Below are 49,830 nucleotides of genomic sequence, written 5' to 3' on the forward strand. Positions count from 1 at the left end.
CCAGCAGCGGGAGACGCACATTGTCGATCACATTGCGCCACGGCAGCAGCGTCGCTTCCTGGAAGACGAAGGCGAAATCGCGCCCCTCGCGCGCCTTGCGCGGTGTCTGGCCATGGACGGACACCGAACCGTCGGTGATGTGCACGAGATCCGCGACGGTACGCAGCAAAGTCGACTTGCCGCAGCCGGATGGGCCGAGCATGGTCACGAGCGAGCCGGCCGGTATCTCGACCGAGACATCGGAGAGTGCGGTGAAGCCTGAATCATCCGCGCCAAAGCGAATGTGAAGGTTCTTCACCGACACCGCGGCGTTGCCGAGCGAAGCCTGGCCGGGTCTGATAAGCGTTTCCAACATCGCCTTATCCTACGCTCTTGCGGACATCGGCCGTCGCATCCAGGATTGCCATTGTGTAGACGTCGTCGACGTTGGGAACCGGACCTGTGAACTGGCCGAGGTCCGCATAGGTCTTGATTTGCTCCGCCCAGTTTGCCTGGTCCATGCCTCCCCAACCCTCGCTCGCGGTGGTTTCGTTGAACACGAACTTCATCAGCGGTCCGATGGCCTCCAGCTCGCTCGCCTTGTCGAGGTTGGGGTAGGATTCAAGCAGGATGTCGACGGCCTCTTCCTGATGGTCGCGGGCATAACCCCACCCGCGCGCCGAACCGGATACGAAGGCTGCGAGCTGGTCCGCGTGATTTTGCAACTGGTCGTCGGTGGTATAGTAGACGTTGGCATAAAGCCGGATACCGCCATCCCAGAGCGTCAGATCGACCCGGTCATCCCCAAGCACCTTCAGGGCGTTGACGTTCGTCAGCCAGCCACAGACCGCATCGGCCTGGCCGGTCACGAGCTGGTTCATGTCCGAGCCCATGTTGACGATCTTGACCTGGTCTTCCGATATGCCGTTCTTGGCGAGAAGCGCGCGCAGAAGAATGACCGAGGTCGGGATCGCGGCGATCGTCTTGCCAATCATGTCCTGAGGCTTGGCGATCGGATTTGCCTTGCGAGAGAAATAGGCGAAGGGATGTTTTTGGTAGCCGGCGGCGAATGCCTTGATCGGTGCGCCGGCCGAACGAGCCAGCATGACTGACGGGCTGGAGGAAATCTGACCGATGGTCGACTGGCCAACGGCAACACCCGCAACACCATCGACATTCGGTCCGCCGGGCACGATTTCGAGCTCTATGCTCTTCTCGGCGTAGTAACCCTTCTTGCGGGCCACGAGCTCTCCGAGAAGCCCGTTCGATGGCAGCCAACCGAGCTGCATGCGTATCGTCGCGGAATCGGCCGCAAGGCCTGGTGAAACATTGATGAGGCTATGGGTTGCGGCAATCGCGCCCATTGCGGCCGCATTCGAAAGGAAACCTCGGCGGTTCATCATAAAACGAGACATATCGTTCCCCTTGCTTGTTATGGGAGCGATGATGATGGAATTTGGCATCTCATAAAGCACAATTTTTAGCGGTTGGTATTGCCGATACGGCAACGCTCGGGTCGCGATTTGGGTTTGCCGTTTTGGCAATGGCGGGGTCGAAAGATTGTTCTTTCTGCCGGATCCATCGCATCCGATAAGCAGAGACATGATCAAAGTGTGAGCGCCGCGGAGGATAGATATGGTGCAGAAAAACCTGATCGATGGGGAATGGATCGCCGGTAGCGAAGCGTTCCGCAACATCAACCCGTCCGATACCAACGACGTGGTCGGCGAATACGCCCGCGCGTCAGCCGAGGATGCGCGCGCAGCGATCGCTGCCGCCAAGGCGGCGTTTCCGGCCTGGTCGCGCTCGGGTATTCTCGAGCGCCACGCGATCATCAGGAAGACCGCCGACGAGATCCTTGCGCGCAAGGACGAACTCGGGAAGCTCTTGTCGCGTGAGGAAGGCAAGACCTTGGCCGAAGGCATCGGCGAGACGGTGCGCGCCGGCCAGATCTTCGACTTCTTCGCCGGCGAGTGCCTGCGGTTGGCGGGCGAGGTGCTGCCGTCGGCAAGACCCAATATCGGCGTCGAGATCACCCGCGAGCCGGTCGGTGTCGTCGGCATCATCACGCCCTGGAACTTCCCGATCGCCATTCCCGCCTGGAAGATCGCGCCGGCACTCTGCTACGGCAACACCGTCGTCTTCAAGCCGGCCGAACTGGTGCCCGGCAGTTCCTGGGCCATCGTCGACATTCTTAACCGCGCCGGCCTGCCGAAGGGCGTCTTGAACCTCGTGATGGGCAAGGGCTCGGTCGTCGGCCAGGCGATGCTCGACAGTCCCGACATTCACGCCATCACCTTCACCGGCTCGACCGGCACGGGCAAACGCGTGGCGCTGGCCTCGGTCGAACACAATCGCAAATACCAGCTGGAGATGGGCGGCAAGAACCCGTTCGTCGTGCTTGACGACGCCGATCTTGCGGTCGCGGTCGAGGCGGCGGTCAACTCCGCCTTCTTCTCCACCGGCCAGCGCTGCACCGCATCTTCGCGCCTCATCGTCACCGAGGGCATTCATGATCGCTTCGTGGCGGCCATGGGCGAACGGATGAAGGGGCTTGTGATCGACGACGCCTTGAAGGCCGGCACCCAGATCGGTCCGGTGGTCGATGAGAGCCAGCTCAACCAGGACACCGACTATATCGCCATCGGCCGACAGGAAGGCGCAAAGCTTGCCTTCGGCGGCGAGCTTCTGAAGCGCGACACGCCCGGCTTCTACCTGCAGCCGGCGCTGTTTACCGAAGCGACGAACGCCATGCGCATTTCTCGGGAAGAGATCTTCGGGCCGGTCGCATCCGTCATCCGCGTCAAGGACTACGATGAGGCGCTCACTGTCGCCAACGACACGCCCTTCGGTCTGTCCTCGGGGATTGCCACCACCAGCCTCAAGCACGCGACCCATTTCAAGCGCAATGCCGAAGCCGGCATGGTGATGGTCAACCTGCCGACGGCGGGCGTCGATTTCCACGTGCCCTTCGGCGGCCGCAAGGGCTCGTCCCATGGCTCGCGCGAGCAGGGGCGCTACGCCGCCGAGTTCTACACGACCGTCAAGACGGCCTACACGCTCGCTTGAATGTGAGGCAAGCCCCGGCGTCCAGCATCCATGTCGACGTGGGCGGCGGGGCTTTTCGATAGATAGCTCAAGTCCGCAAGGATAATTGCCGAGGCCGCCAGCTCAGGAGGTCGCGATTTTCTCTCAGAGAACGGGATAGAGGCCTCGCGAAGACACCACGTACTGGATCGCCGCAAGCAGGATCGCGACCACAACGATCACACCGATACGCAACGTTCTTTCAAGGAAAGTTTCCTGGCCCTGCATCGTCAAACCTCGTTCTGAAACAGGTGTATCGACAATCGGCAAGGTCAGAGTATCAGGCGCGCGAGCGCGAGCACAGACCGCAATGACAAGTCGCAGAACGGGAACGACCTTTAAAAACCCGTCCGCCGCTTCAGATCAGAGACGGACGGGGGCCCCGGGGAGAAGAAGCGGCCTAGAAAGCAGCTCGCCTGTCGTATCTCGCGAGACGGGCAAGCAGATAGTCCACTTCCGCCCGCGCTGTCGGGGTCAGCATCTGGGCTGGCTTGCGTTGCGCGTCGGTGGCGATAACGCCGCGACGCTTCAGAACGTGCTTGCGAATGGCAAGGCCTATCCCGAGCTGCTGCTCGTAACGGATCAACGGCAGGTGCGCGTCGAATAGATCGTGCGCTTCATCCCTCTTCCCGGCCGCAGAAAGCTCCATCAGTTCGGTAAGCATGTCCGGAAAGCCATAGCCGGTCATGGCACCATCGGCACCGCGCTCCGGCTCGAAGTCGAGGAAGAGGCCGCCATTGCCGCACAGGATGGAAAATTCGCGAAGTTCGCCCGCCTTCTGCATGGCGCGCAACTTTGATATTTTCTCAAGACCGGGCCAGTCCTCGTGCTTCAGCATCAGGCAGGACGAATGGTTGGTGATGATCTTCGCGATGACGCCAGGCGCCATGACAACCGTGAGGGTCAGCGGATAGTCCTGCAAAACCCACGGCACATCTTCGCCGACCGCTTCCACCGCACCTGCGAAATAGTTGACGATCTGATCATCCGTGCGCAGCGCAGGTGGCGGAGCGATCATGACGCCGGCAGCACCCATCTCCATCGAGTCACGCGCCAGCGAGCGCATGCTGGCAAAACCTGGAGCGGATACCCCGACGATGACAGGAATCTTCGACCGGGAGACCACCCGCTTGACGATGGCTCTGCTTTCCTCCGGTTCGAGCTTCGGGGCCTCGCCCATGATTCCAAGGATCGTGACGCCGGTACAACCGCTCTCCTCATAAAAGTCTGTCAACTTGTCGATCGAATTGAAATCGATCGAGCCGTCCTCGAAGAACGGTGTCGTCGCGATGGCGTAGACGCCCTTGGATTGCGTGCTGAACGTCATTTCTGGCTTTCCTTCCAGGCCTCGTACCGGGCCTTCGTTTCAGCGTTCATCGGGTAAAGACCGGGAAGCGGCACGCCCCGATCCACTTCAGTCATGATCCAGGCTTCCATACGCTCCTGCTCGGGTGCCTCAGCGAGCACCTCTTCGAGAAGCGCGGCCGGGATCAGGACTGCGCCGTCGTCGTCGACGACGACAATATCATCAGGCAGAACAGCAACGCCGCCGCAATTGATCGGCTCCTGCCATCCAACGAAGGTCAAGCCTGCGACTGAAGGCGGTGCCGCAACACCATTGCACCACACCTTCATGCCGCTCGCCAGCACCCCCTCGGCGTCCCGCATCACGCCGTCGGTAACGAGGCCGGCAACCTTGCGTTTCGCCATGCGGGCACACAGGATGTCGCCGAAGATGCCGGCATCACTGACGCCCACTGCATCGGCGACGGCGACGCAGCCCTCTGGCATCGCTTCGATCGCCGCCCGCGTGGAGATTGGCGACGCCCAGCTCGCAGGCGTGGCGAGGTCTTCCCGGGCAGGAATGAAGCGCAGCGTAAAGGCCTTGCCGACAACCCGTCCCTGGCCGGGCTTCAGTGGTTTCGTGCCGCGCAGCCAGGTGTTGCGAAGCCCTTTTTTCAGGAGAACCGTGGTGAGCGTCGCGGTGGAGACGCTCTTCAGGGTTTCAACGACGTGAGGCTCAAGTGTCATTAGAAACCTCGCACATCAGATGCTGTTGATCAGCCCGCCATCGACACGGATGACTGAGCCGGTGATATAGGATGCGCGGGGGCTCGCAAGGAAGCTGACGGTGTCGCCATATTCCTTCGGATCGCCGTAGCGGCCGACCGGGATCGACCCGGTGCTTTCAGCCGTGACATCGGCGACGGGGCGGTTCTCGCGCTTGGCCTTCTGTTCGTCCAGAAAGACGATCCGACCGGTGGCAATACGCCCCGGCAGTACGATGTTTGCGGTGATACCGTCGCGACCAACCTCACGCGCCAGGGTCTTCGACCAGCCGACCAAGGCCAGGCGCAGGCTGTTCGATATCCCGAGATTTGCAATCGGCGCGACGACGCCGGAGGACGTCGAGGTAATGATGCGTCCCCATTGGCGCTCGCGCATACCCGGAAGCACGGCATCGGTGACCGCGATCACCGAGCGAACCATGAGGTCGAAATATTTCGACCAATCGTCGGGCGACTGTCCGGCGGCGGGCGTTGGGGGCGGCCCCCCGGTGTTGTTGACAAGGATGTCGACCGGTCCGAACGCAGCTTTTATGGCATCGAGCTTCTGACCGATCAGGGAAAGGTCGCCGATATCCCAAATGAGCGGAATGGCCTTGCCGCCTGCGCCGCTGATTGCCTCTGCAGTCGCCGTGGCGCTTTCCTCGTGGATGTCGGCGACAACGACGGAAACGCCTTCGGCCGCGAGCGACCTGGCGATCGCGCCGCCAAGCCCACCACCGGCGCCGAATACGAGCGCCGTCTTGTTGTTCAACTGAAGATCCAACTCTTCCTCCTGTTGTTTGACGGCACTATGCCAAGGCGGAAACGGAAGAAACACCTTCCTTTTTATCCCTTCAGACGATAGTAAAAATAAACGATGGAAACGCGCTTTCTCGAAACCTTTCTGGCGGTGGTTCAGCATGGCTCGCTCGCCGAGGCATCACGCCGCATGGGCGTCACGCCAGCGGCGGTCGCGCAACGGATCCAGGCGTTGGAAGACGAGATCGGACTGCCTCTTCTTGCGCGATCAGGCCGGCGGGTGAAGCCAACCGAAGCGGGCGTCGCCATCCTGGAAAAGAGCCGGCGCGTTCTCGCCGAAGTCAGGCAGCTGAAAGGCGTGGCGCGCGACGACCAGGCATTCGGAGAGCTCCGTCTGGGCGCCATCTCGACGGTTCTGACCGGCCTGCTTCCGAACGCCTTGCGGCGGGTTTTCGACAGGACGCCGGGCATCGACATCTTCCTGCTGCCGGGCACGTCGGCCGAACTCTATAACAGTGTCGCTGAAGAGAAGATCGACGCGGCAATCCTTGTCAAACCGCCCTTCCCCATTCCAAAGACGCTCAACTGGGACCTCATCCGGTCGGAACGGTTCGTACTCCTGGCCCCCCCGGACCTTTCAGAGACCCCCGTCGACCGCCTGCTTCGCGAGCAACCGTTCATTCGATACGACAGAAGCAACTGGGGTGGCCGACTGGCCGATACCTACCTTCAAACCCAGCGAATTCTCCCTCGAGAGTGGCTGGAGCTCGATTCACTGGAAGCCATATCGATGATGGTTGAGGCTGGGCTCGGCGTGTCGCTGATGCCCGACTGGCGCTCGCCGCTCTTCGACAAGCTGCGCGTCGCCCGGCTACCGCTACCGAATGCGCCGAGCCGTGAGATCGGTTTGCTCAGGCCACGCAACGTGTCGTCTGGCCGACTGATACAGACCGTCCTCGACGCCATCCGATCATAGAAAACGCGGGTGACGTCGGCGGTCGAACGCTAGGGGATTTGCTCTCAGCAGCGGCCTGCCGCCGGAACAGGGGCCGAGTACCCGGCAACGCGAGCACAGATTATTCGGCAACTCCGAAATAACATTTCTGTCCGTGACGGATTATCGGACCGGGCTGCTCGGCACTATCGTCACTCTTGGTCAATCAGGGCTCCCTGGATGTACCTCGATGGCCCACGGCATTTCAAACCCGTTCACACCGCGCCAACCCGCAGAACCACCCCGAGATCGTTCGCACCAGCGCCCGACGAAAGGAACCGTCATGACCAAAGAAAAGGTAGTCTCCATCGCGATTTTGAAGGCTAAACCGCACCAACGCGAGGCCCTCCGGCAGGGCCTGCTTGGTCTCATCGCTCCAACGCGCGCAGAACCCGGCAACCTCGACTATGTCTTGTTCGAGCTGCGCGATGAGCCCGGTACCTTTTACATGCGCGAAGCTTTCGCCGACCAGCTTGCGCTCGACGCACATTTCGCGACACCCCATTTTCAAGCCTTCGCGGCCGAAATCGATGCTCTCCTTGAAGAACCGCTACGCCTGATTTTCCTGGATCAGGTCTCCGCCTGAGGCGCGGTGACGATCTCGAAGTTGCGGGCGGTATCTCCGGAACAACTGGCTAGGAGGTGAAATTGCGCTTGTAGGTCGACGCGATCAACGCTGCAGCGCGTTCGAATGCCTTGTCCTCGTCGCGTTCTTCGATCGCGACGAGGATCGCCTCATGCTGGGCCAGGGATTGGCCGAAACCGCCTGTAGCCGCCATCGTCTTCGGGATGCTGATGGAGAGCGCTGCCCGAATGACGGAAGCAACCGGCAAGAGGAAGCGGTTGTGGGCGGATTGAAAGATGTTGAGGTGAAAGGCGATATCAGCCTCGATCGCGTCTTCGACACGAGCGCCGCCTTCCGCCATTCGTGCGAAAGCGGCCCGAATCTCTGCATGCTCGGCCGCAGATCCGCGTCTGGCGGCAAGGCGTGCAGCAAGCGGTTCGATCGACAGGCGGAGCTCGAACAGTTCTTCGGCAAGCGTTGCCTGATCCTCCGCATCACTTTGCCACGAAAGCACGACGGGATCGAGGGTGTTCCAGTGTTCGGCCGCCCGCACGCGTGTCCCGAGCCGGGGCTTTGCCTCAATGAAGCCCTTGGTCGACAGGATCTTCAGCGCTTCGCGCAGCGTCGTGCGGCTGACACCGAGTGTCGTCAGCATGTCGGCTTCCTTCGGCAGGGTATCGCCCACCTTCAGCTCGCCGAGCGTGATGCGGCGGCCAATATCGCCTGCGATGCGAGCAGGCAGGCCGCGATCCTCCCGAGCGATTGCCTTCATGCCCACTCTCTCCATTGCATCTCCGCCCCGTTCATAGCCGGTCGCCCCGATCAGGAAAAGCCACCCATCGCGGCCGCGTAGCGGCGGGTCATCTCGATGCCAATCGCGGTCGGTCGCATGGCCGGCGCACGGTCGTGGATGGTTATGCCCGCCCGTTCGCCGAAAAGGCGCTTCCCGTAACAAAGCAGCGTCTCGATGCCCTGCATGGTGAAGACCACGCCGGGCAGCATCCGCCGATAAGCCTCTTGCGCGTGCTCGTCCCAACCGTCTGAAAAGAACTCGTAGGCGCGCACGGCATAGTCGATCGAATCTGGCGCAAGGATCAGGCCGTGGCAACCGATGCGCAGGTTCTCGAGCAGCTCGAGGCCCGCACGACCATTAAATACCGGCAGCCGGCCCTCGGTAACCTCGATGAGATGGGCGATGTCGACGACAGGCCCCTCGCCCTTGACCAGCCGGATGTTCGGGTGCTGGCGCACCAGCTCGCGAATATCGACGGCCGTCAGCCCTCGTCCCATCAGGGCCGGGGCGTTCTGAATGGCAAGCGGCAACTCGGTCTGATCGGCGACGCGGCCGAAGAAGCGGATGTACTCGGCGGCCGAGAACTGGCCGACCATCGGCGGCTGGAGGATCAGCCAGTCGGCGCCGGCCCGTGCCGCATGGCGCGCCTGGCGCACCTGTTCCTCGACCGACGCGCCAAAGATCGTCAGGGCGACCGGCACCTGCCCGGCCGTATCCTCGACCAGCCACTCCATGATTGCCATGCGCTCGGCCTCGTCGAGCTTGGAGGCCTCGGTCGCAAGGCCAAGCCCTGCCATGCCGTGCACGCCGCTTGCCAGGCAGATCTCCGTCTGGCGGCGCATGGCGGCACGATCGAGCTTTTCGTCCTTGTCGAAAAGCGCGTAGAGGATGGCGTGGATGCCATGAAGGCTTTCGATACGAAAGTCGTCCACCGTCGCCTCCTCAATGGCTTTCGCGCGGAACTGCGTGGCCGCGGCCGCCGACAAGAAAATCGAGATCCGCGCCGGTGTCGGCCTGCATCACGCGCTCGACATAGAGGCCCTGATAACCACCCACCATTTCCGGGGGTGGCGCGGTCCAGGCGGTTTTTCGGCGCGCCAGTTCCTCGTCGCTCACGTCGAGGTGGAGGCGGCGGCCGGCAACGTCGAGCTCAATCCAGTCGCCATCCCTTACCAGGGCCAGCGGGCCGCCAACCGCAGCTTCGGGTGCCGTGTGCAGGACGACGGTGCCAAAGGCCGTCCCCGACATGCGGGCATCCGAGATCCTCACCATGTCGCGCACGCCCTTTTTCAGGAGCTTCTGCGGGAGAGCCATGTTGCCGACCTCGGCCATGCCCGGATAGCCCTTCGGGCCGCAGTTCTTCAGCACCATGATCGAGGTCTCGTCGATGTTAAGATCCGGGTCATCGATCCGCGCCTTGTAGTGGTCGATGGTTTCGAACACGACAGCGCGGCCGCGGTGCTGCATCAGCGCCGGGGTCGCCGCGGAAGGCTTGATGATCGCGCCGTCAGGCGCAAGGTTGCCGCGCAGCACGGCGATGCCGCCACTCGAGGTCAGGGCCCGATCGAGCGGCAAGATGACGTCGTCGTTGTAGTTCTCGACAGACTCGATGTTGGCGCCGACGCTTTGGCCGGTCACCGTCAGGGCACTGAGTTCCAGAAGCGCAGCAATCTCCTTCATGACGGCGGGCAGCCCGCCGGCATAGTGGAAATCCTCCATCAGATAGCGCCCCGAAGGCATGAGGTTGAGGATGGTCGGAATATCGCGGCCGAGCCGGTCCCAGTCGTCGAGAGAGAGCTTCGTGCCAATCCGCCCGGCGATTGCCAGGAGATGCACAACGGCGTTGGTGGAGCCGCCGATCGCACCGTTGACGCGGATGGCATTGGCGAAGGCGTCACGGGTCAGGATCTTCGACAGGCGCAGGTCCTCGGCAACCATTTCGACGATCCGCCGCCCGGTTAGCCGCGCCAGCCGGGCGCGGCCCGCATCAACCGCCGGACAGGCGGCATTGCCGGGCAGCGCAAGCCCGAGCGCTTCAACCATGGACGCCATGGTCGAGGCGGTGCCCATCGTCATGCAATGGCCTGGCGAGCGCGACATGGCGCTTTCGGCCGCCATGAAATCCTGTTGCGACATGACACCGGCACGCACGTCTTCGGAAAACTTCCAGACATCAGTGCCTGAGCCGATCGTGCGACCCTTGAAGCGGCCGTTCAACATCGGCCCGCCGGAGATGACAATCGAAGGAAGATCGCAGGAGGCGGCCCCCATCACCAGCGACGGCGTGGTCTTGTCGCAGCCCGCCATGAGCACGACGCCGTCGATAGGGTTGCCACGGATCGCCTCCTCTACGTCCATCGAGGCAAGGTTGCGGAAGAGCATGGCAGTCGGCCGCAGATTGGACTCGCCGCAGGAAAACACCGGGAACTCCAGCGGCAGGCCACCGGCCTCGAGCACGCCTGCCTTGATGTGTTCGACCAGCCCGCGGAAATGCGCATTGCAGGGCGTCAGCTCCGAGAAAGTGTTGCAGATGCCGATCACCGGCCGCCCGTCGAAGACGTCGTCGGGCAACCCGTTGTTCTTCATCCAGCTGCGATGAATGAAGGCGTCCTTGTCCAGTCCGCCAAACCAATGCTGCGATCTTAATTTCCTGGACATGTGTCCTCCCCGATTACCTCAAGCGCTCGCGCCCATTTCATTTCTCATATAATCGGAGTTATAACAAATCAAGCGATGACCGGCCTGACGTGAAGGCAAAGAAAAACCTCCGGCTGGTGAGGCCGGAGGTCGAAAAAAGTGGAGGGGAGCTGTCGAAGTGGCCCTTCAGGGATGGTGCAGCACGCTCATACCGCCATCGACCGTCAGGCAGGTGGCGTTCATGAACGGGCATTCGTCCGAGATCATGAAGAGTGCAGCCTTGGCGATTTCCTCCGGTGTTGCGATGCGGCCACCGGGATGGAGCTTCATAGTATCGGCCTCGGCGGCGACCGGATCGGGGAAACTGTTCCAGTATTCCACGGCCTTCTGCGTGCGGACATAACCCGGCGCCAGCGCATTCACGCGCACGCCCTGCCCGGCATATTCGAGCCCCAGCGCCTTGGTCATGCCGAGAAGCGCATGTTTGGCGACCGGATAGGGGAAGGTGTGCGGGATGATGGTGAAGGCGTGGGTCGAGGCAATATTGAGGATGACGCCGCCGCCCGCCTCGATCATGCCCGGCAGCACAGCCTTGCTGCAATTCCACGCACCCTTGAGATTGATGTCGAAGCAGCGCTGCCAATCGGCATCCGAGAGTTTCAACGGCTCGAAGAAGACGTTGACGCCGGCATTGTTGACGAGCGCATTCGGCTGACCGATCTGACGGGCGGCGGTAACGACGACCTGCTCGATGGCATCGGCATCGGTGATATCGGCCGTGGCGTAGCCGACCTTCCCGCCCGACATACGCAGGCGCTCGGCTTCGCTCGCCAAGAGGTCGCCATCACGGTCGATGAGGAAGAGGCCCGCCCCCTCGCCAAGGAAGGCTTCAGCGATGGCAAGGCCTATGCCTTGCGCTGCGCCGGTGACAACGACGCGTTTTCCCTCAAGACGACCCGCCATATCCGCGCTCCCTACCACTCGGCTACGCTGCCATCGGCGTGGCGCCAGATCGGGTTGCGCCAGCGATGGCCTTCCTTTGCGCGCTCGATGACATATTGCTCATCCACCTCGATGCCGAGGCCAGGGCCTTGCGGGATAGACACGAAGCCGTCCGCGTAGTGGAACACCTCCTTGTTGGAGATGTAGTCGAGAATGTCGTTGGCCTCGTTGTAGTGGATGCCGAGGCTCTGTTCCTGGATGAAGGCGTTGTAGCTGACGGCATCGACCTGAAGGCAGGCGGCAAGCGCAATCGGTCCCAGCGGGCAATGCGGTGCCAGCGCCACGTCGTAGGCCTCCGCCATCGCAGCAATCTTGCGGCATTCGGTGATGCCGCCGGCATGCGACAGGTCCGGCTGCAGGATATCGACATAGCCGTCGGCCAGCACCGACTTGAAGTCCCAACGCGAATAGAGCCGCTCACCGAGCGCGATCGGCGTCGAGCAATGGTTGGCAATTTCCTTCAGCGCCTCGCGGTTTTCCGAAAGCACCGGTTCTTCGATAAACATCAGGTTGAAGGGCTGAAGTTCCTTCGCCAGGACCTTCGCCATCGGCCGGTGCACGCGACCGTGGAAATCGACGCCGATGCCGATATGCGGGCCGATCGCCTCGCGGATCGTCGCAATGGTTTCGACCGCCTTTTCCACCTTCTCCCAGGTGTCGACGATCTGCATCTCCTCGCAGCCATTGAGCTTGATGGCCTTGAAGCCGCGAGCGACGACGTCGCGGGCATTTTTGGCGACATCGGACGGACGGTCACCGCCGATCCAGGAATAGACCTTGATGCGGTCGCGCACCTGGCCGCCAAGCAGCGCATGCACCGGTTGGCCATAGGCCTTGCCCTTGATGTCCCAGAGCGCCTGGTCGATGCCAGCGATCGCCGACATGTGGACCGCACCGCCGCGGTAGAAGCCGCCGCGATACATCACCTGCCAATGGTCCTCAATCAGCAGCGGATCCTTGCCGATCAGATAGTCCGCAAGCTCGTTGACGGCGGCTTCCACGGTCAGGGCGCGGCCTTCGACAACCGGCTCACCCCAGCCGACGATGCCCTCGTCGGTCTCGATCTTCAGAAACAGCCAGCGCGGCGGAACGATGTAGGTGGTGAGCTTGGTGATCTTCATGGTGCGATATCCGCTGGGTCAAACAAGGCGACGACGTCGGCCGCCGGGAAGGGGTTTCAGCGCGCCGACGGGGCGGGCCGGTGACGTTCTACGGCAAGCTTGAGGTCGCGGGCGGCAAGATCCAGCATGCGCGTGGAACAGTCGCGCGCCCTCGCCTTGTCGCGCAGACGCAGTGCCTCGACCAGTTCGCCATGGATATCGATTGCTTCGTCACGACGTTCGGCAACTTCATTGGAGGCATACAGCGAGAACTTCAGCGCCGCCTGGATGATGCCGACGAGTTGCAGGAATACCTGGTTATGGCTGGCCTTGAGCAGGCAGGAATGAAAGGCGACGTCGGCATCGGTGAAGCCGACGACATCGCGCTCGCCGTCACGCATCGCCTGCCAGGCGCGCTCGAGGTCGGCAATTTCCTGGACGGTCGCGCGTTCGGCCGCAAACTCTGCGGCCGCCGGCTCGATTGCGCGGCGCGCCTCCAGAACGCAGTTCAAAAGATCGAATTCAAAGATGCGCTCGCCGATCCATTCGAGCACCTGGGAATCGAGGATGTTCCACTCGTCCTTGTTGCAGACGATCGTGCCCACCCGGGAACGGCCGCGGACCATGCCCTTCGATTCCAGCACCTTCAAGGTTTCGCGGATGACGGTCCGGCTGACGCCATAACGTTCGCAAAGGTCGTTTTCGCGCGGCAGGAAGGAGCCGACCGGAAAGACGTCGGCGCAGATGTCCGAGGCGATGGCGCGCGTCACATTCTTTTGAACGCGAGGGCGACGCTGGCCGCGCTCCTGCGCGCCGTTGCTGTAGTCCTGCTCTTCCACCGCCATTTTCCTCCCGCTCCCGTCTCCCTGTCGCTCCATAGCGCAGACGCTTGGAGGCGACAACGCAGCGAAGCACATTATCGTTATACATCACTATCTCATTCATCATACAAAGGCAATTGACGAATATGATGATTCATCATACACAAATGCTCACTGCAGGAGGCAGTTCACCAGGGAGAGACATCATGCGCTTTATCAAGGCAGCCATTCTGGCTGGTACCGTCGCCGTGTTTGCGGCAACCTCGGCGTTCGCTGCCGACGTCAAAATCGGCTTCATCGTCAAGCAGCCGGAAGAGCCGTGGTTCCAGGACGAATGGAAGTTCGCCGACGTCGCCGCTAAGGAAAAGGGCTTCACGCTGGTCAAGATCGGTGCGGAAGACGGCGAGAAGGTTCAGTCGGCAATCGACAATCTCGGCGCCCAGGGCGCGCAGGGCTTCATCGTCTGCACCCCTGACGTCAAGCTCGGCCCCGGCATCGTCGCGAAAGCGGCCGCCAACGACCTCAAGTTGATGACGGTCGACGACCGTTTGGTCAACGCCGACGGCAGCCCGATCGAAGACGTGCCCCACATGGGCATTTCGGCGACGAAAATCGGCGAAGCTGTTGGTCAAGCCCTGGTCGACGAAATCAAGAAGCGTGGCTGGGACATGAAGGACGTCGGCGCGATCCGCGTTTCCTACGACCAGCTCCCGACGGCGGTCGACCGCGTTGAGGGCGCACTTTCAGTTCTCAAGGCCAACGGCTTCCCGGAAGCTAACATCTTCGACGCGCCGCAGGCCAAGACCGATACGGAGGCAGCACTTAACGCCTCGACGATCGTGCTCAATAAGAACGCCGGCATCAAGAAGTGGGTTGCGATCGGTCTCAATGACGAAGCGGTACTCGGCGCCGTGCGCGCAACCGAGACGGTCGGCATTGCTCCCGACAGCATGATCGGCGTCGGCATTGGCGGCGCGGACTCGGCGATCAACGAGTTCAAGAAGCCTTCAGCAACCGGCTTCTTCGGCACCGTCATCATCTCGCCGAAGCGCCACGGCTACGAGACCGCACTCAACATGTATGAGTGGATCGCCAACGGCAAGGAACCGGAAAAGCTGACCCTGACCGCCGGCCAGCTTGCGCTGCGCGACAACTACGAGGCCGTACGCAAGGATCTCGGCATCGAGTAATCGCTGCTTGCGACACGAGATCACGATTGTTTGGGTCGGACCGACCCAAACAATCAACGTGATCGATTCTGGTAGTTTAGAGCGGGATGCGGGCGGAAAACCGCGCACACTTTCCTCATCCCGCTCTATCGGCCCGGCGGCTCGGCTGCCTGGCGTTCCGTATCGGAGCCGCATATGCAAGACTTCCTCGAATTCCAATCGATCTCCAAGGGCTATCCCGGCGTCCAGGCGCTGTCGGATGTCTCGTTTTCTGTGCGCAAGGGCGCCGTCCATGGCCTCATGGGTGAGAACGGCGCGGGCAAGTCGACGCTTATCCGCCTGCTCTCGGGCGACCAGTCCGCCGATAACGGCGAGATCCGTATTGAAGGCGAAGCACAAGGCTATCGCTCCGTGCGCGATGCGTTTCGCGCCGGTGTTATCGTCATTCACCAGGAACTGCAGCTCGTTCCGGAACTGACGGTCGCCGAAAACCTCTGGCTCGGCCACTTCCCCGGCAAGGGCGGGGTCATCGATCGGCGCCAGTTGCTTCGCGTCGTCGGCGAGAAGCTTGCGGAAATCGGCATTGACGTCGATCCGTCCGCCAAGATCGCCTCGCTCTCGATCGGCGAGCGCCAGATGGTCGAGATCGCCAAGGCCGTCATGCTTGATGCGCGCGTCATCGCGCTCGACGAGCCGACCTCGTCGCTGTCGTCCCGCGAAAGCGAAATCCTCTTTGCCCTGATCGAACGCTTGCGCTCGAATGGCACCGTGATCCTCTATGTCTCCCACCGGCTCGACGAGATCTTCCGGCTTTGCGACAGCCTGACGGTGCTGCGCGACGGCAAGCTTGCCGCCCATCATCCTGACATTTCCAAGGTCACGCGCGACCAGATCATCGCCGAGATGGTCGGACGCGAGATCTCCAACATCTGGGGCTGGCGGGGCCGCGATCTCGGCGCGGAACGTCTGCGCGTCGACGCGATCTGCGGTCCGAAGCTGAAGACACCCTTGAGCTTCTCGGTCCGGCGCGGCGAGATCCTTGGCTTTTTCGGCCTGATCGGCGCTGGCCGCAGCGAGATGACCCGGCTGGTCTATGGCGCAGACAGACGCCACCAGGGAACCGTGACGATCGACGGCGCGATCGTGCCGGCCGACAACCCGCCACAATCGATCCGCGCCGGCATGGTCCTGTGCCCAGAGGACCGTAAGTTCGACGGCATCGTTCAGGGGCGCAGCATCGAAGAAAACATGGCGATTTCGTCGCGCCGGCACTTTTCGCCCTTCGGCATCCTCAACCGCAAGAAGGAAGCGGAACTGGCGGACCGCTTCATCGCCAAACTTCGGGTGCGCACGCCGTCCCGCAAGCAGGACATCATCAATCTCTCCGGCGGCAACCAGCAGAAGGTCATCCTTGGCCGCTGGCTCTCCGAACAGGGCGTGAAGGTGCTGATCATCGATGAGCCGACGCGCGGCATCGATGTCGGCGCCAAGTCGGAGATCTACGAAATCCTCTACGAACTCGCCGGTCAGGGCATGGCGATCGTCGTCATCTCCAGCGAATTGCCCGAGGTGATGGGCATTACCGACCGTATCCTCGTCATGTGCCAGGGCCGGATCGCCGCCGATTTCGCGCGCACCGATTTCGACGAAAGACGCATCCTCGCCGCCGCCCTTCCCGATGTTCCAACCGAGCAGGTTCAGCCGTCATGACTTCCTTGAAAAAACTTCTTCTCGGCGAACAGGGTCTGGTCGTCATCTTCGCCGTCGCCTTCGCCATCGTGGCGCTGACGGTTCCGAACTTTCTGACTGAGCGCAACATGCTCGGCCTGCTGCAGTCGGTCGTCACTATCGGCATCGTCGCCTGCACGATGATGTTCTGCCTGGCCTCGCGTGACTTCGACCTCTCGGTCGGCTCCACCGTCGCCTTCTCGGGCATGGCCGCCGTCATGGCATCGAACGCCTCCGGCTCGATCCTCGTCGGCCTGATTGCGGCACTCCTGTGCGGCGGCTTCGTCGGCCTCGTCAACGGCGTGGTGATTGCGCATTTCCGCATCAACGCGCTGATCACGACGCTTGCCACCATGCAGATCGTGCGCGGTTTCGCGCTGATTGCGTCTGACGGTCGCGCCGTCGGTATCAACGACCCGAGCTTCTATCAGTTGGCACTGTCGAAGTTCCTGGGCATCCCTACGCCAATCTGGGTGATGGGTTGCTTCTTCCTCGTCTTCGGTTTCGTGCTGAACCGCACTGTCTTCGGCAAGAACACGCTCGCGATCGGCGGCAACCCGGAAGCCTCACGCCTCGCCGGCGTCAATGTCTCCAACATGCGCATATGGATCTTCGCACTGCAGGGCCTCGTCTGCGCTGTTGCCGGCGTGCTGCTCGCCTCGCGCATCACGTCAGGCCAGCCGAATGCGGCAACAGGTCTCGAACTCTCGGTCATTTCGGCCTGCGTGCTCGGCGGCGTCTCGCTTGCCGGCGGCAGGGCGGCGATGACCGGCGTGATCGTCGGTGTTCTCATCATGGGCATTGCCGAAAACGTCATGAACCTGCTCAACATCCAGGCCTTCTACCAGTATGTCGTGCGCGGCCTGATCCTTCTGCTCGCAGTGCTGCTCGACAATCTGCGGTCGGCAGCCGCCGGTCGTCGCAGTTAAGTTAGGGCATGACGGAAGACATCGTCCTCCTCGAAAACGAAGAAGGGCTCACTGTCGAGGTGAGCCCGCCTGGCGGCGCGATCCTGTCGGCCCGCTGGCGCGGTATTCCTTTACTGGCGCCGACGTCGGCACCGGGGCTTGCCTCGCAAGTGTTCGGCGCCGAGGCCTGCTTTCCGCTGGTGCCCTTTGGCAACCGCATTGAGGCCAATGGCTTCCAATTTGACGGTCGCGACTACAGGCTGGAAAGAAACACCACCGATCCGCTCGTTTTGCATGGAGACGGCTGGCTTGGACGCTGGTCAATCCTGCAGCGCGACCGGCAATCGCTCGCCATGCGCTTGGACCAGGAGGCAAGCGTTGCCACACCCTTTGCCTATGAAGCGATAGAGACGATCGCCATCGACGGACCGCGCCTGATCCTCTCGCTCTCCATCACCAACCGCGCCGACCAGGCCCTGCCCTACGGACTGGGCTTCCATCCATACTTTCCGCGCACGACTGAAACGCGCCTCATCGCCCGTGCCGACCGATACTGGAGCGAACGGGAAGGTCATCTGCCAGACCGCCCCGGCCCCATCCCTCAGAGCATGAACTTTGCATCCGGTTCCCCCTTGCCCCCGAACTGGCTGAACAATGCCTTCGACGGCTGGGATGGACGAGCCCGCATCGAATGGCCGGAAACGGGGCTTGCCGCTTCGCTCGAGGCCGATGGGCATTTTCGGTTCTTCGTTCTCTACTCGCCGTCGGCGACAAGCAGCTTCTTTTGCTTCGAGCCGATGAGCCATCGGCCGAACGCGCACCGCGATCAACGCGACGGCGGCCTCGTCCGCCTGCAGCCTCTCCAGACTGTGACCGGAACGATCGCGCTCAGCGTCGAGGAACTGGCGAGCGGGTAACAGTTCGCAAAGAGCGGTTTCGCATCCAGCAATCGTTTACAAGTAACCCTGGGTGAAATTGCTTTAAGTGAAAATTTTTGGTTGCTACCGCGGGGTCCTCGCGCCTGTGCGAACAGCCGGTGCCAGCGCCTCAGGCGGGATAGCTGCGATCGACCGCCCGGTCGCGGGTCTCCGGTAGAGATTGTGCAGGCATTGGGGACGAAGGCGAAAAGATCAAAGACTTCGCAAGATTGCTTATACCAATGATTCCGTGGAACTTTTTTGAGCAGGCTCCGTTTAGAAGCCGCCACGACCGCCCCGGTCGGTGGCGAGACTGAACAGGAGATATGCATGAATTATGTGACCGCCGCCGCGCTTTCCCTTGCCCTCGTTTCCAGCGCTGCCTTCGCGCAAGAACCCGCAGCAAACGGCGCAGATGCGATGCTGGTCGGCCCTGGCATCACGATGGGCACCACCGCAACGATGCCGCTGAAATATGTGGAAATCAAAGACACCGATATCGTCAATTCACAGCTCATCGGCGTCGATATCTACAACAAGCAGAACGAGACGATCGGCGAGATTTCCGACGTCGTCATCGGCGACGGCAAGTCCGTCATCGGCATCGTCGCAAGCGTCGGCGGTTTCCTCGGCGTGGGCGAGAGCTATGTCGTCATCGACCCGGCGTCAATTGCACTTGCCAACGACAACGGCACTTGGAAGGCCTATGTCGACACCAACAAGGATGACCTCTCCAAGGCACCAAAATTCGATTACGGCAAGCTGAAGAAATAGTGACCGGCCCTGCCGCGCGCGTTCGCTTCTCCGGCGAACGCGTTTTCGTCTTCGGGCGCCTGCACATCCGCCACCGAATAACCGCATTCAGAATGCGCGAAAGCATTCCATTTTCTGCGACAAATACCGCCACGACTTAGTTTTCTATTCTCACAATGTGGACATTTCTGCACGAGTGTGCCAAAAGACAATCGGATTGCGACATGATGTCGTATTTGCGCAGGCCTTTCTGGTCGTGCGCTTCTCCGTTTCGCTGATCGTTTCATCAGCCTTTCAAACACAAAGGAGAGTGCCCCGCTTCCGGAGCCGGGCCCAGAACATATGGCATTTCAAACTGAGAGCGACCGCTCGGCCGACGAGCAACCGGTCAAGATCAGTATCAAGAACGTTTTCAAGGTTTTTGGCGAGCGGCCGGACGAGGCGCTGAGCCTTCTTAAAGCCGGCAGCACGAAGGCGCAGATCCACGCCGAGACGGGTTGCACCATCGGCGTCAACAACGCGACCTTCGACATTCGGGCCGGCGAGATCTTCGTGATCATGGGGCTTTCGGGTTCCGGCAAGTCGACGATGCTGCGCCTCCTCAACCGCCTGATCGAACCGACCTTCGGTTCCATCGAGATCGATGGCAAAGACGTAGCACGCTTGCCGCGCAGCGAACTGATCGCCTTGCGCCGCCGCGACATAAGCATGGTCTTTCAGTCCTTCGCGCTGCTGCCGAACCGCAGCGTTATCGACAACGCGGCCTTCGGCCTCGAGGTCGCTGGCGTCGGCGAGGCCGAGCGCAAGGCCCGCGCCCGAACGGCTCTGCACGCTGTCGGGCTGGAAGGATACGACGACAGCCGCCCCGACCAGCTCTCCGGTGGCATGAAGCAGCGCGTCGGCCTTGCGCGAGCGCTCGCCGCCGAGCCCTCCGTGCTCCTCATGGACGAAGCCTTCTCTGCTCTTGACCCGCTGATCCGCACCGAGATGCAGGACGAACTTGTCCGCCTTCAGGCCGAACACAGTCGGACCATCGTGTTTGTCAGCCATGATCTCGACGAAGCCATGCGGATCGGCGACCGCATCTGCATCATGCAAAATGGTGAGGTCGTGCAGGTGGGCACCCCGGACGAAATCGTATTGAAGCCCGCCAACGACTATGTGCGGTCGTTCTTCCGCAATGTCGATGTCTCTCAGGTCTTCCGCGCCGGCGACGTCGCCCGCAAGACGCAGGTAACGATCATCGAGCGACAGGGTGTTTCGGCCGCAGCTGCACTTGAGCGCATGGAACACTACGATCGCGAGGTCGCCATCATTCTCGGCCGCGACAAGACCTATCACGGCATGATCAGCCGGTCTTCGTTGATCGCAACCGCCCGCGACGGCGCCGCCGACCCCTATCGGCGCGCCTTCCTGCCGGATATCGAGCCGATCCCGGCGTCGGAAAGCTTGTCCAACGTGCTTGGGAAGGTGGCTGCAAGCGCGTTCCCAATGCCTGTCATCGACGAAGCCAACCGCTACCTCGGCTCGATCAGCAAATCCGCGCTACTCGAAACGCTCGATCGCACCGCCTGATCCAGTCCTTCGGAGACAATTCATGACTTTCGATATCGGTGACGGCGTCGACAGCGCCGTCAACTACATCCTCGACAATTTCGCACCGCTGCTCGATCTGATCGCTGCCGCCATCGGCACCGTGACCAACAGCATCCAGGCGGCACTTCTCGCCGCCCCCTTGGCCCTCGGGCTCGCGATCTTCGTGCTTTTGTCGCTATGGCGCGTCGGCTTCGGCTTTGCGGTCTTTACCGCCCTTTCACTGATGCTGGTCGAACACATGGGCCTTTGGTCCGCGATGATGGAAACCCTGTCGCTCGTCATCGCATCGACGCTCGTTGCCATGCTCATCGGCCTGCCGCTTGGCATCGCCATGGCGCGCAGCGATCGCGTCGCGGCATCCGTGCGGCCCATGCTGGACCTCATGCAAACCATGCCGGCCTTCGTCTACCTCATCCCGGCGGCGATGTTCTTCGGCCTTGGCGCCGTGCCCGGGACGATCGCAACGGTGATCTTCTCGATGCCGCCGGTCGTGCGGCTCACCAATCTCGGCATCCGTCAGGTGCATGTCGAGTTCATCGAGGCCGGCAACGCCTTCGGCTGCACCGCCTGGCAGCTGCTCGTGAAGGTGCAACTGCCGAACGCCATGCCTTCGATCATGGCCGGCATCAACCAGACGATCATGCTTTCTCTCTCCATGGTGGTGATCGCCTCGATGATCGGTGCGGGCGGCATCGGCAACACGGTCCTGACCGGCATCCAGCGTCTCGACGTCGGAACCGGTTTCGAAGGCGGTCTCGCCGTCGTCATTCTCGCCGTCATTCTCGACCGGATCACCCAGAGCTTCGGCAAGGAGCGCGCCAGCCCGTGGCGCGTCCTGTTCCGCCGGCGACAGGAACAACCCCGGACCTCTCCCGTCACTGCCTGACGCTGCGGACTTTCCCATCCATCTGGCAGCGTTCGCGCTGCCGCTTGCAAACGTTCAAGAAAGGAACATCCATGTTCAAGACCCTTGCGACCATCAGCCTTGCGGCCAGCATTGCCGCCGGTACGTTTGGCGCGGCTGCCGCAGAGGAAAAGCCACCCGTCAGGATCGGCTGGGCCGCCTGGTCGGACGCCGAGTTCGTCACCAAGCTCGCCGCAAAACTGATCAAGGACGAGCTCGGCCAGGAGGTCGAACTGGTCCAAACGGATATCGCTCCGCTTTACCAGGGTGTCAGCCGCGGCGACCTCGATGCCATGATGATGGCTTGGCTGCCGGAAACCCACGCCGACTACTTCGCCAAGGTGAAGGACAAGGTAACGACCCTCGGGACCGTTTACGACGGCGCCAGACTCGGCTGGGTGGTGCCGAAATACATTCCCGAAGACGCCATCGCCTCGATCGACGACCTCAAGAAGGACGATGTGAAGGAGAAGCTCAAGGGCAGGATCGAGGGCATCGATCCCGGCGCGGGCCTTACGCGTCTGTCCGAGCAGGCAGTCAAGAACTACGCGCTCGACGGATACAAGCTGCAGATCTCCAGTGAGGCCGGCATGCTGACGACCATTGACCGGGCGATGCGCAAGAAGGATTGGTTTGTCGCCACGGCCTGGAGCCCGCATTGGATGTTCGGCAAGTACGAGCTTCGCTATGTAGCGGATCCGAAGAACGCGCTCGGCAAGGCCGAACGTGTGGACGTGCTGGCACGCAAGGACATCGAAAAGGACAACCCCGAAGTCTCAGGCCTGCTATCTCGCATGAAGCTGCCGATCGCCGATCTCGAAGCCGCGATGTTTAACGCCCAGCAGACCTCCTACGAAAAGGCTGTCGACCAGTACATCGCGGATCATCCCGACCAGATCAAAGCCTGGCTCGCCAAGGACGGTGGCTAAGCTCTGCCGCTCGCGTCCACAACCGACGCCCGCGATCTCGTTGCGGGCGTACCTCCCGACAGAAGGATCATCGACATCATGAACGACATGCTTGCACCCCGCGCCACGGCCGACGCCACTGACGACACGATCGGTGGCCGCATTTCGCTTGCCCGCGATGCCATCAAGCTTTCGATCGAAGAGATATCGGCAATCGCGGGTGTTACCGAAGAGACCTGGATCAGCTGGGAAAATGACCGCGCAGAACCGAGGGCCAACCGCCTCGACATGATGGCCGGCATCCTGCAGGTCAACATCGCCTGGCTTCTCGATGGGCGCGGAACAGGACCAGTGGAGGCGAGGTAGTCCGCAAGGACTGCCCGTTCGGCGCGCTCAGGAAGATCACCAACACCATCACAGGCGATCGTCGCTGCGGTCGCAGCCGCCTACCTTTCGCCGATCGGGGCCGAGACGGATCCGACCCTTCTCAAGCCCCGATGACGTTCCTTGGTCGCCCACCTTAAACGGAGACAGCTTCCAGGCGGACGCCGTCAAAACGCGCGTTCATCGCAACGATCGATCCGGCATCCGGCATCAGGCATGCGGCCGTCGCCAGCGCGTCGGCGATGGCAGCGGATGGTGCCGACACCGAGACAGAGCGCCAGTTTGCTGGCGCGGGCATTCCGGTCAGGGGGTCGAGAATATGTCCGTCTCTGGCTGCTTGATCGAAAGTCGTGCCGAGAGGGGCGGAGGTGGCGACCGCCCGCTGGCGCAGCGGCAGGCGCTGGCCTGATTCCAGTCGGACGGGCCATCCGCCGCCGCCCGGTCGTCCCCCGAGCGCACGGAACTCGCCGGTATCGATCAGAATGTCCGTCAGTCCCTCAGCTTCAAGCATTGCTGCTACGCGGTCGGCGACATACCCCTGGCCGATGCCGTTCAACGTCAGCGCCATGCCCGGATGCAACGTGATCGCTGCTGCATCGAGCTTGACCTTGCCCCAGCCGACGTTGCCACGCACGCGATCAACGTCCGCCGGGCCGGGTCGCGTGCCGTTTGCAGCCGATTGAGCCCAGAGCGTCCAGAGCGGCTGTACCGTCGGATCGAAGCGCCCGCCGCTTGCCAGGTGGACTGCGTTGGCCAGTGACAGACATTCCAAAAGCTCGAATGGCGGGTCTTGAAGATGACCGTCGCGGTTCAGCCGGCAAAGCGCGCTGTTGGCACGGTAGAGGCTAAGGATGTTTTCCAGACGGTCGATCTCCGCCATGACCCTGGAGACGATCGTCTCGGCCTCGGGGTGCGCAATCCGGATCGAGGCACGCGCGCCAAGAGCCTGACCTGTCCAGAAGCGGGTTGCCGCGTTGGCGTGGGCGATGGCGGGCGCCGTTGCGAGAACTGCAGAAATTGCAATCAAGCGGCGTCGGGTCAGCAGCATGGGGTCAACCTCCGGCTGGATGGGGCAATGCGCGCAGACGGCCGAGATAGTCTTCGTCGTCCGCTCGCGGTTCCGAGCCGGTCTCCACCGGCGTCAAAACCATGGCATCGGTAATATCGGCGAGCGCAAGCACCTGGCCGCCCTCGGCAAGAACGAAGGCCGCAGCCTCGTCGCGGCTTGAAAACGGCACGGCTTCGGGCGCACCCATGCCGCCTCGCCGGGCAGAGCCGACCACGTAGAACGCCTTGTCGGCGGCGATCCAGTTGCCGTCACCGGGCTGGTCCCACGTTGCTCCCGCAGCCCCCATGTCGTTGACATAGATGACGAGGATCGGCGCAATTTGCTCCGGCCCACGCGCATAGGCGATCGCATCGCGCACCTGACTGAAGAAGAGCGGCGCGGGGCTTCCTTCCAGAAAGATCTGGGCCTTCGGGCCGGGGTGCTCCAGAAGGTTCATCTGGCAGTAATGACCGAGGGTCTCGGGCGTCATGTCCTGCGCCACGATGCTTTGGGCGACGTCCTCCTTGCAGGCGGAAAGCAGCGCCAGAGCGGCCGCAACGAGCACGAAGCGAAGTCGGGTCCTCATGGGGTCACCTTTCGGAAGGCTGCGGCGGCAAGGGCTATGGCGGCGAGTGGCCAGGCGAGAAGGGAGGTTGCCGATTGCCAGAGCGGGATCGTGCCGGCGGCGCCACCCAGTCCGCCTGCGGCAGAAGCGGCCTGTGCGGCCGAGAGGTTAAAGACGCGAAAGGCGTCGGCAGGGTTGGCAAGCAGCGCAACGGGCAATGCGTGTGTGGTGAAGGCACCGCCTCCATCCGTCACGATTAACGCCAACAGGGCGAGGTCGTAGAGCACCACCGCCACCAGCCAGAGCGCGATGGCCAAGCCCGCCGCCCCCGACGGCCGTCGCGCCAAAGCCGAAAGCGCATAGCCGGTGCCAAGAAAGGTCGCACCCAGCAGCACCGAAGACCAGATCAGTCGCCATAGGGCGCCAAGCCCCGCGGTTGCTCCAGGATCGAACCAGACGGCTGCAAGCGCCGCCGCGCCGTAGCCAAGCGTCACGGCAAGACCGAGGATTGCGAGATGCGCCAGCAGTTTGCCGAGCAGAATCTGCAGGCGTGAGACGGGATAGGTGAGAAGCAGTGGCAGCGTGCCGCGTTCCACTTCGCCAGCCACCGCATCGAAACTCATCAGCAATGCCAAAAGCGGAACCAGATAGACCGCAAGCGAAGTGAGCGAGGCGACCGTTACGGAGAGCCGGTCGACGCCGACATCGCCCGTCGGGGCAGAGCCGGCGGCGGCCAGCACCAGGGCGAACAGCACCATCATGCCGGTGGCGATAGAGACCCAACGATTGCGCAAAGCGATACGGAATTCGCTGACGGCGGTGGCAAGGATGCGGTTCATTGCCCGTCCCTCCGGCTGAAGTGGCTGTAGATGTCCTCGAGGCTGGGAGGGATGACATCAAGATCGGCAATGGCGCTCCCAAGCGCCGCAATGCGGGCAAGGAGCGGCAGTTTTTCCGACTGCGACCCGCGAAGGCGCAAGAGACCGTCCTCCCCTTCCACCCCCTCGGGAAAGGTCGCTGCCAGCGCCGGCGCATGGCCCGGTGCGGGGCGAACGGAAAAGGCGACCGGAAGTGCCGCACGGGTGCGAAGATCGGCAAGCGTACCTTCTGCCACCAGTTCCCCACCGGAAAGGATGAGGATGCTGTCGGTGCGGGCCTCCACCTCGGTCAACACGTGGGAGGAGAGCAGGATGGCGGTTCCTTCTGCGGCCAACCCGTCGAGCAGGTCATAGAAGTCCCGTCGCGACACCGGGTCGAGGCCCGAGGTCGGTTCGTCCAGCACCAGGAGACGGGGGCGGCCGATCAGCGTCTGGGCCAGACCCACCCGCTGGCGCATGCCCTTGGAATAGGTACCGATCCGACGCCGCGCCGCGTGGCCAAGTCCGACCCTCGCAAGAAGCTCCGTGGCCTGCTTCGGGTTTTCGCCACGCAGTGCGAGATAGTGGCGAAGCTGTTCTTCTCCCGTCAAAGCCGGGTGAAAGGCGACATTTTCCGGCAGATACGCCACCTGGGTCCGCGCGGCGGGCGAACCGGGCGCCGAGCCGCAAACAGAAACCTCGCCGCTGTCGAAGGGGATGAGGCCAAGCACGATCTTCATCATCGTCGACTTGCCCGCACCGTTATGGCCGAGCAGTGCCGCGCGCCGTCCCGGCTCCAGCGCAAGGGAAACGGACTTGAGCGCTTCCACCGATTGGAAGCGCTTAGTGAGCCTGGAGATTGTCAACGTCGGTGTCATCGTAATTTCCTTCAGTCCAGCGCCCTGCGGCCTCCGCCTCATAGGCAAGGATTTCGAGCGGGACAGGGATGGTCAGGGGGCGCATCAGCGGCGCGCTGTCGCGCACGCCTCCAGGCAGCGTGGCGGGAAAATCCCGTTGGCTCCAGCGAACGATCTGCACGGCCGGCGAGCCGGTGAGCAGGCTTGCCGCGGGCTGCGACCAGAGGATCTGGTCCATCAGGTCGTTGGGGCGGTAGAAACTGTCGGCAACGCCGTCGCCGTTGAGGTCGAAGGCCGGATGATCGGACCAGAAATTGCCCCGGCCTTCATGGCTCCATTCCATATTGCGGGTGCCGACGTATTTGACCTGCTCGCGGTTGGCGATGAAGGCGTTGCCTGTCAGCACATTCTTTTCCGAACCGGCGGTGAAATGTATGCCAATGCCACAGCTCTCGAAGCGATTTCCCCAGACCAGGTTCTTGTGGGCGTTGTAGATGAACAGGCATTTCTTCGTGCCCCCGCGCACCAGATTGCCTGACACGTCGGCATTGTTGGCATAGTTCAGCATCAGCCCATGCTCGCGGTCGCCGAGGCTGAGATTGTTCAGGATCTTCGCGCGGTTGGAGAACATGATCGCAAAGCCCAGATGGTTTCCGATCGAGATGTTGTCGGAAACCTCGGTGTTGCGGGTGTACATGAAGTGCACGGCAAAGCGCAGGTCGCGCATGATGTTGCGGCGATAGATGCTGTCGGCGCTGGCGTTCGAAAAGATGCCGTCGCGACCGTAGCGGATAATGTTGTCTTGAAGCAGCGTACCGGGGCTGTTCCAGACATAGATGCCGTTACCGCGCTCGTTCATGCGGGCGCTGCGCGTGCCGGTGATCTCGTTTCCGGAGACAATCGTGTCGCGGCCGCCATGGACGTCGATGCCGTGCATGTTGTCGGTGACGAGCAGCTTTTCGACACGGGCGCGATCGGCGCCTTGAACGATTTTGACCCCGGCGTCGAGATCCTGGTTGATGCGACCCGAACCGGTGACGGTGAACCCCGTCAAGGTGACGTCCGACGCGGCAATCGTCACCACGCTACCCTGCTTAAGCCCATTCACCACCGCTCCACGCGGACCGGTGATGGTCAGTGGTCGGTCGATGGTGACGGGGCCGTCATAGGCCCCGTCGGTCAACACCAGCACATCGCCGGGTTGAGCCCCGGCGATGGCAGCGGCAAGACTGCCCGCACCCGGCACGACTGCGCGCTCCGCCGCTAAGAGCGGAGAGGCGAGAAGAAAGCCGATCAGGAGAACGGACAGCCGCATCGATCAGGCGCCCTTCGGTTCCACGAACATGCGGCCGCGCATTTCCATGTGCAGGGCATGGCAGAACCATTGGCAATAGTACCAGTAGACGCCAGGATTGGCCGCAACGAAGGTAACGGAGCTCGTCTGTTGTGGGCCGACCTCCATCGCCACGCCGTGATTGCCCATGGTGAAGCCATGGGTAAGGTCATCGATCTCATCGAGATTGGTGACGATGACCGTGACTTCGTCGCCCTCCTTCACCGTAAAGCTCGGCTGGCTGAAGCTGGGTGCGACCGAGGTCATGTAGACGCGAACCTTGTTGCCGTCGCGGATCACGGCCTCGGTCCATTCGTCGATGTCGACCTCATCGGCCTCGGCCTGCTTGCGGGTTTCGGCCCACAGCGGATCCTTGCGATCCCAGACCGAGCGGATGTTCGGCAGGATCGAGGGGGAGACGGCGATGGCGTCATGCGGCTCGGCGAAGGTCGGGCCGTCATGGACCAGCACCATCTTGTCACCGGAAATGTCGATCAACTGATCGTTTTCCGGCTTCAGCGGGCCGACATTCAGGAACCGGTCCTTGGAGAATTTGCACAAGCAAACGAGCCAGTCGTTGGCGGCATCGAGCGTTTCGCCCATCACCGTCTTCAAGTGGCCGGGTTGATACTGAACGTCGAGCTTGTCCTTGATCGGATTGATCTTCTCACCGGCGTAGGCGCGGATGGCCTCATCGATGTTCCACTTTACCACCTGGCTGTCGAGGAACAGCGAGGTATAGGCGTTGCCGCGCCCGTCGAAGGCGGTGTGCAATGGGCCAAGGCCCAGTTCCGGTTCCGCAACCACCGCGCTGCGCGGCTCGGCATTGTCGTAGAACAGGGCATCGAACTTCGTCACGTCCAGCACGGTGACGGTTGGCGAAAGCTTGCCGGCAACGCACAGATGCTTCCTGTCCGGCGCCATGTTGCAGCCGTGCGGGTTGTTGGCGATCGGGATGTAGCGCGTGAAGAGCGACTTGGCCTCCTTGCGCCCGTCCACCACCTTGACGCCGTTGATCTCCTCATATTGGCCGGCCTTAATGGCCTTCTCGATTTCGGCGATGTTGAAGACGACGATATGGTCCATCTCGGACTTGGTCATCTCCTCCAGCGTCATGCCCATTTCCGAGTTGTAGCTGGTGGAGAACGCCCACTTGCCCTCGTAGTCGGCATCGCAATTGTCGAGGTTGCCCGAGACCTTCACCTGCCATGCCACTTCCCACTTGTCGGCATCGACGGCGGTGAAGATGTTCACGTAGGTCGCCACGTCCGTCATCGTCGAGCCGTCGTTGACGAGCGGTGCCTCGTCCTCGCCGTTGCAGAACACATAGTTTGAACGCGGCCATTTCTGCGGACGCATGCCGTGGATGCCCTTGGCGTTGGGGATCTCCAGGATGGCGTCGGTCTTCATCACGTCGCAGCGCACGCGCGCCACGCGCGTATTAGCCTTGTCGTTCATGAACAGGTAGCGGCCGTCATATTTACCGTCGGTGAAGGACATATGGACGTGATGCAGGTCGCCGTTGTCGTGGATTTTCTTGCCGTTGGCGGCAAGCTGCTTCTTCGTCTTTTCCGTCATCGTGCGCTGATGGATCTGGATCGATTCATTGGTCTGCCCCCAACCGGTGGCCGAGCAACGGTTGAACACCGGCACGCGCATCAGTTCGCGCATCGAGGGAATGCCGAGAATGCGCATCTCGCCGGTCTGACCAGAGGACCAGAAGCCGTAGTAATCGTCGAGCTTGCCCGGTGCGACCGAGCCGTCGGCGCCCGTGGCCGCACGCGCCGGTGTCGCCAATCCTGCAGCGCCGAGGCTGAGTGCGGCCGGCCCTACAGTGCCCGCCAGAATGGCGCTGCCTGCAGTCGCGCTGAAAAGTGCTCGCCGGCTTAGTCCCTTGTGTTCCTTTGATTCCATGATCTGGTTCCTTTTTGCTTGAACCTTGGCTTCGATTAAACTTTGGCTGCGGGTTGATGGGTCGGCACGCCGCCCGGGCTTGCCGCAAGCTTCGCCCGCGACTTCATCTTCTTGATCACGACGGGGCAGACGGTTTCGGACTGGTAGAGCACCTGGCAGTGCAGGCAGTTGATGCACTCGTTCGGATTGATCTCGCCGGTCCGGTGGATCGCCTGCACCGGACATTGGTGGGCGCAGGTCTGGCAGGGGTTGCCGCATTCATGGTAGCGCTTGAGCCAGTCGAACATGCGTATGCGCGCAGGGATCGCAAGCGCCGCACCGAGCGGGCAGAGGTAGCGGCAATAGAACCTCTCGACGAAGAGCCCGGCGACGAGAAGTGCGACTGCATAGGCCACGAATGGCCAGGCGCGGATGAACTTCAGGATGATCGCTGTCTTGAATGGCTCGATCTCGGCCAGATGCTCTGCCTGCTCGACGCTCATCAGGGAGACCCCGAAAAGGCCGAGGAAGATCATGTATTTGATCGGCCAGAGCCGCTCGTGCAGGCCCCATGGCAATGTCCATTGCGGGATACGCAGCTTGCGTGCTATCTGGTTGGTCAGCTCCTGCAGTGCGCCGAAGGGGCAGAGCCAGCCGCAATAGGCTCCTCGTCCCCAGAACAGGAGTGCCGCGGCAACGGCAAACCACAGGATGAAGGTGAGCGGATCGAGCAGGAAAGCCTGCCAGCTGAACCCGTTGACGAGACTGCCGAAGAGCGCCATCAGATTGACGACAGAAAGCTGCGCGTTGGCATACCAGCCAAGAAAGACCAGCGTTACCGTCAGGAAGATGATGCGAAAGATGTAGAACGCTCGCGCGTTCCTGACCGCATAGGTCTGGAAGAAGAACACGCCCGTCAGCACGACCAACATGGCGCCGAGCACGACAATCTTCAGCTTCGAGTCGTCCCAGATGCGTTTCCACAGGTCGGACTGTGCAGTCCCCTCGTCACGATCAGCAACGGCTGCAACGTCCTTCACCGGTGGTGGCGCGACAGCACGCAGATACTTCTGCGGAAGCTGGTAACCCAGATCGAACGTATGAAAGACTTTTTCGACCGGTCCAACCTCACGTTGGGCCAGGAGCTGTATGCGGAAAGGTTTTGTCGGGTCGAAGCCGAGGCCTGCTTTAATGCGGAACAGGTCCATCTCGTTGTATTCCGGCGCACCGGCAAGCGAGATTGCGCCCAGGCGACGGTGGTCGCGATCACGAAAGCGAACGGAAACATCGTCCTGGATCAGCACGATGCGATCAAAGATGCCGCCGCGCACATAGCCTGATCCCTTGAAGGAATAGAGCCCGCGTCCGACCACGGCGATCGCGTGTTCGCCTTCGCCAAGCCAAGCCTGAAGGTTTTTCTCTTCGGCTGCCCCGAGAAAGGCCTTGCCGATGGAAGGGACCGAGACCAGTGCCGCCTGCATTTCGATGAATGTCGTTTCCGGCGCTTGCGCAATCGCGCGCTCGCGGGCGCGCTCATCGGGATGGGCGGCGAAAGCAGCATTGACCTGCGCAACGTCGAGCGACAGGCGGCGCAGCGTGCCGTCACCTTCTGCCTCGACCCAGTCGGCCGGCGCGGTAGCCGCGGGATCGATTTCGAAGCGCGGGCCGGCATTGTCCGCTTCCGGTGTCAATCCGCCAAGCCCGAGCGCGCGCGCAACCTTTAGCCCGGACCGGACGATCGAATCGTCGATGACCATGACGGTCACCGTCGCGCCCGAGATGATATCGACTTCGTGGGTCGTGCCGCCGGATTTCGCCTCGGCGACGAGATCAAGGCCTGCGTAGCCGGCAACAAGCGCCTTCACCTTGGCGTCGGGAATGCCGATGAGGACGATGGGTTCCGAATGTTTCACCAGCCGGACGCCGACGATCTTCGCATCCTTGTCCACCGCCACGAGCGTATGGATGGGTTTGCCGGAATAGCCGGTCGTTCCGACGAAATCCGAGGTCACGAAAACCCACGCCACCGTCTGGCCGCCCTTCAGCACCGGGGCCGCCGCCACATCATCACGCACAGCGCCAAAACCGTCCGCTCCTGGCACAAGATCGGAGGCTTTGGTGGTCGGCAAAAACTCCTGAAGCACCGATGCTGCGCTGGCGGATACAGCGCCCCACAGGCTGAGGCAGAGAAGAAGGACAAGACGGAAGAGTTTCATTCCAGGGTGTTTTCCCGCAAATCGTTGCCGGAGCATTGAAACTTTGGCGCGGGACATTCTTTGATCTAGCTCAAACAAAGACAGCTTCGTTGATTGCAATCCTTGATTGTCGCATGTCGTGCACGGATTGATGCTCAGGTGGAGCTGGGGAAAGGACTTCGCGCCAAGCCGGCGGCCGACCAGCGCAAGAACAATACCTTTGAAGTCGGATCGCCCGGCCCGTGGCCTGCCCTCCCCGCGATATCTGCCAGGGGACGGCAGGCAGCCCGCCACCCACAACTACTGCGCGTCGTGCGAATAAATTCCGCCCTGTGAGCTCGGCTCGCGAAGAGCAAATTGATGGCCGCGGTGCCTCGTGGGGGCACGTCGGCGCCAGCTCAAAACAGTGAAAGTGTGCCCGGCGCTAAGCGCCGGGTAGGGTTGCGTGCAAAGAGATGTGTGAAGCTCCGCCTCCTCCCGTTGGGCAAAGCGATGCCGGAAAGACCTGTCAGGGCTTCACCCCGCGGAACGCGCTGCTGGCGAGAGAGCGGAACCCTCAAATGCATCAATGCCAGCGAACCGCGGAAACAGAACGCTGTTTTCCAGATGCATATGTGTAACGAGATCGTCGCAGAATTTTTGAACTCCGACATAGAGCGCCGTCCAGGACCTGCAGGCCCCGTCCGGAAGCGTAAAACCATGCGTCAAATGCTCGATCACGGCGAGGCTCCGGCTCTCGCATGCATGATCGTCCCGCATGCCGGCAATCAGATGTCGGATGTCTGGATCGGGCTCATGGCGCATCATCGGAAAGAGCGCAAGCTCTTCCCGCGCCATATGGGGAAGAAGGTGGTCCTTGAGCTCGGCCAGCGCGTCGGCAAGACCAAGTGGCGCGGAGCGATGAGCACCGTGGACGTGCTCCACCTTTTGGGCAAGCGGGATCAACCATTCCAGATCGGTGCGGTGGGTCTGGTGATAACGCTCCAGAATATGAGCGATAAGCTCGCCTGTAGCATCCGGAGCCTCGCGTCTTGCGGCAAGCTCCAACGCCTGAAGCCGATCGAGCAGATCAGCGGCCTCTATGCCGGCATCCGCGGCCGCTTGCGCAAGCGGTACATCGCCACCACAGCAAAATCCGATCCCGTGCTGTCTGAAGAGTTCCGCGGCACCGGGAAGCTCGCACGCAATCACTCCGACGGCTGTGTCCAATGTGTATTCGGTCAATGTGCTCTCCTTGGCGCCTAAAAGGTCATGATCCGCAATCGATTTCAAAGCGGGGCGATCCATGATCGTTGTTCAAGGGAGAAGCTGGGGCAGTTCTTCCGATCGTTCTTTGTCGAAACGCAACTTTATTCCGGAAGGATCGCAATCGTTGAAGATCTGAATGACCGTTAAGGGCCCTTGCCGCTGGTGCCGTGGCGACGGCGCCAGTTCGCCAGGCGCTCGCGCTCGAACGTGAAGACTTCATCGATCACCGTACCATCGGAAGATACGGTTGCATTCCAGAGACGCCCGCCGCATCGAAGCGTCAACCGGAATGTGCCCAGGTGCTCCCCTTGACCGATCTCAACCTGGCTCTTGACTTCTCCCCGGTCGAGGCGATTTCTAAGCTCAGTCGGGGGCAGACGCAGCGCCGACGACATGGTCGCCGCCGGCACGGAGAAATCGCCACTGGCGTCGCGCTCGACGCGCAAAACTCGTCGGTTTGTCAGTGTCAGCATAGAGCTTTTCTTTTGGATGACGTGTCGTCCCTCGCGCGCGGATGAGGCCGCGCCAGACGGTCCCGTGATGCCTCAAGGCGAACGCTAAGAAGATCGAGCAAAAAGCAGTCGTCAATGCCAGCAGCCGGGATGCTGGCAAACAGTTCAGCAACCTCAATCGTGCAATCGCATAACGTTGGATCCCTCTGTTCCATCTCGACCATGATTTGAACCCTCCAATGTGCTCGATCCGCGAAACCCGGCTGCTCCTTGCTAGATGTTTGGCGTCAGGCCTCGTTGCGCTAACGCAAGCTTTCGGCGCGGTCGTCAAATTCCTCGCCATCATCGACATCCCGGTATCGCATCGGATCAAGCACGTCGGCTACTGACTATTCGACTTAAGTATTCTGCCGCAAAGCCGATACCGATGCCGGCTGAGACCGGCTCCCTTGCTGACCGCGCGGCAATCCGCGCGGAGCTTGCTTGGCCTCTTGGGATGGCGATCCATCGTCTAAGAGCGCATAGACTTGAAGCCTGCTCTGATCTCCTCGACGAAGATTTCGGGTTCCTCCCAGGCGGCGAAGTGCCCACCCTTTAAGGCGCGGTTGTAGTAGACGAGCTTTGGATAAGCCTTTGACAGCCATTGCTTCGGTGGCCGATAGACCTCGCCCGGAAAGACGGTGACGGCCACAGGAACCCTGGCTGGCGTGAGCTTCGCGCCTGCCTTGACGTTCTCCCAATAGATACGTCCGCTCGAGGGCCCTGAGTTGGTCAGCCAATACAAGGTGATATTGTCGAGGATGGCGTCCTTGCCGAGCGCCTGTTCCGCATCGCCACGCGTGAACACCCAGTCGGCGATCTTGTCCAAGAGCCAGGCTGCAAGCCCCACCGGTGAATCGGCAAGGCCGTAGCCGATCGTTTCCGGGCGCGTACTGAGGATCGAGGCGTAACCAAAACCGTTGTTCAGGAAGTCACGAGCCTCGTCGAAAACCTTCTTTTCATCGGCAGACATGGTCTCGGGAGCCGGCCCGCCGTTCTTCAACGCCTTGGCAGCGTCCGCTGGAAGCGTCGTCGAACGCTCCACCCTGTTGACGTGGATGCCAAGCAGTCCGGCTGGCGCCTGACGCGCCAGGGCATCGCTGATGATTGCGCCCCAATCACCGCCTTGCGAGACATAGCTGTTATAGCCGAGTCGCTTCATGAGGGCGTCCCAGGCACGTGCGATCCGTTGCGCCTCCCAACCGGTCGTGTCTGGTTTTTGCGAAAAGCCGAAGCCTGGTATTGAAGGGATGACGAGATGGAAGGCGTCTTCGGCCTTGCCGCCATGTGCAGTCGGATCCGTCAGCGGATCAATGACGTCAAGCAGTTCAAAGATCGAACCCGGCCACCCGTGGGTCATAATCAGCGGAAGAGCATTCTCATGGCGGGAGCGTACGTGGATGAAATGGATGTCGAGCCCGTCGATCTTCGTCAGGAATTGGGGAAACGCGTTCAGCTTGCGCTCTGCCCGGCGCCAATCATAGGAGGACTGCCAATACTGCGCGAGTTCACGAAGCTTGCGCTGCTGGACGCCCTGGGACCGATCCGAGACGGTCGCGCTGTCTGGCCAACGGGTTGCGACCAGGCGCCTTCTGAGGTCAATGAGGGCATTTTCGGGAATGTCGGACTTGAATGGTTGGATGGCATCGCCCGTCGCCGTCGCTTTCACGATGTCGGCTGCGATGCCGGTTCCGGGCAGCACGGCGGCGGCTACACCGATCGCGGCGCCCCGAAACAGAAACGAGCGCCGCGTGAGCGGCCCGTCGCCAGCCTTGTTTTCCAGGTTCATTTCAAAAAACTCCTGTCCGCTAATCCAGAAGGCACATTGGAGAGATCCGCGCAGAGCTCTTGTTCAAAAGATACGCAGAAACAGGTCGAGCGGGGGGCTCGCTCCGCGCGACGGCCCCCGCACTCCATTGATCATCAAACCTCGTCGGGGCCTTTGCGGTAGACGAGAAACTTGTTGCCTTCGGGATCTCGGAAATAGGCACAATAGGGGTCACCGCCGTCCGGGCCTCTCGGGCCGGGAGCACCCTCGTCGGAACCTCCTGCTTCCAGTGCCGTGGCATGAGCCTGATCGACCTGGGCTCGAGAGCGCGCTTCAAAGGCGACCATGGTGCCATTGCCGGCAACCGCTGTCTCTCCGTTGAAGGGCTTCGTCACACCGAATTCGAGGGTACGGTGGCCGTAATAGACAGCGCGTCCGGGCTGGACGAGCACGCGGCCGATGCCGAAGACGGCAAGGAGCTTGTCATAATAAGCCGCTGCGGCATCGAGGTCGTTCGTGCCGACGGTAGAGTGGCCGGCGAGCGCTCTTGTCTTTTCCGCGATCTCCTTGTGCGGGGAGGCCGTGATGTCGTTCATTTTCCTCAGTCCTTTCGTCGCGAGTGACGGTCTCGTCTCGCTGCTTCGTTCGGGATCGTCGCTAAACCCGGCGATCCATGAATGACGGGAATCTACGGATCGCACCTGCTGCCCGGTACTGAGCAAATCTGAGAGCCATCCTCTCGCTTGAATGCACTGGCGTCCACTCGAGAGCGAATTTGCCCGAGTTCAAGAGGGTGCCTCTCAAAAACTGCATCTGCCGACGGACTGCTCGATGCCCGATGCTCTGGTCACACTCACCATTCAGAGACCGGAAGGACTTAAAGACATGGCATCGCTCAAGACCGTCGTCGCAACAGCTTCTGCGATCATGGCATCGACCGCACCAGGACACGCGGGCCCAATCGGCTCCGCAACGCCCCTGAAAATCGACTTCATCACGATCGACGAGAACATAACGCTCCGACGAATGGTTTCCCGTCAGGGCAATCCGAACGGCACGGTTCTCTTCCTGCACGGCTTTCCCGAGACGCTGGGCGTCTGGACGAAGATCACGGAAACTATGGGCGCACAGTACGAAGTGCATGCGTTCGATTGGCCTGGCTATGGCCAGTCGTCGCGTCCTTCCCCGGAGCGGTTCTCCTATTCACCAAGAGACTACGCCAAGGTTCTCAAAGCCTATATCGACAGATCGGGCATCGACCGATCGAATCTGGTGATCTACGCCTCGGACATCGGCAGCCTTCCCGCTCTGCTTCTTGCGCTGGAAGAACCGACGGTCGCGAAGAAGATCATCGTCGGCGACTTTGCGCCGTTCAACAGGCCGCATTGGATGTACGAGAGCCTTCAAAATCTGAAGGCCGAACCGACGGCAACACCGACACGCGCCTATATGAACAAGACAAGCGACGAGATCTTGGAGAACGTACATCGGCGTGGCCTTGCACCGGAAAACCAGTTCGACTTGCCGTCCGAGGTGCAATCGGACATGAAGGAATCCTGGATGCGCGACGGTGTGACGACAGCCGACGCCTTCGCATTCTATTACGCCCACTTCACGCGGGATGAAGATTATCTTGAGGCCAATCTGTCTAGGCTCAAGACCCCGATCAAGGTGATCTGGGGCGAAAAGGACATCTACATCAAACCGGAGATGGGCAAGGAGTTCGCCGATCGAACCGGTTCGAAATTCGCCGTTCTAAAGGGTGTTGGCCACTTCCCCCACCTTCAGGATCCGTCACGAACAGTCGACGAAGTTCGCCGCGCCTTCGCCGACTAGGCCTTCAAGGCCTCACTCCGCCCGAAGACAGTGCGAAGGCGAGGCAGGGCCCAGTCAATGAAGGAGCGCACCTTCAACGTGAGCATGCCCTGACCGGAATAGACGATGTGGATCGGTCTCGACGCGCCGTCGAAACCCTCCAGAACCGGCACGAGGGCGCCTGACGCCAACTCGTCCGGGATCTGGTAATCGAACAAGCGGGCGATGCCGGCTCCGCCGACCGCCGCGGCCACGCAATTGCCCGCGGTATTCACCTCAAGACGATTGCGGGGAACGGCCTCCATCGGGCGGCCGTCGACATCGAACGTCCAGAAGAACGTCCGCTTGTTAAAGAGTATTCCGTCATGGCCTTCAAGATCGCCCGGATGCGTCGGCACACCCCGGCGCTCAAGATATGCCGGGCTGGCGCAGGTCAGCAGGCGAAACTCTCCGGCCTTGACCGCATAGAGCGAACTGTCCGCGAGGTCGCCGAGACGAATGGCGATATCGACCTGCTCTTCGACAAGATGGACCGTTCTGTCGAGCGAAATGAGGTTCAGAGATACCTCCGGGTGCCTCTCCAAATAACCAAGGGCGATCGGCATGATGTAGCGGGCGCCGAACTCGACCGGTACGGTAATCGTCAGCGTACCGCGCGGTGTCTGGTATTCGCCCGAGGCTCGCCGCTCCGCCTCCTCCAGATCGCCCATGATCTTTCGGGCCGCCTCGACATATTCCCGGCCCGCATCGGTGAGTTGAAGGTTGCGGCTGGTGCGCACGATGAGGCTCGCCCCCAGGTACCGTTCGAGTTCGGCAACCTTGCGACTGACGCTTGGCAGCGGAGCATTCAATTTCCTGCTTCCTGCGGAGATGCTGCCGGCATCAACGACTGCGAGCAGCATTTTCATTGCTTCGAAGCGATCCATGATACCCCCGCCAACTCTCTTGACGCTGATTGCGCGCTACGGCGTCTCTTGGCCTCCGCCGCGAGACAAAGCGCTCAGAACGCGCGGACAACAAGAGAGAGTATCTTTTTGCGGCGCTCTGTCACTTGGCTCCTGCCGAGGCGCCGCGGCGCCGGCGTTGTGGCGTGCGCGCCGCAAGCCAATCCTTTACCTGGCCCGCATGCTCCTTGGGCGCTTTAGAGGCAGCACGTCCGGCAATCGCTGCTAGTGTGTGGCTTGCCATGACCTCTCGTGCCCGCTTCTCCGCTTCGATCATCACAGCATGAATGGAACAGACGCCGTCCTTTGCCCAGGCTGGGGTGCTGTCTGCGAAAAGCGCACATTGTCCTCGGATTTCCTTGCATTCAAACAGCGCTTTGCGCCCGTCGACTGCCTCAATGACGTCGAGTGCAGTGATGTCGGACGCGGGGCGTGCAAGGGCAAAGCCGCCACCAATTCCCTCGCGTGCAATGACTATGCCCGCCTTCTGGAGTTTCGTGAAAAGCTTCGCAACGTATTCGGCGGGTATTTTCTGGAGTTCGGCAAGATCGCGCGCACTCGCCGGCTGGCCCAACTCCTCCGCGTCAATAAGCAGGAGGAGACTGTGTAGAGCGTATTCGACGCCTGCGCTTACGTGAGCCATGGAACACCAAAACAGCGACAAATATAGTCGGAGATAACATCGAACACGCGTTTCAGCAAGGATTGATGCGTGTTCGCCCTGTTGACACTGCGTCAACGAAAGAGGCTGCAATTATCGTTGCCCATTTACTCCGACTAAGTTAGTCGTAGTTATTCGATGACATTTGCGATTGTCGCGGAAACCGTCTTGATCGGAGACACCATCAAAATGGCAATCGTCTTGGGACTGGGCCTTTCCAGTCGACGGCGAAGCCTTGTCTGAGGAAATGAAATGCGTGAACGAATTCTGATTATCGGCGCTGGCTTTGCCGGAATGTGGTCGGCACTCGGCGCCATGCGGCTACTGGACCAGCAAGGAAAGGCGGACGGATCCGTCGAAGTTGCCGTGATTGCACCGCAGCCCGAGCTCCACGTTCGCCCTCGCCTTTACGAAAAGAACGCGGCCCAAATGAAGGCGCCCCTGTCAGAGATATTCGCCAATGCAGGCGTACGCTTTATCAAGGGCTATGCAACCGGCATTTCGACGACAGACAACGTCGTCACCTATCAGGATGAAGATGGTCGGCATAGCACGATCACCTACAGCAAACTGGTCCTTGCAACGGGCAGCGTCCTCTTCCGCCCGGACATTCCCGGGCTCGACCACGCCTTTAATGTCGACCAGCTTGCCGATGCAGCCACGCTCGAGGATCACATTTCCGACCTGGGTCGGCTTCCCGAAACCCATGCCCGCAACACTGTCGTCATCGCTGGCGGCGGGTTTACCGGCATCGAAACGGCAGCCGAAATGCCGCATCGTTTGCGCGCCGCACTTGGAGACACCGCCAAGATCCGCGTCGTCATCGTTGAGCGAGGCCCTGCGATCGGACCAGATCTAGGCCCCGGCCCCCGCCCAGTTATCGAGCAGGCCCTCTTGGAATTGGGTGTCGAAACCTATCTGCGCGCGCCGATCGTCGCCATCGATGAGAGCGGCGTGAGCCTGTCGACCGGAGAACGCATCGAGGCGGCCACGGTTATCTGGACGGCTGGCGCCCGCGCCAACCCGATCACCAGTCAGATCGACGCGAACAAGGACTCGTTCGGACGGCTTCACGTCGACCGGAATCTCAAGGTCATTGGACAAGAAAACGTCTTTGCAACGGGCGACGTTGCCTGTGCCGCGACGGACGATCTCGGAAACCGAACGATGATGAGCTGTCAGCACGCCCAGAACCTCGGGCGCTCGTCCGGTCACAACGTCGCCGCTGATCTCCTGGGCGTCGCTCCGATCCCCTACAGCCAGGAGAAGTATGTTACCTGCCTCGACCTCGGTCCATGGGGCGCCGTTTACACCGAGGGCTGGGACCGCCAGATCAAGCGGTCCGGCGCCGAAGCCAAAAAGTTGAAGACGACGATCAACACCACGTGGATCTATCCCCCGATTGCCGATCGCACCACGGCGCTCGCGGCCGCGGACCCGCTGCGTATCGTTGTCGCCTGATGATCTTTCGCTAAGGCGAGCCCGTCGCCCCGCCCCCAATCGCGTGCGGGCTCGCTTATTCCAGTTCTCATCACGGAGTTACCACCATGAAAGCTCGAAAATTCCTGGCCGCCATATCGCTTGCAATCGCTTCGGCAATGCCCGCGGCTGCGCATGATCCGGGCGACGTCGTTACGCCCCACTTTGCGAAAGAAATACCCAACATACCGGGCAAGACCCTGACGACGCTGATCGTTGATTATCCTCCCGGCGGTACGTCAGCCCCTCACAGCCACGCAAAATCGTCCTTCATCTTTGCCTACGTTCTCTCAGGAGAAATAGAATCCAAGGTGAACGATGGTCCGACGCAGACCTACCGCGCTGGCGAGAGCTGGTACGAGCCTCCGGCGTCCAGGCATCTCGTTAGCCGCAATGCCAGCAAGACCAAGTCGGCAAAGCTGCTCGCGGTCTTTGTCGCCGACAGCGACGAAAAAGAACTGACCACTCCCATCCGATAAGACCAGCCCAAGGAGCAAACGAATGAGCAAACGTCTCGACTACAATCAGATCGCACCTGCCGGCGTCAAAGCGCTCGGCGGCGTCTATGGCTACATCCTGCAAAGCGGACTTCCCGCCGCGCTGGTCGAACTGGTCTATCTGCGCATCTCGCAGATCAATAATTGCGCCTACTGCCTCGACATGCACACCCGCGAACTGCTGAAGAAGGGGCAGCAGATCGAGAAGATCGCCTTGGTGCAAGCCTGGAAGGAGGCTGGCAATCTGTTCGATGGTCGTGAAAAAGCTGCCCTTGCCTGGGCCGAAACCGTAACACGCGTCGCTGAGACGGGCGTGCCCGACGAAGCCTTTGAGGCTGCAAGCGCCGTGTTCTCCGAGCGCGAACTCACGGATCTCACGATCGCGATCGGCCTGATGAATGCCTACAATCGCATGGCCATAAGTTTCCGCAATACACCACAGGCAGCCCTAGACAACTAGGCACTCTGGTCTGGGGGCGTGATCAAAGCACGTCCCCAGTTCGTTATCGGCATGGGCCCCAGAGAGGTGAAATTGGCCCGATGCGTCACTTCACCTGCAGTTGTTCCGAATCCCGACCGGAAAGTGCGCGCTGGCCTTGCTTCACGATCGTCTCGAGGAAATCGCCAACAACACGAATGCGTTTGGTGTCGCGGACCCCTTCATGAACGACAAGCCAAATGGCTTCCTCCTGCCTGCAAAGGTCGGGTTTGACGCGGACAAGTCCCTCGTCTGTGTCCGCGAGGATGCATGGCAATACGCCAAGGCCGTTGCCGGCCTTCATCGCGAGCACCTGCGCCTGCATCGTATCGACCGTCAGGTTGGCGGCGCCGCTTTCGACCCACGAGCGCAGGGTCTTGGGCAGGACAAGGAACGACAGGGGATCGCCCCACGAAATCAGCCGATGGCCGGTAATCGGCAAGTGATCTTCCCGGATCGGGTGGCTTTCAAGATAGGCTTTCGACGCGTAGAGACCGAACGCGATCGTGCCGATCCGGCGTACCACATAGTTGCCCTGTTCAGGGCGGCAGAGCCGAAGGCCGATATCCGTCTCTCGCTGTGGAATCTGGGCGAAGGACGTGGCGTTGACCGAAACGCCCAACGAAAGATCGGGATAGGCTTCCTGCAAAGCAGGCAGGTTTGGCATCAGCAGGTGATGTGCGAGCGTGTCGACGGTGATAATCCTAACCGCCCCCGAGACGCGCCCGTCCTGGCCGCAGAAGCTGCCTTCCAGTTCGCGCATGGCAGTTTCAATCGCCGTTGCTTTCTCGACCATCGCCCGGCCTGCGTCAGTGAGCTCGTAGCCGTCCGGCCGGCGCTCGAACAGGCGCGTCTTCAGAGCGTATTCCAGGGTCTCTATCCGTCGCGCCACCGTCGAAGCGCTCGCTTTCACTTCACGCGCAGCGCCGGTGAGGCCGCCCTGGCGTGTCACTGCAAGGAAGTAGCGGACATCGTTCCAGTTCATGTTTCTATTTTTCGAAAACCCTCTTGCGAACTTATGCGTCGAAGCGCGTGAAGGGAAGGATTATCCCTTTAAGGATCGTGGAAACGGAGCTTGGCAACGAAAAATCGGCAAAGCTCGATCAGAACTGTGAGGCTATGCTCATGATGAACAGGCAGTTTTCGGTCGGCGTGTTTGCCGCGCTCTTTGCAGCCTTTGCCTTCTCCCTCAATTTCGTCGTGCCGTTCATAATCGGCGACTTCTCCACGTTCGACTTTGCTCTTATCCGGCATGTGGTCTCGGCGACGGTTGGGGTCTTCATTCTGTTTTCAGAACGTAAGACGGCATTGCGCCACCTGACGTTCCAAAACGCCATGGCTGCCACGGGATTGGCCTTCATCGGCTATGTCGGCTACTTCCTGACGGTAACGGGAGCGGCAATCTACGCCGGCCCGGTCATTGCGCCTGCCTTCCTTGGCCTGGTTCCGATTGTGCTTGCCGTCATTGGAAACCGGGGTCAGGCGTCACTGCCATGGCGCTTCTTGATGACACCGCTTGCACTGGTGGCGATCGGTCTCGTGCTGGTCAACGGCACGGCGTTCACCGCAGATAGTCTCGGTTCCGTTCGCTCGCTTTGGATTGGTATTCCGCTTGCTCTGGCCGCGGTCGGTCTATGGGTATGGTTCGCGATCGCCAATCAGGCAGCGCTCGCAATCCGCCCGGCGATGCCGTCGGGCATATGGTCCGCATTGATCCTGATCGGCGGTGGTCTCCAGATGCTGGTTTTCTACCCGGTCGGTGCGGCAATGGACCTTTTCCAGCTTCCGATGCTCGGTTTCGGTTGGGAAGCCGCCGGCTCCCTCTATCTATGGGGAACGTCGCTGGCACTGATGGCGACCGTGTGCGGGGTGTGGGCTTGGAATGTCGCGTCGAGGACGCTTCCTGTTGCGCTCGCGGCACAGCTGATCGTGTCCGAAACGGCCTTCGGCGTAATTGGCGGACTTGTTGTCCATGCACGTTGGCCAACGATGATGGAGGCAGCCGGCGTCGCGGTGCTCATCGCTGGTGTCGTTCTTGCCATTCGCGTGTTCTACGGTCAGCAGGCCCAAATGAACGAGGCCATCGCGCAGCCATCCTGACGCTCGCGCGATGGGCTACCCCTGGTCATGGAGACCTCGGTCGGCCGCTTTTCTTTGATGCGCGTCCTCGCGCACTCCAAACCGATCAACCGGCCGCCGTATCTAACCAGATCGTTACAGGACCATCATTGGCCAGTTCCACCCGCATGTCCGCGCCGAAGACGCCATTCGCAACAGCAACGCCAAGGGTCGAGACTTGTGCAGAGAAATGCTCATAGAGGCGTTTACCCTCCTGCGGCGGCGCGGCCGTAGAAAAGCCTGGCCGGTTGCCTTTCGTCTCTGCGGCCAGGGTAAACTGGCTGACGACGAGCGCTGAGCCGCCCACGTCGACCAGGGAACGGTTCATGCGATCCTGATCGTCCCTGAAGATGCGCAGGTTGACGATCTTGCGCGCCAGCCATTCGCTTTCCTTCTCGGTGTCGCCCTTCATCGCACACACGAGCACCAACAGGCCGCTGGCGATTTCTCCCGTGACCGCGCCGTCTACCGTGACACGCGCAGATGAAACGCGCTGGACAAGTGCTCTCATGGCAAGGAATCTCCCTATGGCTTGCCGGCGTTTATCCACTCCGAGGCGATCGCAATCAAGCTCTATGCGACCCGACAGCAACCGTCTGGACGAGGTCGTCAGACCTGGTCGAACGATGGGCAGACCTGGCGGCGCTCGCTACCGTGCCTGAAGGGGGTAGCATTTTCACGCGGTGGAATGGCCGTGGACGACGGCGAGCTACCACGTTTGATCGCGACCGTCGTTGGGCTTGTCGGATCATACGCAATGTTGAGGCAATCCGGGCGCTGTGATCTCGCCAATCAACGGAAGATTGGCGAAGGCCGGTGCTCGGCATGAAGCCGCGCACTTCAAACAGGGAGCGAAACGGCCTTGAGCATTTGTGACAGCGACACGACGCAAAACGGCACTCCGCGCGCAGAAAGAGAAACCAAGCGAGGAAATGGAATGCGCACGAGACTGGTGATGGCGGGTCTCGTGCTGCTGTTGACACCGGCAGATCCGGCCCGGTCGCAGGCGATCGAACCCGTTTGCCCTTCTCCGCACGACAGAACGGTTGCCATCACGTTCGACGATCTCCCTTATACCCGCGCAGGCGATGCGGGAGGGCAGGAACTCTCTGCGCTCGCGAGGGCCACGAACGAAGCCATTCTGGCCGGTCTCGCCGTTCGTAACGTTCCCGCTATCGGGTTTGTCGTCGAACGGCGTGTGCAGGCGCTGGGTGAGATCGGTCAGACACTGTTGGAACCGTGGAACACTGGCCAATTCGAACTTGGCAATCACAGTGCGAACCACCCCGATAGCAATACCTTGGACGTCGATGCGTTTCGTTGCGAAGTGATTGACGGAGAGGCGACCATTCGGCCGATGGTGGAAAAGGCCGGCCGAACCCTTCGGTTCTTCCGGTTTCCCTACAATCACCTCGGAGACACGGATCAACGTCGCGAGGCGTTCGAACGGGTACTTGGCGAACGCGGTTATCATCTCGCGGCATCCACCATCGATACGTCGGATTATGTGTTTGATGCTGCATATGAACGGGCATTGGCGCGATCCGATACGGCGATGGTCCGAAGGATCGAAGACGCTTACATAGACTATAGCCGCGTCGAGATTGCGTATTATGCGGATCTGAACCGCAAGGTCCTCGGGTGCGAACCGCCCGGCATTCTCCTGCTTCATGCCAATCGCATCAATGCGGCCACCATCGATCGAATACTCGGGCTTTTCAGAAGTACGAGCTACCGCTTCGTCTCCCTTGATGAGGCGCAAGCCCACCCGGCGTACAGGCAGCCGCCTCAATTTGCCACCAAGTTCGGACCAATATGGGGGTATCGCTGGGCAAGGGAGCGGGACCTCAAGGTGGATGGAAGCAAGGAGGAAGAGCCTCCGGCATGGGTGACCCAATACACCGATCCCGACGCGCCGCTCTGATCCGCATCCGTGGCCAAGATCGAGCTCAAGCAATCGCTTGGCCGCGACGGCTTAACCCTGTGCTTCGCCGCAATGTTCTCGCAACGCGTGGCCCCAAGACTCCTGAACAGTCGATTCGATATTTGAAGGAGTATGTCCCATGCGTGCGTCGGTCTTCGGTAAGGTTCTCGCGCTGACCGCAGCTTTGGGCGCGACTGTGCCTGCAGCTCCAACCGTCCTTGCTGACGATTACGATGGAGGTTGGCGCCATTGTCGGGACCTTCACGGAAGAGACCGGTGGCGTTGTGAGGAGGCGCGGCGCGATCGGTGGCGCGAGCGCCAGGAAAAACACGACAAGAAGGATATGAAGGCTGGTTTGGCCGCCGGCGCGATCGGTTTGGCCCTCGGTGCCATCATTATCGGTGCGGCACAGGAAGCCGAGCGGAAGCGCGAGGCGGAAGCTTATCGGCGCAACGATCGCGATGCGCGGTGCCTTGCGCGCTACCGCTCCTATGACCCGCGCAGCGGAACATTCATTGGGCGTGACGGCCGGCGCTACGAATGCAGGTGAAGGCTGCGCCTCCGGCCGACAAGTCGCCCACAAAGGCGTGGCGACCTTTCGCGCAGAAACCTTTACGGACGCCTGCTTCGGCCATAGATGTGCTGCAATGGTGGGTGCGTCCTGCGTGCCGATCGTAAGGCTGGAGGGAGTTTTGACGGATTTTACCTGGTTGAATGAGCCTCGAAACTGGAACGTCGAAAATGGCGTGCTAACCCTCAAAACGGAGGCGAATACCGACTTCTGGCAGACAACCTTCTATGGCTTCAGGCGCCATTCCGGTCATGCCAGACTGCAGGCGGTGAGCGGAGATTTTACCGCATCGGTGGTCGTGCGCGGTGATTATCGCGAGCTCTACGATCAAGCCGGGCTGATGCTGATTATCGACGAAACACACTGGCTCAAGACCGGCATAGAGTTCACCGACGGCTTGATGCATTTCTCAGTTGTCGTCACGAACGGAACGTCGGACTGGTCCGTAATCCCGCTTGCGCAAGCGCAGCCGAACGCCGAAGTGCATATCCGGCTGACGCGGCACGAGGCAGCGCTCAGGGTCCAGTTTCACCTTGGCGATGGTCCGTGGCAGATGGCGCGGTTATGTCCATTCTCCGGTGAAGACGCACGGATCGGTGTCATGGCCTGCTCTCCTGAGCGCGAAGGTTTTACCGCGCAGTTCGAAGGATTTTGCCTGGGCGCTCCGATATCGCGCGACTTGCATGCCTCATAGGAACCCTTGCTGCTAGCAGCGGCGATCCGCTCGCCTTGGTCGGGCATTGAAGGGACGTCCGACCCGTGGTCGGTATTCCTTCGCGCGCGCCTTGCCGCAGTGGAACTTCAAGAGCGCATCGGGCGTTCCGCAACCTTCTGCGGCTCACAGATCGCGTCCAACCAGAGCCGCCGTCACAACATCGTCACGAAACGCACGAACAACTCGCTTCGTGTAAATGGCGGAGGCACAGATGGATTACTTCAGACGCTTCACCTTTTTGTTCGCGACACCCGCCTTCGACAACGAGGATCTCGAGGGGGCCAGGTACAAGCAGATTGTCGAGGAGATCGAGCGGTCTGGTTTCGAGGTGGTCCGCGCACGGAGCCTTGAGGACGCGGAAATCGCCGTCCAGACGGACGCGGCCATCGGCTGCATGATGGTTGACTGGGGCAAGAAAGGCATGGAAGGCAAGACCGCCTCCCTCATCAATCTGATGCGCCGACGCGGTCTCGAATTCCCGATCATCCTTCTGATCCGGCGCAAGCGCTTTGAGGACGTACCGGTCGAAGTGCTCGACTTCATCGACGGCTATGTCTTTCTATCCGAAGAGACGCCTGCCTTCATCGCGAAAAACCTCATCAGCCGCCTCAAGCAATATGCCGAGACGATGAAGACGCCTTTCTTTGGCGCGCTGGTGGATTACGCCGAGGAAGGCAACCAGCTTTGGACCTGCCCCGGACACAACGGCGGCGTGTTCTACAGCCGCAGCCCGGTCGGCCGCGTGTTCATGGAGCATCTGGGCGAAGCGGTCTTTCGCGATGATCTTGACAATTCCGTGCTCGATCTCGGCGATCTCCTGACCCATGAAGGGCCGGCGCTCGCCGCCCAGAAGGAAGCCGCCAAGATTTTTGGCGCGGAGAAGACCTACTTCGTCCTTAACGGCACCTCGACTTCCAACAAAGTTGCGCTTTCCGCCCTGGTCACCGATGGCGACCTGGTGCTGTTTGACCGTAACAATCACAAGGCGGCCCATCACGGCGCGCTGATGATCTCCGGCGGCATCCCGGTCTATGTGCCGACCGCCAGAAATGCCCATGGGCTCATTGGCCCCATGGATTTAGGCGCGCTCAATGAGGAGGCGCTGCGCGAACGCATCCGCGCCCACCCGCTGGTCAAGGACCCGGATGCCTGGCAGAAACAGCGCCCGTTTCGGGTGGCGGTGGTGGAACAGTGCACCTATGACGGCACGATCCACAATGCCGAGATGATCCTGAAAGCCATCGGCCATCTGTGCGATTACATCCTGTTCGACGAGGCCTGGGCGGGCTTCATGAAATTTCACCCGCTCTATGCCGGTCGTTTTGCCATGGGCCTTGCCGAACTCGGACCCGAGGCACCGGGCATCATCGCCACGCAATCCACGCACAAGCAGCTTGCGAGCTTTTCGCAGGCATCGCAGATCCACATGAAGGATCGGCACATTACCGGCCAGAAGCGCCGGGTCGAGCACCGACGCTTCAATGAGAGTTTCATGCAGCACGCTTCGACGTCGCCTTTTTATCCGCTCTTCGCATCCCTCGATGTCGGCGCGCAGATGATGAAGGGTCGTTCCGGCGAAGTGCTGTGGGACGATACGATCCGGCTCGGCATCGAGCTTCGCAAGAAAATACGGGCGGTGCGTAGGGAGTTCGAGGAAAAGGAGCGTCGGCCCGAGCGCCGCTGGTTCTTCGAGCCCTTCGTGCCGGACCGCGTGGCCATGCCGGATGTGGCAAGCCCCGCAGCGGTACACGACGTGCCATGGGAGAGCGTCGCCACCGATCAGCTCGCCACCAATCCGGCCTTCTGGCACCTCACCCCGGGGGCTGCATGGCACGGCTTTTCCGATATGGCGCCGGGCTTCGCGATGACCGATCCCAACAAGCTCACGCTGCTGACGCCAGGTTTTGACAGGGCAACGGGCGCATATTCAGAGCACGGCATTCCCGCCCCGATCGTTGCGCAGTACTTGCGCGAGAACCGTATCGTCGCAGAGAAAAACGATCTCAACTCCCTGCTGTTTCTGCTCACGCCCGGCGTCGAGGCAAGCAAGGCGGGCACACTGATCAGCGGCCTCGTCGCATTCAAACGGCTTCACGACGACAACGCAGCTCTGGAAGAGGTCATCCCGGAGTTCTATCGCCGCCGCCCTGGCCGCTACGCGGGGGTGCGATTGCGTGATCTGTGCGGCGAGATGCATCGATTCTTCCGTGACGCCAATGTCAGCGCGCTGCAGGCCAAGCAGTTTTCCGAAGAGCATCTGCCGGATATCGCCCTTTCACCCCACGACGCGGCGCGCTGCCTTGTGCGCAACGGCGTCGACTTTCTGCCGATCGACGCCATTGCCGGGCGGATCGCAACGACACCTTTTGTCGTCTATCCGCCGGGGATCGCCACAATCGTGCCGGGCGAGCGACTGACCGAGCGCGCTCAGCCAATGATCGACTATCTCAAGATGTTCGAAACCTGCTTCAACACTTTCCCCGGCTTCGACGTCGAGATCCAGGGCCTTTACCGCCAAACCGACGCGTCGGGCCGCATACGCCTTCATACCTACGTCGTCGCTGAATAGAATTTTGGAGTTTCGTGACCCCTCATGCCGCAGGATGAAACAATCATCATTCGCCCGTCGCGGGAGAGCGACGTTGATGCCATGCTGGCCATCTATCGCCGGCACATCCGACGCGGCATAGAAGAGGGTGTCGAAGAGGGCGACGCACCACAGCCGGACGACCTTCGCGAGCGGCGGAAGAACCTGAAAAGCCGCCGCTTGCCCCATCTCGTCGCGGTCAACGAGGGCGTGGTGGTCGGATACGCCTATGTCGTGCTGTTTCGCAAGCGCCCCGCCTACCGTTACACGGTCAAGCACTCGATCTATGTTCACCACGAGCATCTCGGTCAAGGCGTCGGACGTCTGCTCATGCGGGGCCTGATCGACGCCTGCGCCGCAGCCGGCTTTCGCCAGATGATCGGCTACATCGACGCCGACAATGTCGCCTCCCTCACTTTGCACGAACGCTTCAACTTCGTACGCGTCGGCCTGCTTCCGGGTGTTGCTTATCGTTACGGGCGCTGGGCCGATAGCGTCATGGTCCAGCGCTCTCTGGGTCCGGGCTCGACGATGCCACCGCCGCCGCCTCTCTCCACCCGATGAGGGTCGCCCCTGTGCGCGCCGTTCAAACGTCAAAAAGCCCGCCGGATTTCTCCATGCGGGCTTTTTTTGATTTGGTTGCGGGGGCAGGATTTGAACCTGCGGCCTTCAGGTTATGAGCCTGACGAGCTACCGGGCTGCTCCACCCCGCGCCATCGCGGTAAACCGCTTTG

The 49,830-nt window shown here is 61.2% G+C and carries 49 protein-coding genes and 1 tRNA gene (1 of these 50 running past the window's edge); 22 read left to right on the plus strand and 28 right to left on the minus strand.

Features of this window, described 5'->3' with window-relative positions; all coding sequences use genetic code 11:
• Together IB272_RS21410 and IB272_RS21415 are read right to left on the minus strand one after the other, a co-directional pair.
• On the minus strand, positions 1–355 hold the beginning of the coding sequence (locus IB272_RS21410; protein WP_034796056.1) for an ABC transporter ATP-binding protein. 449 nt of this gene lie to the left of the window's left edge; only the first 355 of its 804 coding nucleotides appear in the window; the start codon lies at positions 353–355; its stop codon lies beyond the left edge, outside the window.
• Positions 356–359: 4 nt separating this feature from the next.
• Positions 360–1,394: an ABC transporter substrate-binding protein gene (locus IB272_RS21415; protein ID WP_034796052.1), complete on the minus strand. Its 1,035-nt coding sequence runs from the start codon at positions 1,392–1,394 to the stop codon at positions 360–362.
• Between the two features lie 220 nt (positions 1,395–1,614).
• Here IB272_RS21415 and IB272_RS21420 point away from each other — a divergent pair, with 220 nt between their 5' ends.
• Positions 1,615–3,048, plus strand: coding sequence for an aldehyde dehydrogenase family protein (locus tag IB272_RS21420; protein ID WP_192444982.1), 1,434 nt, complete (start codon positions 1,615–1,617; stop codon positions 3,046–3,048).
• Between the two features lie 123 nt (positions 3,049–3,171).
• Here IB272_RS21420 and IB272_RS35395 read toward each other — a convergent pair whose 3' ends face one another.
• The 4 genes from IB272_RS35395 to IB272_RS21435 form a co-directional block, all read right to left on the minus strand.
• Positions 3,172–3,294, minus strand: coding sequence for a hypothetical protein (locus IB272_RS35395; protein ID WP_255381371.1), 123 nt, complete (start codon positions 3,292–3,294; stop codon positions 3,172–3,174).
• 172 nt (positions 3,295–3,466) lie between these two features.
• The gene (locus IB272_RS21425) at positions 3,467–4,393 is read right to left on the minus strand and encodes a dihydrodipicolinate synthase family protein (RefSeq protein ID WP_112984499.1); all 927 of its coding nucleotides are present in this window, start codon (positions 4,391–4,393) and stop codon (positions 3,467–3,469) included.
• A complete protein-coding gene (locus IB272_RS21430) occupies positions 4,390–5,097 on the minus strand; it encodes a ribonuclease activity regulator RraA (protein ID WP_060603431.1) in 708 nt (235 codons plus the stop codon). Before IB272_RS21430 ends, IB272_RS21425 begins: the two co-directional genes overlap by 4 nt.
• A gap of 15 nt (positions 5,098–5,112) precedes the next feature.
• Positions 5,113–5,898 carry an SDR family oxidoreductase gene (locus IB272_RS21435; RefSeq protein ID WP_113294934.1) on the minus strand — a complete coding sequence of 262 codons (786 nt, stop codon included), beginning with the start codon at positions 5,896–5,898 and terminating at the stop codon, positions 5,113–5,115.
• Between the two features lie 93 nt (positions 5,899–5,991).
• Between IB272_RS21435 and IB272_RS21440 the strand changes: the two genes are divergently transcribed.
• The gene (locus IB272_RS21440) at positions 5,992–6,849 is read left to right on the plus strand and encodes a LysR family transcriptional regulator (protein ID WP_192444984.1); all 858 of its coding nucleotides are present in this window, start codon (positions 5,992–5,994) and stop codon (positions 6,847–6,849) included.
• Between the two features lie 301 nt (positions 6,850–7,150).
• Positions 7,151–7,453, plus strand: coding sequence for a putative quinol monooxygenase (locus IB272_RS21445; protein ID WP_192444986.1), 303 nt, complete (start codon positions 7,151–7,153; stop codon positions 7,451–7,453).
• Between the two features lie 49 nt (positions 7,454–7,502).
• On the opposite strand, the gene IB272_RS21450 is transcribed toward IB272_RS21445, so the two are convergent.
• The 6 genes from IB272_RS21450 to IB272_RS21475 form a co-directional block, all read right to left on the minus strand.
• Positions 7,503–8,204 carry a FadR/GntR family transcriptional regulator gene (locus IB272_RS21450; protein ID WP_192358806.1) on the minus strand — a complete coding sequence of 234 codons (702 nt, stop codon included), beginning with the start codon at positions 8,202–8,204 and terminating at the stop codon, positions 7,503–7,505.
• A gap of 50 nt (positions 8,205–8,254) precedes the next feature.
• Positions 8,255–9,157, minus strand: coding sequence for a dihydrodipicolinate synthase family protein (locus tag IB272_RS21455; protein ID WP_060603514.1), 903 nt, complete (start codon positions 9,155–9,157; stop codon positions 8,255–8,257).
• A 10-nt stretch (positions 9,158–9,167) separates the two neighbouring features.
• A complete protein-coding gene (gene araD / locus IB272_RS21460) occupies positions 9,168–10,883 on the minus strand; it encodes an L-arabinonate dehydratase (RefSeq protein ID WP_110819279.1) in 1,716 nt (571 codons plus the stop codon).
• A 165-nt stretch (positions 10,884–11,048) separates the two neighbouring features.
• The gene (locus tag IB272_RS21465; RefSeq protein ID WP_192444988.1) at positions 11,049–11,825 is read right to left on the minus strand and encodes an SDR family oxidoreductase; all 777 of its coding nucleotides are present in this window, start codon (positions 11,823–11,825) and stop codon (positions 11,049–11,051) included.
• A gap of 11 nt (positions 11,826–11,836) precedes the next feature.
• Positions 11,837–12,985 carry a galactonate dehydratase gene (dgoD, locus tag IB272_RS21470; RefSeq protein ID WP_060530195.1) on the minus strand — a complete coding sequence of 383 codons (1,149 nt, stop codon included), beginning with the start codon at positions 12,983–12,985 and terminating at the stop codon, positions 11,837–11,839.
• A 56-nt stretch (positions 12,986–13,041) separates the two neighbouring features.
• Positions 13,042–13,809: a FadR/GntR family transcriptional regulator gene (locus IB272_RS21475; RefSeq protein WP_192444990.1), complete on the minus strand. Its 768-nt coding sequence runs from the start codon at positions 13,807–13,809 to the stop codon at positions 13,042–13,044.
• Between the two features lie 182 nt (positions 13,810–13,991).
• Here IB272_RS21475 and IB272_RS21480 point away from each other — a divergent pair, with 182 nt between their 5' ends.
• From IB272_RS21480 to IB272_RS21520, 9 genes are all read left to right on the plus strand, one after another.
• Entirely contained in the window at positions 13,992–14,975 is a 984-nt protein-coding gene (locus tag IB272_RS21480) for an arabinose ABC transporter substrate-binding protein (protein WP_192444992.1), read from the plus strand.
• A gap of 174 nt (positions 14,976–15,149) precedes the next feature.
• Positions 15,150–16,664 carry an L-arabinose ABC transporter ATP-binding protein AraG gene (gene araG, locus IB272_RS21485; RefSeq protein WP_134887096.1) on the plus strand — a complete coding sequence of 505 codons (1,515 nt, stop codon included), beginning with the start codon at positions 15,150–15,152 and terminating at the stop codon, positions 16,662–16,664.
• The gene (araH, locus tag IB272_RS21490; protein WP_029742703.1) at positions 16,661–17,611 is read left to right on the plus strand and encodes an L-arabinose ABC transporter permease AraH; all 951 of its coding nucleotides are present in this window, start codon (positions 16,661–16,663) and stop codon (positions 17,609–17,611) included. The genes araG and araH overlap by 4 nt, the downstream gene beginning before the upstream one ends.
• A gap of 8 nt (positions 17,612–17,619) precedes the next feature.
• On the plus strand, positions 17,620–18,507 hold the full coding sequence (locus tag IB272_RS21495; protein ID WP_029742704.1) for an aldose 1-epimerase: 888 nt from the start codon (positions 17,620–17,622) through the stop codon (positions 18,505–18,507).
• Between the two features lie 330 nt (positions 18,508–18,837).
• Positions 18,838–19,281 (plus strand): PRC-barrel domain-containing protein, encoded by a 444-nt coding sequence (locus IB272_RS21500; RefSeq protein WP_210333416.1) that lies wholly within the window; start codon positions 18,838–18,840, stop codon positions 19,279–19,281.
• 321 nt (positions 19,282–19,602) lie between these two features.
• Positions 19,603–20,835 (plus strand): glycine betaine/L-proline ABC transporter ATP-binding protein ProV, encoded by a 1,233-nt coding sequence (proV, locus tag IB272_RS21505; RefSeq protein ID WP_192444994.1) that lies wholly within the window; start codon positions 19,603–19,605, stop codon positions 20,833–20,835.
• A gap of 22 nt (positions 20,836–20,857) precedes the next feature.
• Positions 20,858–21,742: a proline/glycine betaine ABC transporter permease gene (locus tag IB272_RS21510; RefSeq protein ID WP_029742707.1), complete on the plus strand. Its 885-nt coding sequence runs from the start codon at positions 20,858–20,860 to the stop codon at positions 21,740–21,742.
• Positions 21,743–21,813: 71 nt separating this feature from the next.
• The gene (locus IB272_RS21515; RefSeq protein WP_134887095.1) at positions 21,814–22,689 is read left to right on the plus strand and encodes a glycine betaine ABC transporter substrate-binding protein; all 876 of its coding nucleotides are present in this window, start codon (positions 21,814–21,816) and stop codon (positions 22,687–22,689) included.
• A gap of 78 nt (positions 22,690–22,767) precedes the next feature.
• Positions 22,768–23,034: a helix-turn-helix transcriptional regulator gene (locus tag IB272_RS21520; protein WP_226020894.1), complete on the plus strand. Its 267-nt coding sequence runs from the start codon at positions 22,768–22,770 to the stop codon at positions 23,032–23,034.
• Positions 23,035–23,188: 154 nt separating this feature from the next.
• On the opposite strand, the gene IB272_RS21525 is transcribed toward IB272_RS21520, so the two are convergent.
• The 11 genes from IB272_RS21525 to IB272_RS21575 all read right to left on the minus strand — a co-directional run bounded on the left by IB272_RS21525 (position 23,189) and on the right by IB272_RS21575 (position 35,903).
• Complete coding sequence (locus tag IB272_RS21525) at positions 23,189–24,100, minus strand: FAD:protein FMN transferase (RefSeq protein ID WP_192444996.1); 912 nt, start codon at positions 24,098–24,100, stop codon at positions 23,189–23,191.
• A gap of 4 nt (positions 24,101–24,104) precedes the next feature.
• Entirely contained in the window at positions 24,105–24,686 is a 582-nt protein-coding gene (locus tag IB272_RS21530; RefSeq protein ID WP_192444998.1) for a nitrous oxide reductase accessory protein NosL, read from the minus strand.
• Positions 24,683–25,504: an ABC transporter permease subunit gene (locus tag IB272_RS21535; protein WP_192445000.1), complete on the minus strand. Its 822-nt coding sequence runs from the start codon at positions 25,502–25,504 to the stop codon at positions 24,683–24,685. Before IB272_RS21535 ends, IB272_RS21530 begins: the two co-directional genes overlap by 4 nt.
• Positions 25,501–26,400, minus strand: a complete 900-nt coding sequence (locus IB272_RS21540; RefSeq protein WP_060530200.1) for an ABC transporter ATP-binding protein — start codon at positions 26,398–26,400, stop codon at positions 25,501–25,503. The genes IB272_RS21535 and IB272_RS21540 overlap by 4 nt, the downstream gene beginning before the upstream one ends.
• On the minus strand, positions 26,366–27,694 hold the full coding sequence (locus IB272_RS21545; protein WP_192445002.1) for a nitrous oxide reductase family maturation protein NosD: 1,329 nt from the start codon (positions 27,692–27,694) through the stop codon (positions 26,366–26,368). Before IB272_RS21545 ends, IB272_RS21540 begins: the two co-directional genes overlap by 35 nt.
• Before the next feature lie 3 nt (positions 27,695–27,697).
• Positions 27,698–29,626, minus strand: coding sequence for a TAT-dependent nitrous-oxide reductase (gene nosZ / locus IB272_RS21550; RefSeq protein WP_060580812.1), 1,929 nt, complete (start codon positions 29,624–29,626; stop codon positions 27,698–27,700).
• A 35-nt stretch (positions 29,627–29,661) separates the two neighbouring features.
• Positions 29,662–31,821, minus strand: a complete 2,160-nt coding sequence (locus tag IB272_RS21555; protein WP_192445004.1) for a NosR/NirI family protein — start codon at positions 31,819–31,821, stop codon at positions 29,662–29,664.
• 495 nt (positions 31,822–32,316) lie between these two features.
• The gene (gene ric, locus IB272_RS21560) at positions 32,317–33,024 is read right to left on the minus strand and encodes an iron-sulfur cluster repair di-iron protein (protein ID WP_060520879.1); all 708 of its coding nucleotides are present in this window, start codon (positions 33,022–33,024) and stop codon (positions 32,317–32,319) included.
• Positions 33,025–33,191: 167 nt separating this feature from the next.
• Positions 33,192–33,521 (minus strand): DUF6522 family protein, encoded by a 330-nt coding sequence (locus tag IB272_RS21565; protein ID WP_060603409.1) that lies wholly within the window; start codon positions 33,519–33,521, stop codon positions 33,192–33,194.
• 490 nt (positions 33,522–34,011) lie between these two features.
• The gene (locus tag IB272_RS21570; protein ID WP_192445006.1) at positions 34,012–35,328 is read right to left on the minus strand and encodes an epoxide hydrolase; all 1,317 of its coding nucleotides are present in this window, start codon (positions 35,326–35,328) and stop codon (positions 34,012–34,014) included.
• Positions 35,329–35,462: 134 nt separating this feature from the next.
• Positions 35,463–35,903 carry a VOC family protein gene (locus IB272_RS21575; RefSeq protein ID WP_029742721.1) on the minus strand — a complete coding sequence of 147 codons (441 nt, stop codon included), beginning with the start codon at positions 35,901–35,903 and terminating at the stop codon, positions 35,463–35,465.
• Positions 35,904–36,192: 289 nt separating this feature from the next.
• Between IB272_RS21575 and IB272_RS21580 the strand changes: the two genes are divergently transcribed.
• Positions 36,193–37,143 (plus strand): alpha/beta hydrolase, encoded by a 951-nt coding sequence (locus IB272_RS21580; protein WP_060603403.1) that lies wholly within the window; start codon positions 36,193–36,195, stop codon positions 37,141–37,143.
• Here IB272_RS21580 and IB272_RS21585 read toward each other — a convergent pair.
• Positions 37,140–38,048 (minus strand): LysR substrate-binding domain-containing protein, encoded by a 909-nt coding sequence (locus IB272_RS21585; protein ID WP_192445010.1) that lies wholly within the window; start codon positions 38,046–38,048, stop codon positions 37,140–37,142. The genes IB272_RS21580 and IB272_RS21585 overlap by 4 nt on opposite strands.
• Before the next feature lie 121 nt (positions 38,049–38,169).
• A complete protein-coding gene (locus IB272_RS21590) occupies positions 38,170–38,709 on the minus strand; it encodes an Rrf2 family transcriptional regulator (RefSeq protein ID WP_060603510.1) in 540 nt (179 codons plus the stop codon).
• A 270-nt stretch (positions 38,710–38,979) separates the two neighbouring features.
• Here IB272_RS21590 and IB272_RS21595 point away from each other — a divergent pair, with 270 nt between their 5' ends.
• The 3 genes from IB272_RS21595 to IB272_RS21605 all read left to right on the plus strand — a co-directional run bounded on the left by IB272_RS21595 (position 38,980) and on the right by IB272_RS21605 (position 41,163).
• Positions 38,980–40,188 carry an FAD-dependent oxidoreductase gene (locus tag IB272_RS21595; protein ID WP_192445012.1) on the plus strand — a complete coding sequence of 403 codons (1,209 nt, stop codon included), beginning with the start codon at positions 38,980–38,982 and terminating at the stop codon, positions 40,186–40,188.
• A gap of 86 nt (positions 40,189–40,274) precedes the next feature.
• The gene (locus IB272_RS21600; protein ID WP_060603394.1) at positions 40,275–40,685 is read left to right on the plus strand and encodes a cupin domain-containing protein; all 411 of its coding nucleotides are present in this window, start codon (positions 40,275–40,277) and stop codon (positions 40,683–40,685) included.
• Positions 40,686–40,707: 22 nt separating this feature from the next.
• Positions 40,708–41,163, plus strand: coding sequence for a carboxymuconolactone decarboxylase family protein (locus IB272_RS21605; RefSeq protein ID WP_089046151.1), 456 nt, complete (start codon positions 40,708–40,710; stop codon positions 41,161–41,163).
• An 85-nt stretch (positions 41,164–41,248) separates the two neighbouring features.
• On the opposite strand, the gene IB272_RS21610 is transcribed toward IB272_RS21605, so the two are convergent.
• Positions 41,249–42,166, minus strand: coding sequence for a LysR family transcriptional regulator (locus tag IB272_RS21610; RefSeq protein WP_113505018.1), 918 nt, complete (start codon positions 42,164–42,166; stop codon positions 41,249–41,251).
• Between the two features lie 143 nt (positions 42,167–42,309).
• Between IB272_RS21610 and IB272_RS21615 the strand changes: the two genes are divergently transcribed.
• Positions 42,310–43,281, plus strand: a complete 972-nt coding sequence (locus tag IB272_RS21615) for a DMT family transporter (protein WP_060603507.1) — start codon at positions 42,310–42,312, stop codon at positions 43,279–43,281.
• Between the two features lie 85 nt (positions 43,282–43,366).
• On the opposite strand, the gene dtd is transcribed toward IB272_RS21615, so the two are convergent.
• Positions 43,367–43,810 carry a D-aminoacyl-tRNA deacylase gene (gene dtd / locus IB272_RS21620; protein ID WP_034799023.1) on the minus strand — a complete coding sequence of 148 codons (444 nt, stop codon included), beginning with the start codon at positions 43,808–43,810 and terminating at the stop codon, positions 43,367–43,369.
• Positions 43,811–44,236: 426 nt separating this feature from the next.
• On the opposite strand from dtd, the gene IB272_RS21625 reads away from it, so the two are divergent.
• The 5 genes from IB272_RS21625 to IB272_RS21645 all read left to right on the plus strand — a co-directional run bounded on the left by IB272_RS21625 (position 44,237) and on the right by IB272_RS21645 (position 49,660).
• A complete protein-coding gene (locus tag IB272_RS21625; RefSeq protein WP_192445014.1) occupies positions 44,237–45,223 on the plus strand; it encodes a polysaccharide deacetylase family protein in 987 nt (328 codons plus the stop codon).
• Positions 45,224–45,362: 139 nt separating this feature from the next.
• Positions 45,363–45,773 (plus strand): BA14K family protein, encoded by a 411-nt coding sequence (locus IB272_RS21630; protein ID WP_083523606.1) that lies wholly within the window; start codon positions 45,363–45,365, stop codon positions 45,771–45,773.
• 97 nt (positions 45,774–45,870) lie between these two features.
• Positions 45,871–46,488: a DUF1349 domain-containing protein gene (locus tag IB272_RS21635; protein WP_060530213.1), complete on the plus strand. Its 618-nt coding sequence runs from the start codon at positions 45,871–45,873 to the stop codon at positions 46,486–46,488.
• A 232-nt stretch (positions 46,489–46,720) separates the two neighbouring features.
• A complete protein-coding gene (locus IB272_RS21640) occupies positions 46,721–49,078 on the plus strand; it encodes an Orn/Lys/Arg decarboxylase N-terminal domain-containing protein (protein ID WP_192445016.1) in 2,358 nt (785 codons plus the stop codon).
• 24 nt (positions 49,079–49,102) lie between these two features.
• Entirely contained in the window at positions 49,103–49,660 is a 558-nt protein-coding gene (locus IB272_RS21645) for a GNAT family N-acetyltransferase (RefSeq protein ID WP_192445019.1), read from the plus strand.
• A 72-nt stretch (positions 49,661–49,732) separates the two neighbouring features.
• Here the strand turns inward: IB272_RS21645 and IB272_RS21650 are convergent.
• Positions 49,733–49,809, minus strand: a tRNA-Met gene (locus tag IB272_RS21650).
• Positions 49,810–49,830: the final 21 nt, after the last annotated feature.

This window comes from Ensifer sp. ENS08, from assembly GCF_014852195.1.
Classification (GTDB): Bacteria; Pseudomonadota; Alphaproteobacteria; order Rhizobiales; family Rhizobiaceae; genus Ensifer; species Ensifer adhaerens.

What these genes read in the sequence shown, in the direction of transcription:
- IB272_RS21415 (WP_034796052.1), bottom strand. Translation starts at nt 1,394, where the DNA reads ATGTCTCGTTTTATGATGAACCGCCGAGGTTTCCTTTCGAATGCGGCC.
- IB272_RS21420 (WP_192444982.1), top strand. Translation starts at nt 1,615, where the DNA reads ATGGTGCAGAAAAACCTGATCGATGGGGAATGGATCGCCGGTAGCGAA.
- IB272_RS35395 (WP_255381371.1), bottom strand. Translation starts at nt 3,294, where the DNA reads ATGCAGGGCCAGGAAACTTTCCTTGAAAGAACGTTGCGTATCGGTGTG.
- IB272_RS21425 (WP_112984499.1), bottom strand. Translation starts at nt 4,393, where the DNA reads ATGACGTTCAGCACGCAATCCAAGGGCGTCTACGCCATCGCGACGACA.
- IB272_RS21430 (WP_060603431.1), bottom strand. Translation starts at nt 5,097, where the DNA reads ATGACACTTGAGCCTCACGTCGTTGAAACCCTGAAGAGCGTCTCCACC.
- IB272_RS21440 (WP_192444984.1), top strand. Translation starts at nt 5,992, where the DNA reads ATGGAAACGCGCTTTCTCGAAACCTTTCTGGCGGTGGTTCAGCATGGC.
- IB272_RS21445 (WP_192444986.1), top strand. Translation starts at nt 7,151, where the DNA reads ATGACCAAAGAAAAGGTAGTCTCCATCGCGATTTTGAAGGCTAAACCG.
- IB272_RS21450 (WP_192358806.1), bottom strand. Translation starts at nt 8,204, where the DNA reads ATGAAGGCAATCGCTCGGGAGGATCGCGGCCTGCCTGCTCGCATCGCA.
- araD (WP_110819279.1), bottom strand. Translation starts at nt 10,883, where the DNA reads ATGTCCAGGAAATTAAGATCGCAGCATTGGTTTGGCGGACTGGACAAG.
- IB272_RS21465 (WP_192444988.1), bottom strand. Translation starts at nt 11,825, where the DNA reads ATGGCGGGTCGTCTTGAGGGAAAACGCGTCGTTGTCACCGGCGCAGCG.
- dgoD (WP_060530195.1), bottom strand. Translation starts at nt 12,985, where the DNA reads ATGAAGATCACCAAGCTCACCACCTACATCGTTCCGCCGCGCTGGCTG.
- IB272_RS21475 (WP_192444990.1), bottom strand. Translation starts at nt 13,809, where the DNA reads ATGGCGGTGGAAGAGCAGGACTACAGCAACGGCGCGCAGGAGCGCGGC.
- IB272_RS21480 (WP_192444992.1), top strand. Translation starts at nt 13,992, where the DNA reads ATGCGCTTTATCAAGGCAGCCATTCTGGCTGGTACCGTCGCCGTGTTT.
- araG (WP_134887096.1), top strand. Translation starts at nt 15,150, where the DNA reads ATGCAAGACTTCCTCGAATTCCAATCGATCTCCAAGGGCTATCCCGGC.
- araH (WP_029742703.1), top strand. Translation starts at nt 16,661, where the DNA reads ATGACTTCCTTGAAAAAACTTCTTCTCGGCGAACAGGGTCTGGTCGTC.
- IB272_RS21495 (WP_029742704.1), top strand. Translation starts at nt 17,620, where the DNA reads ATGACGGAAGACATCGTCCTCCTCGAAAACGAAGAAGGGCTCACTGTC.
- IB272_RS21500 (WP_210333416.1), top strand. Translation starts at nt 18,838, where the DNA reads ATGAATTATGTGACCGCCGCCGCGCTTTCCCTTGCCCTCGTTTCCAGC.
- proV (WP_192444994.1), top strand. Translation starts at nt 19,603, where the DNA reads ATGGCATTTCAAACTGAGAGCGACCGCTCGGCCGACGAGCAACCGGTC.
- IB272_RS21510 (WP_029742707.1), top strand. Translation starts at nt 20,858, where the DNA reads ATGACTTTCGATATCGGTGACGGCGTCGACAGCGCCGTCAACTACATC.
- IB272_RS21515 (WP_134887095.1), top strand. Translation starts at nt 21,814, where the DNA reads ATGTTCAAGACCCTTGCGACCATCAGCCTTGCGGCCAGCATTGCCGCC.
- IB272_RS21520 (WP_226020894.1), top strand. Translation starts at nt 22,768, where the DNA reads ATGAACGACATGCTTGCACCCCGCGCCACGGCCGACGCCACTGACGAC.
- IB272_RS21525 (WP_192444996.1), bottom strand. Translation starts at nt 24,100, where the DNA reads ATGCTGCTGACCCGACGCCGCTTGATTGCAATTTCTGCAGTTCTCGCA.
- IB272_RS21530 (WP_192444998.1), bottom strand. Translation starts at nt 24,686, where the DNA reads ATGAGGACCCGACTTCGCTTCGTGCTCGTTGCGGCCGCTCTGGCGCTG.
- IB272_RS21535 (WP_192445000.1), bottom strand. Translation starts at nt 25,504, where the DNA reads ATGAACCGCATCCTTGCCACCGCCGTCAGCGAATTCCGTATCGCTTTG.
- IB272_RS21540 (WP_060530200.1), bottom strand. Translation starts at nt 26,400, where the DNA reads ATGACACCGACGTTGACAATCTCCAGGCTCACTAAGCGCTTCCAATCG.
- IB272_RS21545 (WP_192445002.1), bottom strand. Translation starts at nt 27,694, where the DNA reads ATGCGGCTGTCCGTTCTCCTGATCGGCTTTCTTCTCGCCTCTCCGCTC.
- nosZ (WP_060580812.1), bottom strand. Translation starts at nt 29,626, where the DNA reads ATGGAATCAAAGGAACACAAGGGACTAAGCCGGCGAGCACTTTTCAGC.
- IB272_RS21555 (WP_192445004.1), bottom strand. Translation starts at nt 31,821, where the DNA reads ATGAAACTCTTCCGTCTTGTCCTTCTTCTCTGCCTCAGCCTGTGGGGC.
- IB272_RS21565 (WP_060603409.1), bottom strand. Translation starts at nt 33,521, where the DNA reads ATGCTGACACTGACAAACCGACGAGTTTTGCGCGTCGAGCGCGACGCC.
- IB272_RS21570 (WP_192445006.1), bottom strand. Translation starts at nt 35,328, where the DNA reads ATGAACCTGGAAAACAAGGCTGGCGACGGGCCGCTCACGCGGCGCTCG.
- IB272_RS21575 (WP_029742721.1), bottom strand. Translation starts at nt 35,903, where the DNA reads ATGAACGACATCACGGCCTCCCCGCACAAGGAGATCGCGGAAAAGACA.
- IB272_RS21580 (WP_060603403.1), top strand. Translation starts at nt 36,193, where the DNA reads ATGGCATCGCTCAAGACCGTCGTCGCAACAGCTTCTGCGATCATGGCA.
- IB272_RS21585 (WP_192445010.1), bottom strand. Translation starts at nt 38,048, where the DNA reads ATGGATCGCTTCGAAGCAATGAAAATGCTGCTCGCAGTCGTTGATGCC.
- IB272_RS21590 (WP_060603510.1), bottom strand. Translation starts at nt 38,709, where the DNA reads ATGGCTCACGTAAGCGCAGGCGTCGAATACGCTCTACACAGTCTCCTC.
- IB272_RS21595 (WP_192445012.1), top strand. Translation starts at nt 38,980, where the DNA reads ATGCGTGAACGAATTCTGATTATCGGCGCTGGCTTTGCCGGAATGTGG.
- IB272_RS21600 (WP_060603394.1), top strand. Translation starts at nt 40,275, where the DNA reads ATGAAAGCTCGAAAATTCCTGGCCGCCATATCGCTTGCAATCGCTTCG.
- IB272_RS21605 (WP_089046151.1), top strand. Translation starts at nt 40,708, where the DNA reads ATGAGCAAACGTCTCGACTACAATCAGATCGCACCTGCCGGCGTCAAA.
- IB272_RS21610 (WP_113505018.1), bottom strand. Translation starts at nt 42,166, where the DNA reads ATGAACTGGAACGATGTCCGCTACTTCCTTGCAGTGACACGCCAGGGC.
- IB272_RS21615 (WP_060603507.1), top strand. Translation starts at nt 42,310, where the DNA reads ATGAACAGGCAGTTTTCGGTCGGCGTGTTTGCCGCGCTCTTTGCAGCC.
- dtd (WP_034799023.1), bottom strand. Translation starts at nt 43,810, where the DNA reads ATGAGAGCACTTGTCCAGCGCGTTTCATCTGCGCGTGTCACGGTAGAC.
- IB272_RS21625 (WP_192445014.1), top strand. Translation starts at nt 44,237, where the DNA reads ATGCGCACGAGACTGGTGATGGCGGGTCTCGTGCTGCTGTTGACACCG.
- IB272_RS21630 (WP_083523606.1), top strand. Translation starts at nt 45,363, where the DNA reads ATGCGTGCGTCGGTCTTCGGTAAGGTTCTCGCGCTGACCGCAGCTTTG.
- IB272_RS21635 (WP_060530213.1), top strand. Translation starts at nt 45,871, where the DNA reads ATGGTGGGTGCGTCCTGCGTGCCGATCGTAAGGCTGGAGGGAGTTTTG.
- IB272_RS21640 (WP_192445016.1), top strand. Translation starts at nt 46,721, where the DNA reads ATGGATTACTTCAGACGCTTCACCTTTTTGTTCGCGACACCCGCCTTC.
- IB272_RS21645 (WP_192445019.1), top strand. Translation starts at nt 49,103, where the DNA reads ATGCCGCAGGATGAAACAATCATCATTCGCCCGTCGCGGGAGAGCGAC.